At 59.0% G+C, this 56,232-nt stretch carries 53 protein-coding genes, 1 pseudogene and 1 riboswitch (1 of these 55 only partly in view); of the genes and pseudogenes, 25 read left to right on the forward strand and 29 right to left on the reverse strand.

Annotated features, from left to right (window positions below; genetic code table 11):
- Positions 1–225 precede the first annotated feature (225 nt).
- Entirely contained in the window at positions 226–1,140 is a 915-nt protein-coding gene (locus A7K61_RS04770) for a LysR substrate-binding domain-containing protein (protein WP_032894764.1), read from the reverse strand.
- 145 nt (positions 1,141–1,285) lie between these two features.
- On the opposite strand from A7K61_RS04770, the gene A7K61_RS04775 reads away from it, so the two are divergent.
- Entirely contained in the window at positions 1,286–1,903 is a 618-nt protein-coding gene (locus A7K61_RS04775) for a hemolysin III family protein (protein WP_003195019.1), read from the forward strand.
- 31 nt (positions 1,904–1,934) lie between these two features.
- Here A7K61_RS04775 and A7K61_RS04780 read toward each other — a convergent pair whose 3' ends face one another.
- Positions 1,935–2,837, reverse strand: a complete 903-nt coding sequence (locus A7K61_RS04780; protein ID WP_044272113.1) for a LysR family transcriptional regulator — start codon at positions 2,835–2,837, stop codon at positions 1,935–1,937.
- Between the two features lie 107 nt (positions 2,838–2,944).
- On the opposite strand from A7K61_RS04780, the gene A7K61_RS04785 reads away from it, so the two are divergent.
- From A7K61_RS04785 to A7K61_RS04795, 3 genes are read left to right on the forward strand one after another with little or no spacing between them, the layout of a single operon-like run.
- Positions 2,945–4,186, forward strand: a complete 1,242-nt coding sequence (locus tag A7K61_RS04785) for a D-amino acid dehydrogenase (RefSeq protein WP_069557069.1) — start codon at positions 2,945–2,947, stop codon at positions 4,184–4,186.
- Positions 4,187–4,196: 10 nt separating this feature from the next.
- Complete coding sequence (locus A7K61_RS04790; RefSeq protein WP_044271895.1) at positions 4,197–4,547, forward strand: RidA family protein; 351 nt, start codon at positions 4,197–4,199, stop codon at positions 4,545–4,547.
- A gap of 25 nt (positions 4,548–4,572) precedes the next feature.
- Positions 4,573–5,475, forward strand: a complete 903-nt coding sequence (locus A7K61_RS04795) for a transporter substrate-binding domain-containing protein (RefSeq protein ID WP_047711976.1) — start codon at positions 4,573–4,575, stop codon at positions 5,473–5,475.
- 74 nt (positions 5,476–5,549) lie between these two features.
- On the opposite strand, the gene A7K61_RS04800 is transcribed toward A7K61_RS04795, so the two are convergent.
- Both A7K61_RS04800 and A7K61_RS04805 read right to left on the reverse strand, forming a co-directional pair.
- Complete coding sequence (locus tag A7K61_RS04800; RefSeq protein ID WP_044271891.1) at positions 5,550–6,269, reverse strand: 16S rRNA (uracil(1498)-N(3))-methyltransferase; 720 nt, start codon at positions 6,267–6,269, stop codon at positions 5,550–5,552.
- Positions 6,270–6,403: 134 nt separating this feature from the next.
- Complete coding sequence (locus A7K61_RS04805) at positions 6,404–7,810, reverse strand: adenosylmethionine--8-amino-7-oxononanoate transaminase (protein WP_034128920.1); 1,407 nt, start codon at positions 7,808–7,810, stop codon at positions 6,404–6,406.
- Positions 7,811–8,082: 272 nt separating this feature from the next.
- Between A7K61_RS04805 and A7K61_RS04810 the strand changes: the two genes are divergently transcribed.
- A complete protein-coding gene (locus tag A7K61_RS04810; RefSeq protein ID WP_032894779.1) occupies positions 8,083–8,634 on the forward strand; it encodes a cytochrome b in 552 nt (183 codons plus the stop codon).
- Positions 8,635–8,666: 32 nt separating this feature from the next.
- On the forward strand, positions 8,667–9,245 hold the full coding sequence (locus tag A7K61_RS04815) for a YceI family protein (RefSeq protein ID WP_032894782.1): 579 nt from the start codon (positions 8,667–8,669) through the stop codon (positions 9,243–9,245).
- A gap of 187 nt (positions 9,246–9,432) precedes the next feature.
- Here A7K61_RS04815 and A7K61_RS04820 read toward each other — a convergent pair whose 3' ends face one another.
- The 5 genes from A7K61_RS04820 to ahcY form a co-directional block, all read right to left on the reverse strand.
- Positions 9,433–11,310 (reverse strand): DEAD/DEAH box helicase, encoded by a 1,878-nt coding sequence (locus tag A7K61_RS04820; protein ID WP_044271888.1) that lies wholly within the window; start codon positions 11,308–11,310, stop codon positions 9,433–9,435.
- Positions 11,311–11,532: 222 nt separating this feature from the next.
- On the reverse strand, positions 11,533–12,336 hold the full coding sequence (locus tag A7K61_RS04825) for an ABC transporter substrate-binding protein (RefSeq protein WP_044271885.1): 804 nt from the start codon (positions 12,334–12,336) through the stop codon (positions 11,533–11,535).
- Positions 12,337–12,399: 63 nt separating this feature from the next.
- Positions 12,400–13,482, reverse strand: a complete 1,083-nt coding sequence (locus A7K61_RS04830; protein WP_044271883.1) for a hypothetical protein — start codon at positions 13,480–13,482, stop codon at positions 12,400–12,402.
- Positions 13,483–13,561: 79 nt separating this feature from the next.
- Positions 13,562–14,407 carry a methylenetetrahydrofolate reductase [NAD(P)H] gene (metF, locus tag A7K61_RS04835; RefSeq protein ID WP_003194992.1) on the reverse strand — a complete coding sequence of 282 codons (846 nt, stop codon included), beginning with the start codon at positions 14,405–14,407 and terminating at the stop codon, positions 13,562–13,564.
- 172 nt (positions 14,408–14,579) lie between these two features.
- Positions 14,580–15,989, reverse strand: coding sequence for an adenosylhomocysteinase (gene ahcY / locus A7K61_RS04840; RefSeq protein WP_003194990.1), 1,410 nt, complete (start codon positions 15,987–15,989; stop codon positions 14,580–14,582).
- Positions 15,990–16,010: 21 nt separating this feature from the next.
- A riboswitch (S-adenosyl-L-homocysteine riboswitch) is annotated at positions 16,011–16,117 on the reverse strand.
- A gap of 198 nt (positions 16,118–16,315) precedes the next feature.
- Between ahcY and A7K61_RS04845 the strand changes: the two genes are divergently transcribed.
- From A7K61_RS04845 to A7K61_RS04855, 3 genes are all read left to right on the forward strand, one after another.
- Positions 16,316–16,720, forward strand: coding sequence for an acyl-CoA thioesterase (locus A7K61_RS04845; RefSeq protein ID WP_003194988.1), 405 nt, complete (start codon positions 16,316–16,318; stop codon positions 16,718–16,720).
- A 100-nt stretch (positions 16,721–16,820) separates the two neighbouring features.
- Complete coding sequence (locus A7K61_RS04850; protein ID WP_069557070.1) at positions 16,821–18,722, forward strand: patatin-like phospholipase family protein; 1,902 nt, start codon at positions 16,821–16,823, stop codon at positions 18,720–18,722.
- 71 nt (positions 18,723–18,793) lie between these two features.
- Positions 18,794–19,684: a formate/nitrite transporter family protein gene (locus tag A7K61_RS04855; protein ID WP_057710258.1), complete on the forward strand. Its 891-nt coding sequence runs from the start codon at positions 18,794–18,796 to the stop codon at positions 19,682–19,684.
- A 19-nt stretch (positions 19,685–19,703) separates the two neighbouring features.
- On the opposite strand, the gene A7K61_RS04860 is transcribed toward A7K61_RS04855, so the two are convergent.
- Together A7K61_RS04860 and A7K61_RS04865 are read right to left on the reverse strand one after the other, a co-directional pair.
- Entirely contained in the window at positions 19,704–20,993 is a 1,290-nt protein-coding gene (locus A7K61_RS04860) for a cation:dicarboxylate symporter family transporter (RefSeq protein ID WP_256557703.1), read from the reverse strand.
- A 34-nt stretch (positions 20,994–21,027) separates the two neighbouring features.
- Positions 21,028–21,441: a VOC family protein gene (locus A7K61_RS04865; RefSeq protein ID WP_044271877.1), complete on the reverse strand. Its 414-nt coding sequence runs from the start codon at positions 21,439–21,441 to the stop codon at positions 21,028–21,030.
- 92 nt (positions 21,442–21,533) lie between these two features.
- On the opposite strand from A7K61_RS04865, the gene A7K61_RS04870 reads away from it, so the two are divergent.
- A complete protein-coding gene (locus A7K61_RS04870; RefSeq protein WP_069557071.1) occupies positions 21,534–22,409 on the forward strand; it encodes a LysR family transcriptional regulator in 876 nt (291 codons plus the stop codon).
- Here the strand turns inward: A7K61_RS04870 and A7K61_RS04875 are convergent.
- A complete protein-coding gene (locus A7K61_RS04875; RefSeq protein WP_044271874.1) occupies positions 22,393–23,628 on the reverse strand; it encodes a sodium:proton antiporter in 1,236 nt (411 codons plus the stop codon). The two genes, A7K61_RS04870 and A7K61_RS04875, sit on opposite strands and share 17 nt — an antisense overlap.
- 103 nt (positions 23,629–23,731) lie before the next feature.
- Here A7K61_RS04875 and A7K61_RS04880 point away from each other — a divergent pair, with 103 nt between their 5' ends.
- Entirely contained in the window at positions 23,732–24,565 is an 834-nt protein-coding gene (locus tag A7K61_RS04880) for an EamA family transporter (protein WP_069557072.1), read from the forward strand.
- A gap of 29 nt (positions 24,566–24,594) precedes the next feature.
- A complete protein-coding gene (locus A7K61_RS04885) occupies positions 24,595–24,981 on the forward strand; it encodes an MAPEG family protein (RefSeq protein ID WP_003194977.1) in 387 nt (128 codons plus the stop codon).
- A 124-nt stretch (positions 24,982–25,105) separates the two neighbouring features.
- On the opposite strand, the gene A7K61_RS04890 is transcribed toward A7K61_RS04885, so the two are convergent.
- Entirely contained in the window at positions 25,106–26,299 is a 1,194-nt protein-coding gene (locus tag A7K61_RS04890; protein WP_047711971.1) for a murein transglycosylase A, read from the reverse strand.
- A 129-nt stretch (positions 26,300–26,428) separates the two neighbouring features.
- Between A7K61_RS04890 and A7K61_RS04895 the strand changes: the two genes are divergently transcribed.
- The gene (locus A7K61_RS04895) at positions 26,429–26,878 is read left to right on the forward strand and encodes a cytochrome c (protein ID WP_003194972.1); all 450 of its coding nucleotides are present in this window, start codon (positions 26,429–26,431) and stop codon (positions 26,876–26,878) included.
- A gap of 6 nt (positions 26,879–26,884) precedes the next feature.
- Here A7K61_RS04895 and A7K61_RS04900 read toward each other — a convergent pair whose 3' ends face one another.
- The 5 genes from A7K61_RS04900 to A7K61_RS04920 all read right to left on the reverse strand — a co-directional run bounded on the left by A7K61_RS04900 (position 26,885) and on the right by A7K61_RS04920 (position 31,849).
- The gene (locus A7K61_RS04900; RefSeq protein WP_044271866.1) at positions 26,885–27,280 is read right to left on the reverse strand and encodes a DUF1090 domain-containing protein; all 396 of its coding nucleotides are present in this window, start codon (positions 27,278–27,280) and stop codon (positions 26,885–26,887) included.
- Between the two features lie 39 nt (positions 27,281–27,319).
- Positions 27,320–28,981 carry an NAD-dependent DNA ligase LigB gene (gene ligB / locus A7K61_RS04905; protein ID WP_069557073.1) on the reverse strand — a complete coding sequence of 554 codons (1,662 nt, stop codon included), beginning with the start codon at positions 28,979–28,981 and terminating at the stop codon, positions 27,320–27,322.
- A 99-nt stretch (positions 28,982–29,080) separates the two neighbouring features.
- Positions 29,081–29,431 carry a DUF1090 family protein gene (locus A7K61_RS04910; protein WP_047711968.1) on the reverse strand — a complete coding sequence of 117 codons (351 nt, stop codon included), beginning with the start codon at positions 29,429–29,431 and terminating at the stop codon, positions 29,081–29,083.
- 212 nt (positions 29,432–29,643) lie between these two features.
- The gene (metK, locus tag A7K61_RS04915) at positions 29,644–30,834 is read right to left on the reverse strand and encodes a methionine adenosyltransferase (protein WP_069557074.1); all 1,191 of its coding nucleotides are present in this window, start codon (positions 30,832–30,834) and stop codon (positions 29,644–29,646) included.
- 19 nt (positions 30,835–30,853) lie between these two features.
- Positions 30,854–31,849 carry a metalloregulator ArsR/SmtB family transcription factor gene (locus A7K61_RS04920; protein WP_069557075.1) on the reverse strand — a complete coding sequence of 332 codons (996 nt, stop codon included), beginning with the start codon at positions 31,847–31,849 and terminating at the stop codon, positions 30,854–30,856.
- A 260-nt stretch (positions 31,850–32,109) separates the two neighbouring features.
- Between A7K61_RS04920 and tkt the strand changes: the two genes are divergently transcribed.
- The 6 genes from tkt (at position 32,110) to fba (ending at position 38,436) form a co-directional block, all read left to right on the forward strand.
- The gene (tkt, locus tag A7K61_RS04925) at positions 32,110–34,107 is read left to right on the forward strand and encodes a transketolase (RefSeq protein WP_034133964.1); all 1,998 of its coding nucleotides are present in this window, start codon (positions 32,110–32,112) and stop codon (positions 34,105–34,107) included.
- Between the two features lie 142 nt (positions 34,108–34,249).
- Entirely contained in the window at positions 34,250–35,305 is a 1,056-nt protein-coding gene (gene epd / locus A7K61_RS04930) for an erythrose-4-phosphate dehydrogenase (RefSeq protein ID WP_069557076.1), read from the forward strand.
- A gap of 17 nt (positions 35,306–35,322) precedes the next feature.
- Positions 35,323–36,486, forward strand: a complete 1,164-nt coding sequence (locus A7K61_RS04935; RefSeq protein WP_003194956.1) for a phosphoglycerate kinase — start codon at positions 35,323–35,325, stop codon at positions 36,484–36,486.
- Between the two features lie 31 nt (positions 36,487–36,517).
- Entirely contained in the window at positions 36,518–36,745 is a 228-nt protein-coding gene (locus A7K61_RS04940) for a hypothetical protein (protein WP_003194953.1), read from the forward strand.
- Between the two features lie 61 nt (positions 36,746–36,806).
- Positions 36,807–37,139 carry an MliC family protein gene (locus A7K61_RS04945; protein WP_034133963.1) on the forward strand — a complete coding sequence of 111 codons (333 nt, stop codon included), beginning with the start codon at positions 36,807–36,809 and terminating at the stop codon, positions 37,137–37,139.
- A gap of 232 nt (positions 37,140–37,371) precedes the next feature.
- Positions 37,372–38,436 (forward strand): class II fructose-bisphosphate aldolase, encoded by a 1,065-nt coding sequence (fba, locus tag A7K61_RS04950; protein ID WP_003177554.1) that lies wholly within the window; start codon positions 37,372–37,374, stop codon positions 38,434–38,436.
- A 109-nt stretch (positions 38,437–38,545) separates the two neighbouring features.
- Here the strand turns inward: fba and A7K61_RS04955 are convergent, their stop codons facing one another.
- The 3 genes from A7K61_RS04955 to A7K61_RS04965 are packed head-to-tail and all read right to left on the reverse strand — an operon-like array spanning position 38,546 to position 42,438.
- A complete protein-coding gene (locus A7K61_RS04955) occupies positions 38,546–39,763 on the reverse strand; it encodes an MFS transporter (RefSeq protein ID WP_228391119.1) in 1,218 nt (405 codons plus the stop codon).
- Positions 39,750–41,348: a carbamoyltransferase C-terminal domain-containing protein gene (locus A7K61_RS04960; protein ID WP_069557077.1), complete on the reverse strand. Its 1,599-nt coding sequence runs from the start codon at positions 41,346–41,348 to the stop codon at positions 39,750–39,752. Before A7K61_RS04960 ends, A7K61_RS04955 begins: the two co-directional genes overlap by 14 nt.
- A gap of 13 nt (positions 41,349–41,361) precedes the next feature.
- Entirely contained in the window at positions 41,362–42,438 is a 1,077-nt protein-coding gene (locus tag A7K61_RS04965; protein WP_069557078.1) for a SagB family peptide dehydrogenase, read from the reverse strand.
- 636 nt (positions 42,439–43,074) lie between these two features.
- On the opposite strand from A7K61_RS04965, the pseudogene A7K61_RS32160 reads away from it, so the two are divergent.
- Positions 43,075–43,221 (forward strand): annotated as a pseudogene (locus A7K61_RS32160) (fructose-1,6-bisphosphate aldolase); the annotation flags it as partial.
- Between the two features lie 175 nt (positions 43,222–43,396).
- A complete protein-coding gene (locus A7K61_RS30965) occupies positions 43,397–43,585 on the forward strand; it encodes a hypothetical protein (RefSeq protein WP_228391120.1) in 189 nt (62 codons plus the stop codon).
- Positions 43,586–43,920: 335 nt separating this feature from the next.
- On the opposite strand, the gene A7K61_RS32165 is transcribed toward A7K61_RS30965, so the two are convergent.
- The 3 genes from A7K61_RS32165 to A7K61_RS04975 form a co-directional block, all read right to left on the reverse strand.
- Positions 43,921–44,283: a hypothetical protein gene (locus tag A7K61_RS32165; protein ID WP_125970778.1), complete on the reverse strand. Its 363-nt coding sequence runs from the start codon at positions 44,281–44,283 to the stop codon at positions 43,921–43,923.
- Between the two features lie 265 nt (positions 44,284–44,548).
- Entirely contained in the window at positions 44,549–44,827 is a 279-nt protein-coding gene (locus A7K61_RS04970; RefSeq protein WP_057710266.1) for a hypothetical protein, read from the reverse strand.
- A gap of 207 nt (positions 44,828–45,034) precedes the next feature.
- Positions 45,035–45,700: a polysaccharide lyase family 7 protein gene (locus tag A7K61_RS04975; protein ID WP_069557079.1), complete on the reverse strand. Its 666-nt coding sequence runs from the start codon at positions 45,698–45,700 to the stop codon at positions 45,035–45,037.
- Positions 45,701–46,012: 312 nt separating this feature from the next.
- Between A7K61_RS04975 and A7K61_RS04980 the strand changes: the two genes are divergently transcribed.
- The 3 genes from A7K61_RS04980 to A7K61_RS04990 are packed head-to-tail and all read left to right on the forward strand — an operon-like array spanning position 46,013 to position 48,975.
- Positions 46,013–48,118 carry a bifunctional diguanylate cyclase/phosphodiesterase gene (locus A7K61_RS04980; RefSeq protein ID WP_069557080.1) on the forward strand — a complete coding sequence of 702 codons (2,106 nt, stop codon included), beginning with the start codon at positions 46,013–46,015 and terminating at the stop codon, positions 48,116–48,118.
- A 42-nt stretch (positions 48,119–48,160) separates the two neighbouring features.
- Complete coding sequence (locus tag A7K61_RS04985; protein WP_003194942.1) at positions 48,161–48,661, forward strand: M48 family metallopeptidase; 501 nt, start codon at positions 48,161–48,163, stop codon at positions 48,659–48,661.
- Positions 48,662–48,678: 17 nt separating this feature from the next.
- Positions 48,679–48,975, forward strand: coding sequence for a helix-turn-helix domain-containing protein (locus A7K61_RS04990; protein WP_034133958.1), 297 nt, complete (start codon positions 48,679–48,681; stop codon positions 48,973–48,975).
- Positions 48,976–49,072: 97 nt separating this feature from the next.
- Here A7K61_RS04990 and A7K61_RS04995 read toward each other — a convergent pair whose 3' ends face one another.
- The gene (locus A7K61_RS04995; protein WP_034133957.1) at positions 49,073–49,525 is read right to left on the reverse strand and encodes a GNAT family N-acetyltransferase; all 453 of its coding nucleotides are present in this window, start codon (positions 49,523–49,525) and stop codon (positions 49,073–49,075) included.
- A gap of 197 nt (positions 49,526–49,722) precedes the next feature.
- Between A7K61_RS04995 and A7K61_RS05000 the strand changes: the two genes are divergently transcribed.
- Complete coding sequence (locus A7K61_RS05000) at positions 49,723–50,460, forward strand: ABC transporter substrate-binding protein (RefSeq protein WP_034133956.1); 738 nt, start codon at positions 49,723–49,725, stop codon at positions 50,458–50,460.
- Positions 50,461–50,547: 87 nt separating this feature from the next.
- Here A7K61_RS05000 and yccS read toward each other — a convergent pair whose 3' ends face one another.
- From yccS to mdtD, 4 genes are all read right to left on the reverse strand, one after another.
- A complete protein-coding gene (gene yccS / locus A7K61_RS05005; protein WP_044271848.1) occupies positions 50,548–52,731 on the reverse strand; it encodes a YccS family putative transporter in 2,184 nt (727 codons plus the stop codon).
- A 206-nt stretch (positions 52,732–52,937) separates the two neighbouring features.
- A complete protein-coding gene (locus A7K61_RS05010) occupies positions 52,938–54,116 on the reverse strand; it encodes an NAD(P)/FAD-dependent oxidoreductase (protein ID WP_047712265.1) in 1,179 nt (392 codons plus the stop codon).
- 157 nt (positions 54,117–54,273) lie between these two features.
- On the reverse strand, positions 54,274–55,611 hold the full coding sequence (gene dbpA, locus A7K61_RS05015; protein ID WP_232964675.1) for an ATP-dependent RNA helicase DbpA: 1,338 nt from the start codon (positions 55,609–55,611) through the stop codon (positions 54,274–54,276).
- Positions 55,612–55,741: 130 nt separating this feature from the next.
- Positions 55,742–56,232 carry the end of a multidrug transporter subunit MdtD gene (mdtD, locus tag A7K61_RS05020; RefSeq protein ID WP_032894917.1) on the reverse strand. The gene runs 937 nt beyond the window's last position, so the window shows 491 of its 1,428 coding nt (coding positions 938–1,428); its start codon lies off the right edge, out of view; the stop codon is at positions 55,742–55,744.

Below are 56,232 nucleotides of genomic sequence, written 5' to 3' on the forward strand. Positions count from 1 at the left end.
AAAAGTGAGCCGCCGTCAGGGCGGAACCCTAAGTAGCCGTTACCGCAGGAATGGATATGTACACAATCCAGCTGTGTTGACTGTTAGGCCGTCTTCGCAGGCAAGCCAGCTCCCACAGTTGGATCGTGGGGTGTCTGGTAGATTGGCATCGGCTGTCTAATCGTCACGGGAGCAAGCTCCCTCGCCACAGGTTTAGCGTCGTGCCGAAGTTGTGCGATGGCGGCCTCAAACCTGGCGATTGGCATACATCCGACACTCCGCCAACAACGCCAGCAAGTTCGGATCGCGCTCTTTGGCTTTCAAAAACACCACACCGATCTGCTGCTGCAACCGATACCTGGGCTGCAGCGGTATCAGCTTCACGCGGTTCTCATACACCGCCGCGATCCGCCCGGGCAGCAGCGCATAACCCACCCCTGAGCTGACCATGCTCAGCAAGGTGAAGATATCGTTCACCTGCATCGCCACCTTCGGCTCGAACCCTGCCTGATGGAACACTCGGTTGCCGTCCTGATGCGTGGCGAAGCCCTGGGTGAGGGTGATGAAGGTGGCATCGCGCACGTCGGCCAGGTCGATTTCCTGATTGCGGTCCAGGGGCGAGTCGGCCGGCGTGGCGAGGAAGATGTCATCGCTGAACAGCGCGATCTGCTCACAGTCGGGGTCGTGGGCGTGTTCGTCGAGGGAGATGAGGATCGCGTCCACTTCCATGTTCTTGAGCTTGTAGAGCAGGTCGAAGTTGGAGCCCAGGATCAGGTCGATATTGAGTTCGCTGCGCCGTATTTTCAGGCCCATGATCAATTGCGGCACGGTCTTGACCGTCAGCGAATACAGCGAGCCGAGCTTGAAACGTTCGGCCGAGAACCCAGCGGCTTCGCGGGTCAGGCGCACGCTGTCGACCACATCAGCCACCAGTTTCTGCGCACGCTCTTCGAGCACGTAGGCGCTTTCCAGCGGGGTGAGGTTGCGCCCTTCGTGTTTGAACAGCGGGCAGCGCAGGGCATTTTCCAGGGAGTGGATGGCGCGGTGCACGCTGACATTGCTGGTTTGCAACTCGGCGGCGGCGCGGGCCAGGTTGCCGGTGCGCATGAACGCCAGGAAGATCTCCAGTTTCTTGAGGGTGAATTCTTCGTCGATCAGCATGGCCGTGGGCTCTTGTTCGATTGCACTCGATTGTGCCCGTAAACGCGGCTGTCGTCGCCGGAACGTCACGTGCCGCTTGCACTCTGATGCGCAAGGCTGGACGCTTGTCCGCCTGTTCTTGAGGGTGACGGGAGGTCAGTGACAGATGTACCACGGGGAACGATTCAACGCCTGGAGCCATTTGCTCGGTGCAGTCGCGGCCTGTATTGGCGCCGTGTGGATGTTGGTGGTGGCGAGCCTGGACGGCAGCCCCTGGAAGATCGTCAGCGTGGCGATTTATGGCTTTACCCTGATGGTGCTGTACAGCGCGTCAACGGTGTACCACAGCGTGCGGGGCCGGCGAAAAGCGATCATGCAGAAGGTCGATCACTTTTCCATTTACCTGTTGATCGCCGGCAGCTACACACCGTTCTGCCTGGTGACCCTGCGCGGGCCGTGGGGCTGGACGCTGTTCGGGATTGTGTGGGGGCTGGCGGTGATCGGCATCCTGCAGGAGATCAAGCCGCGCTCGGAGGCGCGGATTCTGTCCATCGTGATCTACGCCGTGATGGGCTGGATCGTCCTGGTGGCGGTCAAGCCACTGATGGCGGCGCTGGGCACGGCCGGTTTTATCTGGTTGGCGTCCGGTGGGGTGCTGTACACCGTAGGCATTATCTTTTTTGCCCTGGAGGATCGCTTGCGCCATTCCCACGGCATCTGGCATTTGTTTGTGATTGGCGGCAGCCTGCTGCATTTCGTGGCGATCATGCATTACGTGCTCTGATTGTGGGAGGGGGCAAGCCCGGCTCCCACACTTAAAGGCGTTCCAGTAACACCTGGGCGCGGCTACCAAAAATCTCTAGCAACTTGGCCAGCATATGCGGTGGAGGTTCGTTGGCACGGGTCAGCGCGTAGAGGGTAATCGGCAGCGGCGGGGTGAGCGTTCGGATATGGGTGGTGGCCGTTGAAGCACCCAATGCTGTGAACGGATCGATCACGGTCAGGCCCGCGCCGGATTCGACCATGGCGCGGGCCAGTGAGTAGGTCTGCACCGAGATCGTCACTCGTGGTGGCGGGTCGACGCTTTCCAGATAACTCTCCAGCTTGGCGGCCAGCGGGTCAGCGCTGGAGAGGCCGATCAAGGGCGCACCGGCCAGTTCGGCCAACGGCAGGGGCTGATGCTGTTCGGCGTCCGGCCAATAGCCTTTGGACGCCAATGCCACCAGCACGCCGTTGGCCAGTACTTGAGTGGTAAGCCCCGGATGCCCGGAAAAGTTGAGCGTCAGCGCCAGGTCGATCTCGCGCATCAACAGCTTTTGCACCAGCTCGTGGCTATGGTCACTGGACAGTTCACAGGCAATGTCCGGGTAATCGCGCTTCCATTCCAGGACCGCCGGCGGTAGCAGCGCCAGCGCCAGCGCCGGGATTGCGCCGATGCGAATGCTTTGTCCCGGTTCGCGGCGCAAACTTTTCGCCAGGCGCCGCACGCCTTGCAGGCTTGCGCTGACTTTCTCGACTTCGCGTTCCAGCGCCAGGGCTTCCGGGGTGGGTTGCAATTTACCCCGTACCCGCAGGAATAACGCAAAGCCCAACTGCAGCTCGGCGTGCTGCAGCACTTTGGTCACCGCCGGTTGCGAGACGTGCAGCAACTGCGCGGCGGCACTGATGGAGCCGGTCTGACGGATGGCCTGGAAGATTTCGATATGACGCAAGCGCATGGCGAGTCCCATAACCTTTGTTTATAGGTGAGCCATCTTTATTCATTGTCGGTGACCTGTCACCTGGCTCTACGCTGAGCGCTCTTAATCAACGGTTGGGGGCTGGGATGGCCAGGCAGGTTTGCATCATCGGCGGTGGGGTTATCGGCTTGGCCAGCGCTTATGCGTTGGTGCGGGCTGGCCATGAGGTCACACTGATCGATGCCCGTGGCACCTTGGGCAGCGAAACCAGTTTCGCCAACGGTGGGCAACTGTCTTATCGTTATGTTGCGCCGCTGGCCGACGCGGGCGTGCCCTTGCAGGCAATCGGGTGGTTGCTGCGGGGCGACTCGCCCTTGAAGTTGCGACCCCGCCTCGACCCACAGCAATGGCGCTGGATGGCGGCCTTTATCGGCGCTTGCCGAGGTTCGGTCAACACGCGTAACGGTGCCCATCTTCTGCGCCTGGCTACCCTGAGCCAGAGCACGTTACAGCAGTGGCGCGAGGATGATCGCCTGGGCGGCTTCGACTGGCGGCGCAACGGCAAGCTGGTGATGTTTCGCAGCGCCAGCACCTTTGAACATGCGCGTGCCAAGGTCACAAATTTCCTGCAGCAACAGGTGTTGTCGTCTGTTGAGTGCGCTCGCCTGGAGCCCGCATTGGCGGACGGTGGCTTTGTCGGTGGCATCTATACGCCGAATGAGGAGGTGGGGGATTGCCACGCTTTTTGCCGGCAGTTGGCGGCCCGTCTTGACGCGTCGGGGCGTTGCCGGTTCTTGCTCGGGCGCAAGGTCACCGGGTTGCGCCATGCTGGCGGTGCGGTACAGGCCATCGAACTGGGTGACGAGGTAATGCCGGTCGAGCAGTTGGTGCTCGCGGCCGGTTATCGCAGCGCTGAGTTGGCACTGCCGGGGCTGTCACTGCCCGTATATCCGCTCAAGGGCTACAGCCTGAGCGTGCCGATTGGCCCGCAACACCAGGCGCCGAACGTGAGCATCACCGACTACGACCGCAAGATCGTCTACGCGCGTCTCGGTGAGCAACTTCGGGTCGCGGCCATGGTGGATATTGTGGGATTCGATGCCGGCCTTGAGCCTTCGCGTCTGGCGTTGATGAAGCGCCAGGCAGTAGAGACATTTCCCCATGCAGCTGACTACGCACACGCGCTCGAATGGGCTGGCATGCGCCCGGCCACGCCAACGGGCGTGCCGCTGATTGGTGCCAGCCGCTATCGCAACCTGTGGCTGAACCTGGGCCACGGTGCCCTTGGCTTTACCCTGGCCTGCGGCAGCGGCCGACTGCTGGCCGAGTTGATCGACCAGCGCACCCCTTCCATTGATATGCAGGGCCTGACGCCCCGCGCCGCTTGAGGATGCAGCCATGACCATCACCCGAATTAATAGCAACGAACGACTCAGCGGTGCCGTGACGTTCAAGGACCTGGTGTTTCTTTCGGGCCAGGTCCCCGGCGACGGCCTGGATGTGGCCACCCAGACCCGCGAAGTGCTGGCCAGGATCGACACGCTGCTGGCCGAGGCGGGCAGCGATAAGGACCATTTACTCAACGCGACGATTTACCTGAAGGACATCGGTACCGGTTTTGCACCGATGAATGAAGTCTGGTCCGCATGGCTCTCGCCAGGCATGGCGCCCACGCGCACCACCCTGCAGGCAGAACTGGCACGACCGAATGTGCTGGTGGAAATCAGCGTGATAGCAGTACGTAAATAACCTCAAAGACCAACGGAGAATAACAATGAAAAAGATCCTGTTGACCGGCTGCGCGCTGGGGCTTTTGTTGAGCGCACAGGCCCATGCAACCGAAGCGCCGCTGGAGGGCACGTTGAGCAAGATCGCCAGCGCCAAGTCCATCACCCTGGGCTATCGCGATGCGTCGGTGCCGTTTTCCTACGTGGGGGATAGCAGTGGCAAACCGATGGGTTACTCGGTGGATCTGGCAAACAAGATTGTCGAGCGTATCCAGCAGAAAACCGCAGTGGGCGACCTCAAGGTGAAATACAACCTGGTGACGTCCCAAACCCGGATCCCACTGGTGCAGAACGGCACTGTGGATTTGGAGTGCGGCTCCACCGGCGTGACGGCTGAACGGCAGAAGCAGGTGGCGTTCTCCTACGGGTTTATCTACGTAAAGGGCCAGTTGCTCACGGCCAAGGACAGCGGGATCAAAGGCTTTGCCGACCTTGCGGGCAAGAATGTGGTGACCACCGCCGGCACCACCAATGAGCGCTTCCTCAAAAGTTATAACGCTGAACACAAAGCCAATATGTTCGTGATCAGTGCCAAGGACCATGGCGAAGCGTTCAAGATGCTCGAGACTGGCCGGGCCGTAGCGTTCTATATGGACGACGCATTGCTCTACGGCGAGCGCGCCAAGGCCAAGGACCCGCATCATTGGGTGGTGGTGGGCGAGGAGCAATCACGGGAAATCTACAGCTGCATGGTGCGCAAGGATGACCCGCAGTTTCTGGCGGTGGTCAACCAAACCCTGGGCGATCTGTACCGCTCGGGAGAGATCAACGGGATTTACCAACGCTGGTTTGAGCAGCCGATTCCGCCCAAGGGCTTGAACCTGGAGTTCCCGATGACCAGCGAGTTGAAGGCGATCATCGCCAAGCCAGTGAGTGACCCAGTGGAGTAAGCCTGGGGTAACCCGATAAAACGGTGGGAGCAGGCAAGCAAGCTCCCACAGTTGATTGGGTTTACAGGGTGAGGTTAGAAGTCGCCCCAGAGTTGTTGGGCGACGGATAATGCGACGACGGGCGCGGTCTCGGTACGCAACACCCGCGGGCCGAGGCGGGCGGCGTGGTAGCCGGCGCCCTGGGCGGTCTCGACTTCATTGTCGGTCAGCCCACCTTCGGGGCCGATCAAGAACGCCAGGCTGGAGGGCTTGGCGTGGCTGATCATCGGCTCTGCCACCGGGTGCAGCACCAGCTTCAAGTCCGCCTCGGTTTGCTTGAGCCAGTCTGCCAGCAAGAGCGGTGGGTGAATCACCGGCACCGTTGAACGCCCACATTGCTCGCACGCGCTGATTGCTACCTGGCGCCAGTGCAGCAAACGCTTGTCGGCGCGTTCGTCCTTGAGGCGTACTTCGCAGCGGTCGCTGAAGATCGGTGTGATCGCGTTGACGCCCAATTCAGTGGCTTTCTGGATCGCCCAATCCATGCGCTCGCCCCGGGACAGGCCCTGGCCGAGGTGAATATGCAAGGGAGATTCGGCCTGGCCGGCAAAGCTTTCCGTGAGTTGCACGGTGACGCGTTTTTTACCGACTTCCAGCAAGGTGCCACGAAATTCCTGGCCAGAGCCGTCGAACAATTGCACGGCATCGCCCTCAGTCATGCGCAACACACGGCTGATGTAATGCGCCTGGGCTTCGGGCAATTCGTGATCACCGAGGCTCAGCGGGGTGTCGGTGAAAAAGCGGGACAGTCTCATTTCTGTTCTCTGCAGAGGGTTATGTAGGAGCGAGGGGGACGCCTAGTTCTTGCTCGCGAAAAATGTACATCCGACGCAGCGGTGCGCCTGGAATGCCTTCGCGAGCAAGCTCGCTCCTACAAGGATTTGGGCAATCAACCCGGATCACGGAAGCCTGGGTGAAAATCTTTGGGCACCGCCACACTGACCTTGCTGTTAGTGGCGATATCGATGCCTTCGCTGGCCACTTCGGCCAGAAAGTCGATCTGTTCGGGTGTAATCACATACGGCGGCAGGAAATACACCACGCTGCCCAACGGCCGCAACAACGCACCACGTTCCAACGCGTGCTCGAAAACCTTCAAACCACGGCGCTCCTGCCACGGGTAGGCGGCCTTGGTGGCTTTGTCCTGCACCATCTCGATGGCCAGCACCATGCCGGTCTGGCGCACTTCGGATACGTGAGGGTGGTCCACCAAGTGCGCGGTGGCGGTGGCCATGCGCTGGGCCAGGGCCTTGTTGTTCTCGATGACGTTGTCTTCTTCAAAGATATCCAGCGTTGCCAACGCCGCCGCACAGGCCAGCGGGTTGCCGGTGTAGCTGTGGGAGTGCAGGAAGGCGCGCAAGGTGGGGTAATCGTCGTAGAACGCGCTGTAGACCTCTTCGGTGGTGACCACGGCGGCCAGCGGCAGGTAACCGCCGGTAAGGGCCTTGGACAGGCACAGGAAGTCCGGGCGAATGCCGGCTTGTTCACAGGCGAACATGCTGCCGGTGCGGCCAAAGCCCACGGCGATTTCGTCGTGGATCAAATGCACGCCATAGCGGTCGCAGGCTTCGCGCAGCAGCTTGAGGTACACCGGGTGGTACATGCGCATGCCACCGGCGCCCTGGATCAGCGGCTCGACAATCACGGCGGCAACGGTGTCGTGGTGCTCGGCCAGGGTCTGTTCCATGGCCAGAAACATGTTGCGCGAATGTTCTTCCCAGCTCATGCCTTCGGGGCGCAGGTAGCAGTCCGGGCTTGGCACCTTGATCGTGTCGAGCAGCAGCGCCTTGTAGGTCTCGGTAAACAGCGGCACGTCACCCACCGACATCGCGGCGATGGTTTCGCCGTGGTAACTGTTGGTGAGGGTGACGAAGCGCTTTTTATTCGGCTGACCGCGGTTGAGCCAGTAGTGAAAGCTCATCTTCAGCGCCACTTCGATGCAGGACGAACCGTTATCGGCGTAGAAGCAGCGGGTCAGCCCTTCGGGCGTCATCGCGACCAGGCGCTCGGACAGCTCGATCACCGGCTGATGGCTGAAGCCGGCGAGGATCACGTGTTCCAGCTGGTCGACCTGGTCCTTGATGCGCTGGTTGATACGCGGGTTGGCGTGGCCGAATACGTTGACCCACCAGGAACTGACGGCGTCGAGGTAGCGCTTGCCTTCGAAGTCTTCCAGCCATACGCCTTCACCGCGTTTGATGGGCACCAGCGGCAGTTGCTGGTGGTCTTTCATCTGGGTGCAGGGATGCCACAGCACCGCGAGGTCGCGTTGCATCCACTGGTTGTTCAAGCCCATCGGTGATCTCCTCGAAGCGGTCCCGCTGCCTGCGCGGGCGAAACAATCGCGCAAGCCTATGCAATGGTGGCTTGGCTCACAAGCCATTGTGGGGAAATTCGCGGTAAATGCAGGACGGTCTGTCACGTTTCTTGGGAATAGTCTTAATCCCTTGTTAATTTATTATGCATAGCCTCTTTATCGTATTTCTCGATATTTCAAAGCAAAATTTTCCGCTTTAATTCGATAGGTAAAGCGCTAGTCTTGGGCACAGTTCTTACGGGATTAAGTACATGCAGCTACGCAATTCGCCGGCCCGCTATGGTTGGGTCAGCATGGTTCTGCACTGGGGCGTCGCCCTGGTGGTGTTCGGTTTATTTGCCTTGGGCTTGTGGATGGTCGGTCTCGATTACTACAGCGCCTGGCGCAAAGATGCGCCCGACTTGCACAAGAGCATTGGCATCACGCTGTTCGCCATCATGCTGGTGCGGATCGTCTGGCGCCTGGTCAGCCCGCCGCCGCCACCGCTGACCAGCTATAGCCGCATGACGCGGATCGGTGCCGCATTTGGGCACGCATTCCTTTATGTTGGGCTGTTTGCCGTGATGATTGCCGGTTACCTGATTTCCACCGCAGACGGTGTCGGTATCCCGGTGTTTGGTCTGTTTGAAATTCCTGCCGTGGTTTCCGGTCTACCGGACCAGGCAGATACCGCGGGTTGGGTGCACCTGTACCTGGCCTGGGTGTTGGTGGTCTTCGCCGGCTTGCACGGCGTGGCGGCACTGAAACACCACTTTATCGATCGTGATGCGACCCTTACGCGAATGCTGGGACGCAAAGCCTGATGTTCAACCTCGACTCACAAGGAATAGAAAGCATGTTGAAAAAAACACTCGCTGCGCTGGCAATCGGTTCTGCCCTGCTGTCCGCAGGTTCGGCGATGGCCGCTGACTACAAGATCGATAAAGAAGGCCAACACGCCTTTATCGATTGGAAAATCAGCCACCTGGGCTACAGCTACATCCACGGTACCTTCAAGGACTGGGATGGCACCTTCAGCTGGGACGCAGCCAAGCCTGAAGCCAGCAAAATCGCGGTCGACGTGAAAACCGCCAGCCTGTGGTCCAACCACGCAGAACGTGACAAGCACATCGCCAGCAAAGACTTCATCGATGTGGCCAAATTTGCCGATGCCAAGTTCGTGTCTACCGCCGTCAAATCCACTGGCGAAAAGACAGCTGATGTGACTGGCGACCTGACGTTCCACGGTGTGACTAAGCCTGTGACCTTCAAGGCCACCTTCAACGGTGAAGGCAAGGATCCATGGGGCGGCGAACGTGCCGGCTTCAACGCCAAGACCACGATTGACTTGAACGACTTCGGCGTGAAAGGCCCAGGCCCGACTTCGCAGACTGTCGACTTGGACATCTCGCTGGAAGGCGTGAAGCAGAAGTAATTTCTGCCTGGCAATAGGGGCCCTTGTGGGAGCGGGCTTGCTCGCGAAGGCGGTGTGTCAGTCGCCAGATACATTGACTGACACGCCGAATTCGCGAGCAAGCCCGCTCCCACATGTGATCTTTGTTGAAGCCAAAAAAATGCCCCGCCTCGAAAGAGGCGGGGCATTTTTTATGGCGTTTCGAAAATCAGCGGTTGCGAGTCAGCAGCGCTGGTTTCTCACCACGAGGACGGCCTGGCAGTTGGTCCAACTGCTCAGGTGTCGGGAAGCGATCCGCTTTCGACTCCTTGTGGATGATCTTCGGCGCCGGGCCACCGCGCGGGTTTTGTACCGCAGGCTCGGACGAGCGAGGCTGATCGTCACGGGCCGGGCGGCGGTTGTTGCTGCGCGAGTCTTCGCGACGGGCCTGGCCGTCACGCGGTGCGCCATTACGCGGGCCGCTGCGCTTGGCAGGCGGGGTACCGGTGGTGCCGCCGCTGCTGTTGCGCGGGGCGTTCTGGCGACCGCCCTGTGGCTGGCCGCTACGTGGAGCGCCTGCGCCCTGGGCCGGAGCCCCTGGACGACGGCCACGGCCCTGGGCCGGTTTGGCTTGGGGCACGTAGTCGACGCGGTTACCGAAGTTATCGATATCGTCGTCAAGGAACTCGTCCGGGGCGCGGTCGGCCGCAGCGCGTGGTGGCTGGCTCGGCTGGCGCTGTTCGCGGGCCGGGGTACCTTCACGGGGCTTCTGCTCACGGGCCGGGCGTTCGCCACGGCTGCTGGTCGCGGATTTTTCCTTGCCCTTGTCCTTGCCTTTGTCGCGACGACCACCGCCACCACCGCCGCCGTTCGGGCCATCGCCTTTGGGGCCGCGTGGGTTGCGTGGGTTACGCACGTCTGGGCGTTCGCGCGCTTCTGGCTTCTCGGCCTCCACGGCGCTGGCATCGAAGCCCATCAGGTCGCCGTCGGCGATTTTCTGCTTGGTCATGCGTTCGATGCTTTTCAGCAGTTTTTCTTCGTCCGGCGCGACCAACGAAATGGCCTCGCCCGAACGACCGGCACGGCCCGTACGGCCGATACGGTGCACATAGTCTTCATCGACGTTTGGCAGCTCGAAGTTGACCACGTGTGGCAACTGGTCGATATCCAGGCCGCGTGCGGCGATATCGGTAGCGACCAGGATACGCACAGTACCGGCCTTGAAGTCGGCCAGGGCTTTGGTGCGTGCGTTCTGGCTCTTGTTGCCGTGGATGGCAACGGCGGTGAGGCCGTGCTTGTCCAGGTACTCGGCCAGGCGGTTGGCGCCGTGCTTGGTGCGGGTGAACACCAGCACCTGTTCCCAGGCACCGTGGGTGATCAGGTGCGCCAGCAGCGAGCGCTTGTGGCTGGCTGCCAGGCGGAACACGCGTTGCTCGATACGCTCGACCGTGGTGTTCGGTGGCGTGACTTCGATGCGCTCGGGGTTGTGCAGCAGCTTGCCAGCCAGGGCGGTGATGTCCTGGGAGAACGTTGCCGAAAACAGCAGGTTCTGACGTTTGGCCGGCAGGCGGGCGAGGACCTTTTTCACGTCATGGACAAAGCCCATGTCGAGCATGCGGTCGGCTTCGTCCAGCACGAGGATTTCCACGTGGGACAAATCGACGCTGCCTTGCCCGCACAGGTCGAGCAAGCGACCCGGGCAGGCCACCAGCACGTCGACGCCACGGGACATGGCCTGAACCTGTGGGTTCATGCCGACGCCGCCGAAGATGCAGGCGCTGACGAACTTCAAGTCGCGGGCATACAGCTTGAAGCTGTCGTGCACTTGGGCTGCGAGTTCGCGGGTTGGGGTCAGGACCAGTACACGCGGTTGGCGCGGGCCGTGACGTTGGGATTTGTCCGGGTGACCGTTGGGAAACAACCGCTCCAGGATCGGGAGGGCGAAACCGCCGGTTTTACCAGTACCTGTCTGAGCCGCGACCATCAGGTCGCGACCTTGCAACACGGCGGGAATGGCCCGCTGTTGCACCGGAGTAGGCTCGGTATAGCCCGCTGCCTCGATGGCGCGGACTAAAGCCTCGGAGAGACCGAGGGAAGCAAAGGACATGAGTAATCCTGTTTTAGTTAGGGCTTGGCCCAAAGGGATAATCTTGCCGGGCGTGAATGGCGCTTAGGGGAGCGCAACCCCGTCCGGTCCTGCTGCGTCTGGCGGGCACTCCACCGGCTCGCGCGGGCCGCAAAGCTGCGCAGTAGCTGGGTTGGGTGCCGTTTTCAAGACCCGAGCGGCCGGGCGTAAGCCTGGCGGAAAGGCCGCAGTATAACAGAGCAATCACTGCGCGCTGCTTTCCTGCTGCTCAACGGCGTGTTCGGGGGCCGGTATGGGGGCCGTTTGCTCGTGCATCCGGCCATATTTAGCACTCAAGGTGGCATAGGCCGGCTCTTGCTTGAAGCGCTTGAGCTCGGCGGCAAAGCGTTGCACCAGCAGGTCCATGCCTGCGCCACGACGTACCGCAAGAAATTGCTGCTGGCGACTGACCACCACCGACGCCTGGCTGACCTTACCTTCCAGGCCCAGCGCCTTGATCACGTAGTGCCCCACGCGCCGGTCAGTCACCACCATATCGACGCGCCCCAGCATGAGCTTGCCAAAATTGGCCTCATGGCTGGGCGCAGGTTCACGCTCGAAGGTGTTGGACCCACTGAACGCGTCGCCATAGAGGTAGCCGGGGGAAACGCCAACTGTCAGGCCGCGCAGGTCGTCGAGGGTGGCGGCGGGGTGGGGGCGGTCGTTGGCATAGAACAAGACAAATTCGACTTCCGACAACGGCTCGCTGGGATAGAGCAGCAAGGCGTCGCGCTCTTGGCTGTGGAAAATATCCAGCGCGCCGTCGGCGTGGCCCTGCTCGAGCATCGCCAGGCAGCGCTTCCAGGGCAGGAACTGCCATTGCACCTGCACCCCCAGGCGCTGGAACACGATCAGGGTGGTTTCATAATCCAGGCCGGCCATGGTGCCGTTGTCTTCGTAGACATAGGGCGCCCAGGGTTCGGTGACAATGCGCAGCTTCTCGCCATGAGCGGCCAGGCTCAGGCAAGAAAACAGCACAGCGGTCAACAGCTTGAAGAGGACGGGCATACCCTGAGGTTACGACGCTGCCCACAGAAAGAGAAGCTCTGGCACGCGCATTGGAGGGCGGTCTTACTTCGCGGGAGCGTTCAGCAGGTGTTCCTGGATCGCGGCGCGGCGCTCACCCAGAATCAAACGCACCACGGGGTTGGCGAACCAGTGTTCCAGCTGGTGGGCATCAAGCGGGCGCTTCTGGCGTTCTTCCTGGTTTTGTCGGGCCTTGTCCCACCAGACCGGGCCGCACGCCTGGTCGAACTCGTTTTCGTGTTCGTAGCAGCCGTAAAGAATCTCGCGGATGAACTGTTGCTGATGCTTGGGCAGCAGCAGGGTGATCAGTTTGTACATCAAACGCTGCAAACGCGGCGGGCGCGGCAGGTGCGAGGAGACCTGGCGCGTATCGGCCAGGGCTTGCGCGCTGGTGGGCGCGCTGGCGTGCTTGGCGATCCACGCCTTGACCTTGGCCCGGAACAGCTGTTTGCGGCTCCAGTAATGGTGGATCAGGTCCGGGCACTCGCGCACCTTCACGGTGCGGTAAGCGGCGATGGACAGGCAGAACTCTTCCAGGGTGTAGGCGCCCTGGGCATGGGGAAACAGTTCATCCATCAACTCGATGGAGCGGTCGAGGATGTGCGCATCCTGTTGGGTCAGGCCCATGACGCCGGAGTTGAGGGTCATCATGTCATCGTCAGCCACGCCCATGTCCAGCAGGCGCTGGCGCAGGGCGGTGTACAGGATGCTTTCGTGGTTGTCGCCGTACTTGGTGTAGAAGGCGTTGCACAACAAGGTGCCGGGCTGTACGCGTTCGAACAGGGCCATGGGCGAATGATGGAAGAAAGTGTCGGTGTCGATCAGCAGCGCCACTGGGGATTCTTGCAGTACTTGGCGCAGCACCACGTGTTTGGTGCGAAAGTGATAGCCGTGAGGCTCGCTCCAGCGCTTGCGGGTGGCCTCGTCCAATGGGCGCACGCGCACCGGCAACAGGCGATAGGGCTCGGGGTTGTCGCTAAATACCTGGATGTCGATGTTCGCGTCCGGGGTGTCCTGCAGGAACGCCAATGCGCTGGCGATGCTGAATACGGCTTCCTGATGGTAGGTGTCGGCGCCGAAGACCAGGTAGACCAGTTGCGGGCGGGACGTCGGGGGCACTGTATTCATGGACTGCGGGGTTCCGTGGGTAACGTAAAACGACAAAGGCCCTCGTCAGAACGAGGGCCTTGATACAACTGGTCAAGCGTTAACGTGGCAGCTTGAGGTTGTTCCAGATGGCAAGGCTGGGTTCAGCCTGGTTCAGGGTATAGAAATGCAACCCTGGTGCACCACCTTGCAACAATTGCTCACACATCTCGGTGATGACCTGCTCGCCGAACGCCTGGATGCTTTTGACGTCATCGCCATAGGCTTCCAGTTGCTTGCGCACCCAGCGTGGGATCTCGGCGCCGCAGGCGTCGGAGAAGCGCGCCAGCTTGCTGTAGTTGGTGATGGGCATGATGCCCGGCACGATGGGGATGTTCACGCCCATCGCCCGTACACGCTCGACGAAGTAGAAGTAGCTGTCGGCGTTGAAGAAGTACTGGGTGATTGCGCTGTCGGCGCCGGCATTGGCCTTGCGCACGAAATTCTGCAAATCGTCTTCGAAATTGCGCGCCTGGGGGTGCATCTCCGGATAAGCGGCCACTTCGATATGGAAGTGGTCACCACTTTCTTCGCGGATGAAACTCACCAGGTCGTTGGCGTAGCGCAGCTCTCCGCTGGCCATGCCCATACCCGATGGCAGGTCGCCACGCAGCGCAACGATGCGCTTGATGCCGGCGGCTTTGTATTGGGTCAGCAGGCTACGCAGGTCGGCCTTGCTGTCGCCCACGCACGACAAGTGCGGAGCGGCTGGAACTTTGACTTCACTTTCCAGCTGCAACACGGTGTTGATCGTGCGGTCACGGGTCGAACCGCCAGCGCCGTAGGTGCAGGAGAAGAAATCAGGGCTGAAGCTGGCCAACTGCTTGGCAGTGGTCATCAGTTTTTCATGCCCAGCATCGGTCTTGGTCGGGAAGAACTCGAAGCTGTAGCGACGGTCTTGGGACATGGTAATAACCCTATGAAACTTGGATACCGGAAGTCATGCACCGATTTAATGTGGGAGCGGGCTTGCTCGCGAAAGGGGCGTGTCAGTCACCCTATACATCAACTGACACACCGCATTCGCGAGCAAGCCCGCTCCCACACAAGCCCTCTGCGGCAAGGAGAGGGCCGGTTACTTAGTAGCGGTAAGCGTGCGGCTTGAACGGACCTTCAACCGTCACGCCGATGTAGTCGGCCTGGGTCTTGGTCAGTTGAGTCACCACGCCGCCGAAGCCGCGGACCATTTCCAGGGCCACTTCTTCGTCGAGTTTCTTGGGCAGTACTTCCACGGTCAGGCGCTCGGCTTTCTGGGCGGGCGACAGGTCGGCGTACTTCTGTTCGAACAGGAAGATCTGCGCCAGTACCTGGTTGGCGAACGAGCCATCCATGATGCGGCTTGGGTGGCCAGTGGCGTTGCCCAGGTTCACCAGGCGGCCTTCGGCCAGCAGGATCAGGTAGTCATCGTTCTGTGGGTCGAAATCACCAGCGCCGGTACGGTGAACCTTGTGTACCTGAGGCTTCACTTCTTCCCATGCCCAGTTCTTGCGCATGAAAGCGGTGTCGATCTCGTTGTCGAAGTGACCGATGTTGCAGACAACGGCGCGCTTCTTCAGGGCCTTGAGCATGTTTGCATCGCACACATTCACGTTACCGGTGGTGGTGACGATCAGGTCGATCTTGCCCAGCAGGGCTGCGTCGATGCAGGCGGAGGTGCCGTCGTTCTGGCCGTTGATGAACGGCGAAACCACTTCGAAACCGTCCATGCAGGCTTGCATGGCGCAGATCGGGTCAACTTCGGAGACCTTGACGATCATGCCTTCCTGACGCAGGGACTGGGACGAACCCTTGCCCACGTCACCGTAGCCGATTACCAGGGCTTGCTTGCCCGACAGCAGGTGGTCGGTGCCGCGCTTGATCGCATCGTTCAGGCTGTGACGGCAGCCGTACTTGTTGTCGTTCTTGCTCTTGGTCACCGAGTCGTTGACGTTGATGGCCGGGATTTTCAGCTCGCCCTTGGCCAGCATGTCCAGCAGGCGGTGTACGCCGGTGGTGGTCTCTTCGGTGACGCCGTGGACGCGGTCGAGGATTTGCGGGTACTTCTTGTGCAGCAGCTCGGTGAGGTCGCCGCCGTCGTCAAGGATCATGTTGGCATCCCAAGGCGCGCCATCTTTGAGGATGGTTTGCTCCAGGCACCACTCGTACTCTTCTTCGGTCTCGCCTTTCCAGGCAAATACCGGGATACCGGCAGCAGCGATAGCGGCGGCGGCCTGGTCTTGAGTCGAGAAGATGTTGCAGGACGACCAACGCACTTCGGCACCCAATGCAACCAGGGTTTCGATCAGCACGGCAGTCTGGATGGTCATGTGGATGCAGCCGAGGATCTTCGCACCCTTGAGCGGCTGCTCAGCGGCGTACTTGCGACGCAGGCCCATCAGGGCTGGCATTTCGGATTCGGCGATAAAGGTTTCGCGACGGCCCCAGGCAGCGAGGGACATATCGGCGACTTTGTAGTCATTGAAATCAGCAGGCGTCATTACAGCGCTCATAGAGAGCCTCCATTCGTAGGGTGCGAATGGGCGCCGTTGTGCGTTTAGTATCAGGCCAGGGCAACCAGGCCGGACAACGCCCCATCCGAGCCTGACAGGTTGAACCTGCTGCAGCGCCCCTCGGACAGGTGGCGGGAGAACGGTATCAATCGAAGATGACCGTTTTGAAACGGAGGCGATTATAGCCGTGTAAGCGGCACTTCCCAAGCCTTTCTGTCGGCGGCATGAAGATCGCTCATGGGCCTGATAGCTAATGGCTCATAGAGCTTGGGCCCTGGCTCTGCCATGATGTTGCCCATCATTTGGCAAGACGCTTTGGAGTGATCATGAACTTCCACACCCGCAAATGGGTAAAACCCGAAGACCTCAACCCCAACGGCACCCTGTTCGGCGGCAGCTTGCTGCGCTGGATCGACGAAGAAGCGGCGATCTACGCGATTGTCCAACTCGGCAACCAGCGCGTGGTCACCAAGTACATCTCGGAAATCAACTTTGTCAGCGCCTCGCGCCAGGGCGACATCATCGAACTGGGCATCACCGCCACCGAGTTCGGCCGCACCTCCATCACCCTGACCTGTGAAGTGCGCAACAAGATCACGCGCAAAAGCATCCTGACCGTGGAAAAAATGGTCTTCGTCAACCTGGGCGAAGACGGATTGCCAGCGCCCCACGGTCGCACCGAGATCAAGTACGTGAAGGACCAGTTCAAGGACGACAGTCTTCCCGAGTAACACCTACGTGGCGTGATTTGCTTTACCAAATCATTCCACATGGATCTATCCGAGGCTCTCTCATCACTCAGGCCTACACCCTGTAGAGAGAGCCTCGTGTATGAAAGTCTCAAATTCTGTTGTACAGAATCAGCCCCCTCAGCCTCAGACCACCGGCCAGAACGTAAAGACGCCTTTGGTCAAAGGTGTGGGCGAGCGCAACCTGAGTATTTATCGTCACAGTGACGGGCGGGTGGAGGTGGTGCTGTCACCGCCGCCGCCCGCTCACTTGGTACTCAGTGGCGGTGGCGCCAAGGGCATCGCCTTTCCAGGGATGGTGCAGGCGCTTGAAGAGGCCGACAAACTCAAAGGCGCCAAAGGGGTTTCCGGCTCTTCTGCCGGCGCGATTTCGGCAGCGCTACTCGCCAGCGGCATGGATGCCAAGGCCTTCACGCAACTGTCGAATAACCTTGACCTGCCCAGCCTGCTCAATAGCAAAGACCCGGTCACGGCGTGGTTGCAGGAGGCCAGTTCCCAGATCGGCAAATTCGTCGGGAAAGTGCCAGGGCCGGCGGGTAATATCTCTCAACTGCTGCTGACGTTGCTGCCGCGCCTGCAAACCGAGGGGCAGCTGCTGGAAGACTTGATTCGTAATGAATCACGTAAGTCTGTTCTGGCCCATATCGCGGGTATGCCCGCAGCCAACCGCCCCCCGGAAGTCACCGCAATTGCCGAACGGCTCAACGCTGGCGGTGGCCCCACTTTTCGCGACTTGGAGATCTTGAGCCGGCATATTCCGGCGATCAAGCAACTGAACATCACCGGCACGGGCATGTTCGACGGTCGCCCGCAGTTGGTGGTGTTCAATGCCAGCCTCACACCGGATATGGATATCGCCCGCGCCGCGCTTATTTCGGGGGCGCTGCCTGGGTTGTTCAAGAGCCCTTCCGAACAGGGCCACGGGTTTCAGGCTGCTTCAGAGGTCACGGCGTTTCAGGACGGCGGGTTGCTCCTCAATACCCCGGCGCCAGGCATTATTGAACGTTCTTTCCCGGAAAGCCCCCTGAACAAGGACGAGGCCCTGATCGTCAAGTTCGAGTCTGACAAACCATCGGCGCCCCCCCAAAGCGGTGGTTTTTTCAGCTATCTGACTGACACGTTCACCGGCACGCCACACACCGCCGCTGAAAGCTATCAGGATGACCGGCTCAAAGCGTATTCGGAGCAAACCGTAACGCTGCCGTTGAACTCCGATAAAGGCGACTATCGCGGCCTGCTCGGTGGCACCGTCAACTTCACCATGACCTGCGAGCAGAAACAGCATTTGCAGGCCCAGGCCCGCCAGGCGGTGTCAGGGCATCTGCAAAAACGTGAGCTGGAGCGTGAGCGCCATGAATTCCCCTCGCTGAACGATGCCGTGATGGCGATGGATGATCACCTGCTCGCCAGCGTGCAGGACGAACTGCAGAAGGACCCGGCCGGCGCCGAGGCGTTGCGTTTTCGCAAAGACGCACAACAGGCTTTAAAGGCGTTGGACCGTGCGATTGCCGAAGCGAATCAATCCGATACGTCGCTGGTGATTACGCCAAAGATAGCCTCGGCGCTGCGCAATCTGGACGCCCTCGCCCGTAGACCCGAGGATATCGACTGGCTGGGCAAGCGCCTGAATGCGCCAGGCCAGCGTAATTTTCAGCAACTGCTGCAGGTGGGCAACGGCTCTGGCCTGTCCAAGGTGTTGAGCCGCGCCGTCACTGAAATGCAAAAACGCGATATCGGGGTGAAGGCAGCGAATTTTATCCGCGAAGTCATTTATCCCTCGCTATACCGCCCTGGTCAGCCGTCTGCCAACGTTGAGTTACTGCAACGCGCGGTGCGTGATTTGGGCGAGGCGACGACGCCGCAAGAGTTCAATCGTGTGCTTGATGGCATCGTCAAACACTACCGGGCGCGCAATAAACCGTGGGGTAAACCCTTGAGCTCTACCACCGTGGAGCAGGCCAAGGCTTGGCGTATTCCGGTTTAGTTGCGGTGCCACTGAACAGCCATCGTCGCGGCGTGTCGTAGCTACAGGCACCCCTTAGACTCTGGTACATCATGGCCACTCAAGCAGACGGCAAGACCCCCAACCTGTCGCAGGAAGAGCAGCAGGACGTTGATGACAACCAGCCGCCGCGCGCGGCTGTATTACACGAAATTATCCGCACCCAAGGCGACCAGGAGCTGGAACGCAGTGTGGCCGCGCTGTGGTGGTCGGCGCTGGCCGCCGGCTTGACCATGGGCCTGTCGCTGATGGGCATGGGCCTGCTCAATTCGCGCCTGCCGGATGGTGAGGAATTCAAGGTGATCGCCAGCTTTGGCTATTGCGCAGGCTTTCTCGCGGTGATTCTTGCCCGTCAGCAGTTGTTTACCGAGAACACCCTGACCGCTGTGCTGCCGGTGATGAGCAAGCCGACCCTGGCCAATGCCGCGCGCTTGTTGCGGCTGTGGACGGTGGTGCTGGTGGGCAACCTGTGTGGCACCTTGCTGGTGGCCTACGTAATGCTGCACCTGCCGATCTTCGATACCAAGACCGACCTGGCCTTCCTCGAGATCGGGCGCAAGGTCATGGAGAACGACCCCGCGCAGATGTTCGCCAAGGGCATTGTCTCCGGTTGGATGATCGCCACCATGGTCTGGATGATTCCGTCGATGGAGAGCGCCAAGCTGTGGATCATCATTCTGATCACCTACTTCATGGCACTGGGCGACTTCACCCATATCGTCGTCGGTTCAGCGGAAGTGTCCTACCTGGTGTTTGCCGGCGAGTTGCCGTGGAAGGATTTCTGGCTGGTCTTCGCCGGGCCGACCCTGGCGGGCAATATCATCGGCGGTAGTTTCATCTTTGCGTTGATCAGCCATGCGCAGGTTCGCAGCGAGGCGTCCGTGCCCGCTGTTGCTCAACCTCATACGCGGGCCAAGCTCCGTCAGGATAAGGACAAAGCCTGACATCACCCAGGCTGCCGCGTCAGGCCTTGAAAGGCACGCTGGGAGGTTCGGAGGCCGGCGTGCTGTCGGGTGCCCTGAGCTGGCCTTCCCAGCGTGCGATCACCAAGGGTGCCAATGCGTTGCCCAGTACGTTCAGTGCGGTGACGGGCATATCCATCAGCCGATAGATGCCTGCGATGATCGCCACGCCTTCCACCGGCAGCCCTGCGGCGGTCAAGGTCGCGGTCAGGATGATGAACATGAAACCTGGCACGCCTGCCGCGCCCTTTGATGTCAGCACCATGATCAAGACCAGCATGCCTTGATCCGCCAGGCTCAAGTCGATGCCATACGCCTGGGCGATGAACAGCGTGCCCAGTGCGGCAAACAGCGATGCCCCATCCAGATTGAACGAGTACCCCAGCGGGATCACCATGCTGGTAATGGGCCGTGGCGCGCCATAACGCTCCATCTTCTCGATCAGTTGAGGCATGACCGTCGCCGAGGCGGCGCTGCTGAAGGCCAGTAACAGTTCACTGCGTATTTCCCGCAGCAGGTGAAAAAAACCGACGCCGGCCAAGCGTGCCACTGCCCCCAATACACACAGGGCAAACAAGAGCACCGCGACATAGGTGGTGCCGATCAGTTTGGCCAGCGGCAGCAACGCGCTGATGCCAAAGCTGGCGACGGTGACCGCGATCAAGCCGAAAATACCTATCGGCGAGTAGTGCATAACCAGATGGGTGACTTTGAACATGGTGTCGGAGACGCCCTGCATCACGCTGATCAACGGCGCTTTGCGTTCCTCGGGCAACAACGACAAGGCACAACCGAACAGGATCGCGAAAAACAGCACCGACAGCAGTTTGCCCTGCGACATGGCCAGGACGATGTTGTCCGGCACGATTGCCAGCAGTACCTGGCCCAGGTTCTGTGGGGCGCCGCTGGAGGCCAGCCCCGTGGCCGGTGCCTGCAGCGTGCTGCCGAATTCGGCGCCCGAGCCCGGCTGCACCACATTGCCAACCAGCAGGCCGAAGACGATGGCAATACTGGTGATGGTGAAGAAGTACACGAAGGTCTTCAGGCCGACGCGACCCAGGGCGGCCGGGTTGCCCATGCCGGCGATGCCGACGGTCATGCAGGCGAAGACGAGCGGCACGACGATCATCTTCATCAGCTTGATGAATAGGTCGCCCGCTGGTTGCAGCAGGTTGTCGGTGAACCAGGCTTTTTGCTCCGGAAATTGGTTGAGCAGGATGCCGACGATTATCCCGGCAACCAGGCCGATCATAATGCGGGTGATGAGGCTGGTGGGTTTTCTGACGTTCATGGGGGTGGCCCTTATTGTTGTGGTTGTCAGGGATTTACTGCGCGAACAATCCTTCGAAGTGCTTGAACCCTTTCACCTCGATGGGATTACCGCTGGGGTCGAGGAAAAACATCGTGCGCTGCTCGCCTGGTTCGCCGGCAAAGCGGGTCACGGGTGGGATCTCGAAGCGTGTGCCCAGGCGGGTGAGGCGTTCGGCAAGCGTTAACCACTCATCAAGTGGCAGCACCACGCCCAGGTGCGGCATCAGTACCTGGTGCTCACCGACCAGGCCGGTACGTGTAGTTGGGAAGGGCGTACCCAGGTGCAGTGAAAGTTGATTGCCGAAAAAGTCGAAGTCGATCCAGGTCGCGCTGCACCGGCCCTCGGTGCAACCCAAAACATCTCGATAAAAAATGCGCGCCTCGTCTAAGTCATAAACATGGTATGCAGCGTGGAAGGGTCTGTTCATGGCTGGCTCTCCAGATGGGGAGCTGTCAGGTTAAACAGGCGGTGCCGCCAGGGTAAAACGGGTTTGCCTTGGTCTGAGCGAAAGGAAAACTTATGGATGTTCGATTCCTGAGGAGCCTGGTCGCTGTCATTGAAACCGGATCTATAGCCGCTGCTGCACGGCGTGAAAACCGCAGTGCGGCGGCGATCAGCCAGCGGGTCAAGGCGCTTGAGCGCACGCTGGGTTGTACGTTGCTCATGCGCACCGCACATGCCGCGTGGCCTTCGGACCAATGCTTGCTGCTTTTGCCCAGAATCCAGGCCGTCATTGAACAGGCGCGCCAGTTGCAGGAGCACCTGAGCCAGGACGAGTTATCGGGGGAGATTAACATTGGGGCCATTTCCACGGCGCTGACCGGCGTCTTGCCCGGACTGATCGAGCGGCTGACAGTGTCGGCACCCAAGCTGAGGCTGAAGATCACACCCGGCGATTCCAGAAGTCTCTATGAGAAGTTGCTCAACCAGGAATTGGATGCAGCGATACTGGTGCGACCGCCGTTTCAACCGCCCAAAGCCTTGTCGATGGCTTTGCTGCGTGCCGAACCCTTGATTCTGATTGCGCCCGCCGAGTGGGGGGCGCAGTCACTGGCAGCCTTGTTAGGCGAACGCCCGTTTATCCGCTATGACGCTCGCTCCTGGGGTGGGCAGATCGCCCAGCGTTTTCTCGATGAACAGTCCTTCGAGCCCGAGGTGTTATGTGAGCTGGATGCGCTGGAAACTATCCTGATGCTGGTCGCCCAGGGGATGGGGGTATCGCTGGTGCCGCAGTGGGCGGGCATGCCCTGCAACGGCATCCGTGTGTTACCGGCCGGCGACCGGCTGTGCTATGCACGCGAGATGGTGGTCATGTACAGCTCGACACCGCGCCGCCCGTTGGCGATGCGGCATCTGCTTGAAGTGTTGCGCGGCGCGGTTACTGCGGCGCAGTGACACGGCTGACAACGCGACCAATCGTCAAGCCCTGCAACAGGATCGAAGACAGCACCACGATGTAGGTGATGCTCAGCAACAAGTCGCGCTCCGGGCCCAAGGGCAGGGCCAAGGCCAGTGCTACCGAGACGCCGCCGCGCAGGCCACCCCAGGTGAGGATGCGGATTGTGCCGCGTGGCACCGTGCGCCAACGGCGCAGCAACAGGATCGCCGGGGCCACGGTGAGCAGGCGCGAGAGCAGGATCGCCACCGCCAGCAGGCTGGCCGCGAACACGTGCAGCCAGTTGAATGGCAATAGCAGCAGCTCCATGCCGATCAGCGCAAACAGCAGCGCGTTGAGCATGTCATCGAGCAGTTCCCAGAAACCATCCAGATAGCGACGCGTCATGTCGTTCATCGCCAGCTTGCGCCCCAGGTTGCCGATGATCAGCCCCGCGACCACCATCGCAATCGGTGCGGACACATGCAGTTCCGAAGCCATGGCCGAGCCGCCGATCACCAGGGCGAGGGTCAGCATGACTTCGATCTGGTGCTGTTCGATGCTCTTGATCATCAGGTACACGAGGTAGCCGATCAGCCCGCCAAACAGCACGCCGCCAATGGCTTCGTGGGCAAACAGCATGGCCGTGGCGCCGACGGTGGGCGTCTCACCCAACTGCGCGATGCCCAGCAGCACGGTAAACACCACCACGGCGGTGCCGTCATTGAATAGCGACTCGCCGACGATAGTGGTTTTCAGCGGTTTGGAGGCATTGGCGGTCCGCAGCACGCCGAGCACCGCAATGGGGTCGGTGGGGGAAATCAGCGCGCCGAACAGCAGGCAATAAAGGAAACTCACGTGCCAGCCAAACAGGGCGAAGATGTAGTACGCCAGGCTGCCGATCACCACGGTGGCGATCAACACGCCAAAGGTTGCCAGCAGGCCGATGGGCCAGCGGTAGCTGCGCAAGTCGTTCAAGTTGACGTGCAAGGCGCCGGCGAACAGCAGGAACGACAGCATCCAGTTCATCAGCAAATCGCCGAAGTCGATCTGGCCGATCAACTGCTGGATGCGTTCTTCCAGGCCCGGGTAGCCGAGCACGCTCAGGCCTTGCAGGATCAGCGAGAACAACAGTGCGGTGACCATCACGCCGATGGTGGGCGGCAGGCCGATAAAGCGAAAGTTCACATAAGTGAGCAGGGTGGTGAGGCAGATGAAGGCGGCGACAAGTTCAAGCATCCGGGGTCCTTGGAGCGGGGGAATATAGGCGCACGGCGTGCGTCGAATCGGGGTTTAGTATAAACAGGTGCTGTTACATGACGTATCAATTAAGGAGGTTCTAGTGATAGCGACAGCCCTGGTGCTGGTAGCGGCGCTGTTGCATGCGACGTGGAATACCTTGATCAAGTTCAGTGGCGAGCGCCTTTTGGTCATCGCCTGCATGGACAGTGTGGCGCTGCTGTTCGTGGTAGTGGCGGTGGGGTTCGTGTCCTTGCCGCCGTTGGACATCTGGCCGTGGATCGCGGCCTCGGCGCTGTTTGAATTGCTCTATCGCTATTTGTTGATCCAGGCCTATCGGGTGGGGGACCTGGGCCTGGTATATCCGTTGATGCGCGGTTTGTCGCCGTTGGTGGTGCTGGTGCTGACGCTGGTGTTTGCTGGCGAAGTGCTGAGCACCCAGCAGATTCTGGGGATCCTGCTGATCCCGTTCGGCATGGTATGCCTGTTGTGGCAGGGCGGCGGCGGTGACCGGTTGCCCTGGTCGATGCTGCCGGTGGTGTTGCTGATTGGCCTGTGCATCGGCTGCTACACCTTTCTGGACGGGCAGGCGCTTCGGCGCTGGTCGCACCCGTTGGATTACCTGGTGTGGCTGACGCTGATCAGCGCCTGGCCGTTTCCGTTGCTGGCCCTGGTGCGCAAGCGTGCAGCCTTCAGCCTGTTCTGGCGCACCCAGTGGCGGTTGGGCTTGAGCGTGGGGCTGTGCGTGTTGTTGAGCTACGCTTTGGTACTTTGGGCCATGCAGTTGGGCTCGATTGCCGAAGCCGCCGCGCTGCGCGAAGTCAGTGTGATTCTGGTGGTGCTGTTCGGCATGCGTTACTTGAAAGAACCTTTTGGCCGTCCACGGCTCATAGCCTGTGGGTTGGTGTTGATTGGCATGTTGGTGATGAAACTCTAACCGTCGGATAAAACTAAAAGGAATCGGTGATGACAGTCGCTTTATGGTGTGTGTTGATCGCAATTTTTCTGCCGTACATTTGCACCGGTGTGGCCAAGTTCAGTACAGGCAAGTTCGGGCCACGGGATAACCACGACCCGCGTGCCTTCCTCGATAGCCTGGAAGGCGTCGCCAAGCGTGCGCATAGCGCGCAACTCAACAGTTTCGAAGTGACCCCTGCGTTTGCCGCCGCAGTGATCGTTGCGCACCTGGCCGGCAACGCCGACCTGGTGACGATCAACGTGCTGGCAGTGCTGTTTATCACCAGCCGCCTGCTGTACATCATCTGCTACCTGGCGGACTGGGCGATCTTGCGTTCGCTGGTGTGGGCCGTGGGTATGGCGTTGATTGCGAGTTTCTTCTTCGTTTCGATGTAAGGGGTGCTGTAGGAGCGAGCTTGCTCGCGAAGAACGCCAACGATAACGCGTGCTTACTGAGTAAGCGCGGCGCCTGTGAGTTTTTCGCGAGCAAGCTCGCTCCTACAAAAAGCCCCAGCGGTTGTCAGGTGCCGGCAGGCGCATCCGGCACCTGTGGCAACGCCGCGCCTTTGGGCCACAGCATCCAGATCTGCCCTTGTTGTTTCATATTCCCCGCCAACTCGCCTGCTGCATTGCCTGTGCCCCAGAACAAATCTGCGCGCACTTCGCCGGTGATTGCGCCGCCGGTGTCCTGGGCTGCGACCGGGCGTGCCAGTGGCGTGCCGTCTGGTTTGGTGGTCGACAACCACAACAGGCTGCCCAGCGGAATCACCTTGCGATCCACCGCCACACTGTAGCCGGCGGTCAATGGCACGTTCAGCGAACCACGCGGGCCTTCGTTGCTGTCGGGGCGGGCGCTGAAGAATACGTAGCTGGGGTTGCTCGCCAGCAGTTCTGGAATGCGCTGCGGGTGGGCCTTGGCCCAGGCGCTGATGGCGCCCATGGTCACGTCTTCTTTTTTCAGCTCGCCTTGTTCCACAAGCCAGCGGCCGATAGGGCGGTACGGGTAGCCGTTCTGGTCGCCGTAACCCACACGCAGTTGGCGCCCGCCGGCCAGTTGGATACGCCCCGAGCCCTGGATCTGCAGGAATTGCAGGTCCATCGGGTCGGTCAGCCAGGCGATCGGCTTGGCGGTGGAGCCTTGGCTGTTGAGGGTGCTGGCATCGTCATAAGGCTTGAGCACGCGACCTTCCAGGCGCCCGCGCAGGCGCTTGCCCTTGAGTTCCGGGTAGATGCTCTCGAGGTTGACGATGATCAGGTCGTCCGGCACGCCGTATACCGGCACGTGGGCGGTGGCGGTCTTGGTCAGGCTGCCGGGGTAGACCGGCTCGTAATAGCCCGTGATCAAGCCGTTTGGCGTGTTGTCTGCCGAGCGCAGGCCGAAGACATCCAGATGTTCCTTGAGAAAACTACGAACCGCCACGGCATCGCCCGGTACGCTGGCCGCGGCCGCGCAGGTCGCGCCCCAGATCGGGTCGGCCTTGAGGCGCTGGCAGGCGCTGCGCCAGGATTCAAACCCGGCGAGCAAGTCGCTGTCGGAAACGCTCGGCAGGGCTTCCCACGGTGCGCTCACATAGGTGGCAACGGCGTGAGGTTTGGTTGGCTCCTGGGCAACTTGTTTGCCGGTGTCTTTACCGCCATCGCAGCCGGCCAGTAGCGCGAACATCGGCAGAGCCCACGCCAGGCGCCGGCTCCAGGGTTTGAAGGTGACATTCATGTAGGTAGTTCCTGAAACGATTGCCCGTGCTTCACTGCATCCGGGCAACCCTTATTATTAATAGGGCTATTGGTCTTTGTGGGCGGTGCGAGGATACTGGCCGCCGTTTCCCGTGACCTTGAAGCCATGATGATGTTAAAAAAATTGACTGTTGTATTGCTGGCCTGCCTGGCGGTGTCTGCCTGTGGCGGTGTTGATCCCAATTCCCCGCTGGGCCAGCGCAAGGCGATCTTCAAGCAGATGCTCAAGACCGGTGAAGACCTGGGTGGCATGCTGCGCGGGCGTATCCCATTCGATGGCGCCAAGTTCGCCGAGGGTGCGGTCAAGCTGGATGCGTTGTCCCATGAGCCGTGGAAACATTTCCCGAGCGTGCGCGAAGAAGACCACACCAGTGCCAAGGATGACGTGTGGCAAAAACAGGCGCAGTTCCAGCAACTGGCCCGCGACCTTGAGGCGGCCACCGGTGAATTGGTGATCGCCAGCCAGGTGCAGCCTTATAAAGCCAGCAACCTTCAACCTGCGGTGCAAAAAGTTGAAGATGCCTGCAGCGCCTGCCATAAGCAATTCCGCGATCATTGATCGGTTTTACTGGTCGAGTTCTTCCACCGCGTCTTGCAGCTCTTTACGCGATTCGGCCAGCTTCTCCTTACGCTTGTTGATCTTGTCCGGGTCACCTTTCTTCATGGCCTTGTCGAGGTCGGCCTGACGGCGGCTGACTTCATGCTTGGCGTCGAGCACCTTGTTTTCACGCTCTTTTTTCAAGCTGGCATCGGTGCAGTGAGCGGTGACTTCGGCCAGGGCTTTTTCCAGGCCGGCCTGTTGGGCGCTGTTGCCGTGGGCCTTGGCCTGTTCGATCTGGCTGCTGATGGCCTGGCGCTTGGCGGCGCAGCCGGTGAGCGGTTGCGCGTCTTCGGCGGCCAACAGTGGCGTGCTCATGAAGCCTGCGAGGGTCAGCAAGGCAAAGGGGGCGAGAAATTTCATATAAAGCTCCAAGTTCGCAATCAGGTGGCCGGGTGGTGTTCAAAACCCATCTACCCCGGCTGCGCGTAATGTTTCAGCCATGGCTTGTACCTGCGGGTCGCGAAAAAAAGCGCTGAGTTGCGCTGCGCGTCCCGGGCCTATGCCATCTGAGGCCAGCCAGGCTTGGGTGTCTTTGGCGACCAGCGTCTGCCAGTTGCCTTCCAGGTTGTTGCGCGCCGCTGGCGGTATGCCCAAGGCGCAGAGCCATTGTAAAAAAGGGCGTTGCCGGGCGCTTTGAATACTGTCGAGCACCCGCGCACGGGTACGCGCGCCTAAGCCCTCAATGGTAGCAAGCTCGGCCGCATCCAGGGTTAACCAATCGAGAAAGCCTGCGATTAGACCCGCCTGGATCAATACGTTCCAGGTTTCACGGCCCATATGGGGCAAGGCCAGGCCGTGTTTGCCGCTCAACCAGGTGAGGCGGGCGAGCAGTTGATCTTCGCAACCGGGGTCCAGTTGCCAGCAGCTCAAGGCGTGGAAGTCTTGAGGGTCGGGGACCTGCACGTCCACGCGTGTCTTGTTGCGCAGGATCACCTCGTCCAGCCGCGGTATCACCTGGCCCGCCAGGCTGATCGACACGTGATCGCCTGGGCGGATATCCAGGGCTTGCCAGCGCTTGAGCGAGCTGACGCTAACCCGGCTGATCTGCCGATCATCCAGCCGTACGGGCTCCAGTTCGAGGATTGGGGTAATGCGCCCGGTGCGCCCCACCCTGAACTGCACCTTGCGCACCAGCGCCAGTGCCTTGATGGCCGGGTACTTCCAGGCAACCGACCAGTAAGGCGCAGTGGCTTGCCAGCGCTCGGCGGGCGCTCGCGCAGCCTGGTGCAGCACCACGCCATCGCTGGCGAAGGGCAATGGCGCGCTGTACCAATGGGTACGCCAATGCGCGGCTTCGCTGATGGTGCCGACGGGCTGGCTGTACTGTTGACTGTCGGTGAACCCCCAGCGCGCCAGAGTGGCCAGGCGTTCGGTGAAGTCCGCCGGGCCATCGGGCCACGCCCACACGAACAGGCCGATCCCTGCCGCCTCGGCATCGTTCAACTGGCGACGGTTCATCAGGCCGGCCACTTTGCTGCGGGCATTGAGCCCGCCCTTGAGCGATTGCACATGGTGGTCGAGGCGCCAATAGAGTTCGCCTTGCAGCACCACATCAACGGCGTCGGGCAGTTGCTGGACAATGCCGGGGATCTTGGCGGCGGAGGTTGACCAGTCGTGACCCAGCAGGCCGTCGCCCCGACTGATGAGCTGGTGCAAGCGGCCCTGGCGATACACCAGGGTCACCGCAACGCCATCCACCTTGGGTTGCACCCAGACATCCTGTCGAGTGGTGAGCCAGTCACTGACGGCCGGCTCGCTCGGCAGCTTTTGCAAACCCGTGTGCGCGACCGGATGACGTAAGGTGCCGCGCGCCCTGGCCAGTGGGTTATCAGCCTTGGGTGTCTGCTGGCGGGCGCATTCCTGCCAATGCGCCAGGCGTGTGCGGGCCTGGTCGTAGAGCTCGTCGCTGATCAGGGATTGGCCCTGCCGATGGTAGCTGTCGTCCCACTGCTGGATTTGCCTGGACAAGGTTTCCAACTGTGAGTGAACGTCATCGGGGCAGGTTTCGGCCCAGGCCCAGGCTGGCAGGGCGCTTATGAGAACAGCCAGTAAGACTTGCATCAGGAGCATCCTTGCTCGAAAAAGGATGCCCAGCCTAAGTGATCCACGCGCCCACAAAAAAGCCCCGACCAAGCGGGGCTTTTTACCGGGTATTTCTGTTTACTTGAACAGGCCGCCCAAGGCCTTCACAGCGTCGTTGTTTTCAGCCTTGGCCTGCTGCTTTTGCTGCTTGGCGTCGACTTTTGCCTGGCTGTCGGCGAGTTTGTTGCAAGCTTTGTTGACCTGCTCCAGCGCAGTCTCATACGCCCGCACTTTCAACAGATCGTTCTTGGCATTGGCCGCGTCGATCTTGGCTTGCAGGTCTTTGGGTTGCTGCTGGCAGTCGCCGGCATTGCCGCCACCGAGCTGGGCACTCAGGGCGCCGCTCAGTGCGTTCAGGTCAGCGGCCTGGGCTGGCAGGGTGAACAGGCTGAGCAGAAGGGCGGCAGGGGCGAGTGTGCAAATGCGCATGAAAACCTCAATGTTAGATTGCCTGCGCGCTTATCCATCCCGGGCGGGCGCAGTGCAATATCCAAGTAAGGTGAAGGGCCCGAGAGGGCGCGGATTCTAGTGGGCCATCATTTGGCCTGCAAGCCTTGGATCCAAAAAAGCCCGAAGTGGCCCTGCAGACAACAAAAAGCCCCGCCAGGCAGGCCTGGCAGGGCTTTATTTACCGCGAACGATTACAGGCCGGCGGCGGTACGCAGGTCGTTGGCGCGGTCGGTTTTTTCCCAGGTGAAGGTGCTGAAGGTGTCATCGCCAACAGTCTTCTGCGCAGGGGTGCGGCCGAAGTGGCCGTAGGCTGCGGTTTCCTGATACATCGGGTGCAGCAGGTCGAGCATGGTGGTGATCGCGTAAGGGCGCAGGTCGAAGATCTCGCGCACCAGCTTGACGATTTTCTCGTCGCTGATCTTGCCGGTGCCGAAGGTATTCAGCGAGATCGACGTAGGCTGGGCCACCCCAATGGCGTAGGAAACCTGGATTTCGCAGCGCTCGGCCAGGCCGGCGGCGACGATGTTCTTGGCCACATAACGGCCGGCGTAAGCGGCAGAGCGGTCAACCTTGGAAGGGTCCTTGCCGGAGAACGCACCGCCGCCGTGACGAGCCATGCCGCCGTAGCTGTCGACGATGATCTTGCGGCCGGTCAGGCCACAGTCGCCCACCGGGCCACCGATGATGAACTGGCCAGTCGGGTTGATGTGGAACTGGGTGTCCTTGGTCAGCAACTCGGCAGGCAGCACGTGCTTGACGATCAGCTCCATCACGCCTTCGCGCAGGTCGGCGTAGGACACGTCCGGATTGTGCTGGGTCGACAGTACGACAGCGTCGATACCCACGACTTTGCCGCCTTCGTAACGGCAGGTCACCTGGGACTTGGCATCCGGGCGCAGCCATGGCAGTACGCCGGATTTGCGCGCCTCGGCCTGGCGTTGTACCAGCTGGTGCGAGAAGGTGATCGGCGCGGGCATCAGCACGTCGGTTTCGTTGCTGGCGTAGCCGAACATCAGGCCCTGATCGCCGGCGCCCTGGTCTTCTGGCTTGGCGCGGTCAACACCCTGGTTGATGTCCGGGGATTGCTTGCCGATGATGTTCATCACGCCGCAGGTCGCGCCGTCAAAGCCCACGTCGGAGCTGTTGTAGCCAATGTCGGTGATCACGTCACGTACGATCTGCTCCAGGTCAACCCAGGCAGTGGTGGTGACTTCGCCGGCGATGATCGCCACGCCCGTTTTCACCAGCGTCTCGCACGCCACACGGGCGAACTTGTCTTCAGCGATGATAGCGTCCAGCACCGCGTCAGAAATCTGGTCGGCGATTTTGTCCGGATGCCCTTCAGACACGGACTCGGAGGTGAAAAGGGAGTATTCGCTCATCTCGATGTTTTCCTGATATTTACCGATGGTGAGTGTCGCCAGCCGGTCGCTGAAAATGGCGGACCTGAATCTGGAAACCATTACGTAAACCTACATAGAGGCTTTCCCCGGGAACGAGTCCCGCAGCGGTGGCCCAACGGGCCAGATCGTCCTGTTCAAAACCCAGCCAGAGATCACCGCAGGCCTCCTTGGCCCAATTCTGGTTGTGGCTGCATAAATCCGTAACCAGCAGGCTACCGCCGGGGTGCAGCAACCCGGCCATTTGCTTGAGGGCTTCTGCCGGTGCGGCGAAATGGTGCAAGACCATGTTCAGCACCACGCAATCGGCCCGCAGGCCGGTGTCACTCAGGGCGTCTGCCAACTGCAGGCGCACATTGCCCAGGGTTTCGCGTTCACAGAGTTGGCGCGCCAGTTCAAGCATTGCCGGGCTGTTATCCAGCGCGGTGACCTGCTCGAAGCGGCGCGCCAGTTCGGGCAGGAAACCGCCGTCGCCAGGGCCGACTTCCAAGGCGGTGGCTTCTTCACTGAAGCTCAGCTTGTCCAACAGCGCCAGTACGCTTTCGCGGTACTGGGCCAAGCCGGCGATCAGGTCCTGTTGGGCGCGAAACTTGTCGGCCACCCGTGAGAAAAAATCCTGGCTGGCGGCGGCGCGTTGCCCGTGCACCTGGCCGATGCGCGACTGCACATCACCGGGCAGGCACAAGTTGTCCACTTCGTCGAGCAGGGCAGCGTGCAATTTGCCGCCAAGCAGTTCGGTATGGGGCAGGGCACGTCGGTAGAAAATCGCATTGCCTTCGCGACGGGTGGCCACCAGGTCGGCCTGGGCCAGCACCTTCAAATGGTGGCTCATGCCGGACTGGCCGATGGCGAAGATCTGCGCCAGCTCCAGTACCCCGAAAGAATCGTTGGCCAGTGCGCGCAATACGTTCAAGCGCAACGGATCGCCAGCGGCCTTGCACAAGGCAGCCAGTTCATCGCCGTCGTCAGGACGCAGGGAGGGCACGGGTAGGTTCATAAGGCCAGCAGTCTAGTGACGGGTGTGCATCCCCGCAAGATCAATATCAAAAAGTTTTGATATTGATCGATAAGTGGCGGTTATAAGCCATCGCTATAACCTTTAGACGAACCGGTTAAAGGTTTCTGCAAGGGATTGGTGCCCAAAGCACAGGAAAAACGCCCACAAGTGACTATCTGTCATTGCCCGCAGGCGGTGGCTGAGGGAAAATGCCGGTCCTTTTTTCCGTTTCTTTATAAGCAAACTCCAGGAGATCAGCGATGCCCAGCCGTCGTGAGCGTGCCAACGCCATTCGTGCCCTCAGCATGGATGCCGTGCAAAAAGCCAACAGCGGCCATCCCGGTGCCCCGATGGGCATGGCGGATATCGCCGAGGTACTTTGGCGTGACTACCTGAAACACAACCCGAGCAACCCCTCGTTCGCCGACCGTGACCGCTTCGTGCTGTCCAACGGTCATGGCTCGATGCTGATTTATTCGCTGCTGCACCTGACTGGCTACGACGTCACCATCGACGACCTCAAGAGCTTCCGTCAACTGCACAGCCGCACCCCGGGCCACCCGGAATTCGGCTACACCCCAGGCGTTGAGACCACCACCGGCCCCCTGGGCCAAGGCCTGGCCAATGCCGTTGGTTTCGCCCTGGCGGAAAAAGTATTGGGCGCGCAGTTCAACCGCCCTGGCCACGACATCGTTGACCATCACACCTACGTATTCCTGGGTGATGGCTGCATGATGGAAGGCATTTCCCACGAAGTCGCTTCCCTGGCCGGCACCCTGGGCCTGGGCAAGCTGATTGCCTTCTACGATGACAACGGCATCTCCATCGACGGCGAAGTCGAAGGCTGGTTCACCGACGACACGCCTAAGCGTTTCGAAGCCTACAACTGGCAGGTGATCCGCAACGTTGACGGCCACGATCCGGAAGAGATCAAGACCGCCATCGACACCGCTCGCAAGAGCGCGCAGCCAACCCTGATCTGCTGCAAGACCACCATCGGTTTTGGCTCGCCGAACAAGCAAGGTAAAGAAGACTGCCACGGCGCCCCACTGGGTGACGCGGAAATCGCCCTGACCCGCGAAGCGCTGAAGTGGAACCACGGCCCGTTTGAAATCCCGGCCGACATCTATGCCGAATGGGATGCCAAGGAAAAAGGCCTGGCCGCCGAAGCCGAGTGGGACCAGCGTTTCTCGGCCTACTCCGCCGAATTCCCGGAATTGGCCAACGAACTGGTACGCCGCCTGGCCGGTGACCTGCCTGCCGACTTCTCGGAAAAAGCCTCGGCCTACATCGCTGAAGTCGCGGCCAAGGGCGAGACCATCGCCAGCCGTAAAGCCAGCCAGAACACCCTGAACGCCTTTGGCCCGTTGCTGCCTGAGTTCCTCGGCGGTTCGGCTGACCTGGCCGGTTCCAACCTGACCCTGTGGAAAGGTTGCAAAGGTGTCTCGGCCGAAGACGCCAGCGGCAACTACATGTACTACGGCGTGCGCGAGTTCGGCATGAGCGCCATCATGAACGGCGTTTCCTTGCACGGCGGCCTGGTGCCTTACGGCGCGACCTTCCTGATGTTCATGGAATACGCTCGTAACGCCGTACGTATGGCCGCGCTGATGAAGAAGCGCGTGATCCACGTCTACACCCACGACTCCATCGGCCTAGGCGAAGACGGCCCGACGCACCAGCCGGTCGAGCAACTGACCAGCCTGCGCACCACGCCGAACCTCGATTGCTGGCGCCCAGCCGACGCGGTGGAATCCGCCGTGGCCTGGAAGCACGCCATCGAGCGCAAGGACGGCCCTTCGGCGCTGATCTTCTCGCGTCAGAACCTGCAACACCAGGTGCGTACCGACGCGCAGATCGCCGACATCAGCCGTGGCGGTTACGTGCTCAAGGACTGCATCGGCGAGCCGGAGCTGATCCTGATCTCCACCGGTTCCGAAGTGGGCCTGACCGTTCAGGCGTACGACAAGCTGACCGCCCAAGGCCGCAATGTGCGCGTTGTGTCCATGCCCTGCACCAGCGTGTTCGAAGCCCAGGACGCCGGCTACAAGCAATCGGTATTGCCGCTGCAGGTCAGTGCGCGTATCGCCATTGAAGCGGCTCACGCTGACTACTGGTACAAGTACGTGGGCCTGGAAGGCCGCGTGATCGGCATGACCACCTACGGTGAGTCGGCGCCGGCGCCAGCCTTGTTCGAAGAGTTCGGTTTCACCTTGGAAAACATCCTGGGTCAGGCTGAAGAGCTGCTGGAAGACTAAGGTTGTAAATTGAGGTGGCTGTGCTGGCCTCTTCGCGAGCAAGCCCGCTCCCACATTTGGAATGCATTTCAAGTGTGGGAGCGGGCTTGCTCGCGAAGGCGGCAGTACCGCCACCCTATTACCCAAGGTAATCGAGAACCCCATGCCTCAACCGCGTCCCTACAAAGTTGCACTCAACGGCTACGGCCGCATTGGTCGTTGCGTCTTGCGTGCTCTGTTCGAGCGAGGGGCGGCGGCCGGGTTTGAAATTGTCGCGATCAATGATTTGGCCGACATGGCCAGCATCGAATACCTGACACGCTTTGACTCCACCCACGGCCGCTTCCCGGGCGAAGTGCGGGTTGAAGGCGATTGTCTGCATATCAATGGCAACTGCGTACAAGTGTTGCGCAGTGCCACCCCCGAAGGCATCGACTGGAAAGCACTGGGCGTCGACCTGGTGCTGGAATGCTCCGGTGTCTATCACACCCGTGCCGATGGCCAGCGTTTTCTCGACGCCGGCGCACCGCGTGTGCTGTTTTCCCAGCCGATGGCCAGCGAGGCGGATGTCGATGCCACCATCGTCTACGGCATCAACCAGGATTGCCTGACCGGCGATGAGTTGCTGGTGTCCAACGCGTCGTGTACCACCAACTGCAGCGTGCCGTTGTTGCGCCTGCTGGACCAGGCGATCGGCCTGGACTACGTGTCGATCACCACGATTCACTCGGCGATGAACGACCAGCCGGTGATCGACGCCTACCACCACGAAGACCTGCGCCGCACGCGTTCGGCATTCCAGTCAGTGATTCCGGTGTCCACCGGCCTGGCGCGGGGCATCGAGCGACTGCTGCCGGAACTTGCCGGGCGAATCCAGGCCAAAGCCGTACGGGTGCCGACGGTGAACGTGTCTTGCCTGGATATCACCATGCAAACCGTGAGCGACACTGACGCGGCCGAGGTCAACCGGATCCTGCGCGACGCCGCCACCAGCGGCCCGCTCAAAGGCCTGTTGGCCTACACCGAGTTGCCCCACGCCAGTTGCGATTTCAACCATGACCCGCATTCGGCGATTGTCGATGCCAGCCAGACCCGCGTTTCCGGCCCCAGGCTTGTGAACATCCTGGCCTGGTTCGACAACGAATGGGGCTTTGCCAACCGCATGCTGGATGTTGCCGAACACTATCTGCACATCGCTTCTAAACAACCTCACCAGTAATTCAGGAACTGCGACCCATGACCGTGTTGAAGATGACCGACCTCGATCTGCAAGGTAAGCGCGTACTGATCCGCGAAGACCTCAACGTCCCCGTCAAGGACGGTGTTGTCACCAGCGATGCGCGAATCCTGGCCTCGCTGCCGACCATCAAGCTGGCCCTGGAAAAAGGCGCGGCCGTGATGGTCTGCTCCCACCTGGGTCGCCCGACCGAAGGTGAGTTCTCTGCCGAAAACAGCCTCAAGCCGGTCGCCGAGTACCTGAGCAAGGCCCTGGGCCGTGACGTGCCATTGGTCGCAGACTACCTGGGCGGCGTGGACGTGAAAGCGGGCGATATCGTGCTGTTCGAGAACGTGCGCTTCAACAAGGGCGAGAAAAAGAACAGCGACGAACTGGCCCAGCAATACGCCGCCCTGTGCGACGTGTTTGTGATGGACGCGTTCGGCACCGCCCACCGCGCCGAAGGTTCGACCCACGGCGTGGCCAAGTTCGCCAAGGTCGCCGCGGCTGGCCCGTTGTTGGCTGCCGAGCTGGATGCACTGGGCAAGGCCCTGGGCGCTCCGGCCCAACCAATGGCGGCTATCGTCGCTGGCTCCAAGGTGTCCACCAAGCTGGACGTACTCAACAGCCTGAGCCAGATCTGCAACCAACTGATCGTCGGCGGCGGCATTGCCAACACCTTCCTGGCCGCTGCTGGCCACCCGGTGGGCAAGTCCCTGTACGAGCCAGACCTGCTCGACACCGCCCGCGCCATCGCCGCCAAGGTCAGCGTGCCGCTGCCGGTAGACGTGGTGGTTGCCAAGGAATTCGCGGAAAGCGCCGCCGCTACCGTCAAGCTCATCGCTGACGTGGCCGACGACGACATGATCCTGGACATCGGCCCGCAAACCGCGGCCAACTTCGCCGAGCTGCTCAAGGCATCCCAGACTATCCTGTGGAATGGCCCGGTGGGCGTGTTCGAGTTCGACCAATTCGGCAACGGCACCAAGGTGCTGGCTAAAGCGATCGCTGAAAGCTCGGCGTTCTCCATTGCTGGTGGCGGCGATACCTTGGCGGCTATCGATAAATATGGTGTGGCTGATCAGATCTCCTACATTTCTACCGGTGGTGGCGCTTTCCTCGAGTTCGTCGAGGGCAAGGTGTTGCCAGCCGTGGAAGTGCTGGAAACCCGAGCCAAAGGTTAAGGCTCGCGTGATCAGGAAAAGGAGCGTTCCCATGATCAAGTCGTTGGCACTGGTGATTGCAGCGGGCCTGTTGGCCGGCTGCGGCAGCACACCCAGCGCGGCGCCCGAGGCGGATAATGCCAAGGCACCGTTGAGAAAAAGCTGTTACCAGGCTGACTGGCAAGCCGAGACCATGCCGGTGATCAACAAGCGCATCGGCAACGAACGGCTGGAGAAATACGACTCCGCGCCCAACGGTCAGGAACAGGGTTGCCCATGACGGGTCTGATCCACTAACCGACAGCAACGGCGGCCCATAGGCCGCCCTGCGAGGATTGGCAATGAAAGGCGTTTTCGCCCTGGCAGCCCTGGCCCTGTTGGCCGGCTGCAGCAGCATGAACCTGTTCGACAAGGCAGAGCCAGCCGACAAATGGACCACCTGGACCTGCGACAGCAAGGCCGAGGTGAACTGGCGCTTTGCCAACCCGGCCCGTTCCGAAGTGGATGTACGCCTCGGCGGTTCGGACCAGGTTTACCGGCTCAAGCAAGAAGTAGCCGCCTCGGGCGTGCTGTACAGCGACGGCCAGTTGGCGTTTCACACCAAAGGTGAGGAAGGCCTGGTTTACTGGGTGGCGACGGATGATTTGATTGGGCGCGGCTGTAAGGCCCAATAGGATTTTGGATTTGATGAGAAGCAAATGTGGGAGCGGGCTTGCTCGCGAATGCGGTGGGTAAGCTGACGAATCCGGTGACTGATACACCGCTTTCGCGAGCAAGCCCGCTCCCACATTGATCCGGCTCCAATCTCACAGAGGTTGTGCGCCGAGCACTGCAATAACTTGAATAGCAGCCGCCGCTACGGCAGGCTTGCACGATTAACGACCCTCGACCGGGAGAGACAACACAATGGCACTTATCAGCATGCGTCAAATGCTGGACCACGCAGCCGAGTTCGGCTACGGCGTCCCAGCCTTTAACGTCAACAACCTTGAGCAGATGCGCGCCATCATGGAAGCCGCTGACAAGACCGACTCCCCAGTGATCGTCCAGGCTTCGGCCGGCGCGCGCAAATACGCCGGCGCCCCGTTCCTGCGTCACCTGATCCTCGCCGCGATCGAAGAATTCCCACACATCCCGGTGTGCATGCACCAGGACCACGGCACCAGCCCTGACGTGTGCCAGCGCTCGATCCAACTGGGCTTCAGCTCGGTAATGATGGACGGCTCCCTCGGCGAAGACGGCAAGACCCCAACCGACTACGAGTACAACGTACGCGTGACCCAACAAACCGTGGCCATGGCCCACGCCTGCGGCGTATCGGTTGAAGGCGAGCTGGGCTGCCTGGGTTCGCTGGAAACCGGCATGGCCGGCGAAGAAGACGGCATCGGCGCCGAAGGCGTGCTGGATCACAGCCAGATGCTGACCGACCCGGAAGAAGCCGCCGACTTCGTCAAGAAGACCCAGGTCGACGCCCTGGCCATCGCCATCGGCACCAGCCACGGCGCCTACAAGTTCACCAAGCCGCCTACCGGCGACGTGCTGGCCATCGACCGCATCAAGGAAATCCACAAGCGCATCCCCAACACCCACCTGGTGATGCACGGTTCTTCCTCGGTACCGCAAGAGTGGCTGGCGATCATCAACCAGTACGGCGGCGACATCAAAGAAACCTACGGCGTACCGGTTGAAGAAATCGTCGAAGGCATCAAGTACGGCGTGCGCAAGGTCAACATCGACACCGACCTGCGCCTGGCGTCCACCGGTGCGATGCGTCGCCTGATGGCCACTAACCCGAGCGAGTTCGACCCGCGTAAGTTCTTCGGCGCTACCGTTACCGCGATGCGTGATGTGTGTATCGCACGTTATGAAGCGTTTGGTACTGCGGGCAATGCTTCGAAGATCAAGCCGATCTCGTTGGAGGCGATGTACCAGCGGTATTTGAAAGGTGAGTTGAACGCTAAGGTGAACTGAGTCTCAAGCGTTTAACTAAAGAAGCCCGCAGTGATGCGGGCTTTTTTGTGGACTTGAATTGGCAACTTTAAGTGTTAGGAGAGTCACCGGGCCATCGTTCGATGCTGCACTAACTGACAGGTGTGCGTGCTTGTTTTTTGTACAGATATAAATAGACCGCAATTGACACTGATGCAGTTAAAAAAGCCATGCATGCGGCCGCAACGAAAGGTGCTGAGCGACCTGCCGCGATTATTAATATTGTCCCTAATGAAGGCCCAATTATAATACAGAGCATTTGGACGCTTCTGAAAGACATGGACACTCTTCCAATATTGTCAGGAGGGCATAACTGTTGAAGGATTATGTTTGAGGAAATGATTAAAAGCTCATAGCTGAAACCATTCACAAACCAAACCAGCGGATAGAGATAGGCTCTTCCAGGTACTTGAAAAAATACTAAAATTGCCGTCAGGATTAATGCTGTAGAGAAAATAACTAATGCATGTGATCGAAGTAGAATCTCATCGATATTGCTCAGCTTTAACTTCATCAGCAGAGCGGCACATATCGCGCCTGCGGCTGTCGCGGAAACGATCACTGAAAAACTGACTGGAGGTAAAGCTTCGTAGGCTAGAAAGGACGCCAAATGTGGGTCGTAAATTCCTAACGCAAGCGATGTCAGTAGGGAGTACAAAAAGCCTATGCGGAGTTGAAAGGGCAGGGCATTGAATATAGAAAACCCTCTAGTTATGTCACGATAGAGTGGAAGGATTTTCGTAGAGGAGTCATTCATTTGCGTTCGGAATGCCCGGCAAATAGACTTTAGGAATGGAATGGTTAATAAAACGGCGGCAGCAGATAAAAAGAATAAATCCTTGGGTGGCAATACTACCGCTAACGCACCTGCAAGTAATGGGGCGAGAATTTTTGAAGATTGATCAAATACACTGACGTGACTGAAAAAAGATTTACGCTCTTCGGCAAGTATCAGTTTTCGAACCGCGATGGTCATCGAAGGAAAGTAGAATAAGTTTGATACGCCTTTGAATAAAACGAAAAACAAAAAACTCTGAAGGTCTGGAGACACTGCTAGCGCTACAGTAGATAGTGTGCGCAGCAAGGCACCTAATAATAGTGTTTTCCTGACGTCATGTCGATCTATCAGTGTTCCAATGATAGGGCCAAGAAACAACATTGGTGCACCCAGACAAAAAGCCAAGAATGCTATCGATGAAGGAGAGGCATGCCATATATAAACGGGAACCGTGAAGATCAAAAAAATATCAAGCCATAATGAGAGGCTGGATAGCGCTTGCACATAAATAAGCTTGCTAGACGTTTTCATCATGCCGATCTGAATTGAGAAAAAATTTGTCTTCAAATACGAAGCCGTCGAGTTGATGTTCGCTGGCAAATCGACAAAGGTCGCTCAACCTATTAATAAAACCGCGACCGTTAAAATTCAGGGAAGTGTTACAAAGTACACCGACTCCTGAAATGTCACGATAGGCACTCAGTAATTGATACATACGAGGATTTTGCGATTTATTGACTGATTGAGGACGCGCTGAGTTATCAACGTGCGTGACCGCCGGAATTTTAGATGAAATTACTCTACGAAACTCTAGCATGAAGGGGGAGGGAGTAGACGGGTGGAAGTATTCACCCATACATTCTTCTAAACATATCGGCGCAATAGGTCGAAACCCTTCGCGCTGCTTGATTTTATTCAATCTAATGAGATTTTCTCTAGGGTAGGGCGCCGCCAATATTGAGCGATTCCCTAGGGCTCTAGGCCCCATTTCATATCTACCCTGCACCCAACCTAATATGGAACCGTCATGAAGCAATTGTGCAACACGCCGTATATCATAGGGTTCACTAATGAAGGTGCCTGTATTATCTGTGTCAATCTGTGATGGCTCACCTGCATAGGGCGACCAAGTTATCTTGGCAAGTCCTTTGGTGTGCAATAATGCATCAATCGCAGTTCCAATTGCAGATCCACTGTCGTTTGTGCACGGAGGAATAAATACATCAGGGAATAGTTGTGTCTCTTTCCATTTGGTATTCCAGTCACAATTTAATCCACAGCCACCCACAATTAATAAAGGTGCGTCATCAAAAACTAGCGGCTGAACAAAGTCGCGAAACAGATTGAAAATTGCGTTTGAAAATTGGTGTGCAAGCGATGCGAGTCGAGGGTTTTCAATTCCAATATTGTAATATTTGCTTTTACGAAATTGGCGCTTGTGAAGCTTTCTAAAATTCGTGTTCTCGTCGAGTAGCGTCGCTATTATGTGTCTGGCGTCCTCATCGATCTCACCGTTTTCGCCATAAGCGGCGAGCGCCATGAGTTTTCCGGCATCACTTAAACGAATTTGCCCCGCCCCAAGATTAAAAGTGGGATCTGCGAGCGCGTATAGAAAAGCAAATCTGTCCCCAGGGTTTTCAAGTGCACTACCTAATTTAGAAATATTTACGTTTTCATCGATTCGATAGAATGCGCCAAAATAACCCTCCCAAAGTAATGCGTAGCAAGGTTGTCCTTGTGGGAACGGCGAAAGCCCATATCCGCATAAAAGATGTGAGCGTTCATGGGAGGATGAGAAATAAGTAACGTCGCGACCAAATATTGATCGTTTTTGGTTAAGAATCTGCGTTAATCCAGAATAACCTGCACCAATGGTGTCACTTTCTGAACTCTGTCCTCTACTCCAACCACTCTGAGCTACTATGTCCACGGGTTTGTTGAACATGTGAAAAATTTTCAAAAGTACGTCAGGTGTCACGCTTGAAAAGCGAAGACCGTTATCCTTTTCTGCTTCTACAGAAAACTCCAAGTGGTTACCGATAATTAGAGCTACCGCTCCGTCATGTCCATCTTTAAGGCCAAGGATTACACTGTCATCATTTTCAAAATTGACCATAGTCAGCACCTCATCAGACTCCGTCTAGTAGTTTCCTAACTTCGGTGGTGTACGAGCTACCCGTGCCATGCCCTGCACCCACCAAAAAGATGACTTGCTCCGAGGGAAGGTTTACCTTTAAGAGTTCATTTATCTCTTTGTCATGAAAGTATCCGGTCAACCAAGGATGTAAGCCAAGCGCGGTGATTAACAAATTTGCAGTTTGTGATAGATGTCCGACGTCCAGCAGCATTGGACGATAGGCACGAGAGTGAGGGTATTTCCACCAAAGCTTGTCAAAACGAGAGGTGAAAAAAATTGCGAATGCCAAGTTGTTTGCCCAGTGCTGGCCGCATAAATAAGTAGATATTACTTCAGGCGGAAGGTCGCGTACTTTCTCCAGCGTGTGCTGTTCACTTATATAATGATAAATGCCGGGTGCAAGATCCTCGACATTCCGTACCCATACATAGCCCTCCGTCGCCTGTAAGCCTCCCGCCGAAGGTGACGTCCTTCTGAATCCGAACTTTTGAGCGCCAGTCGGAGCGTCGTAATCGACCTCTTTTTTATCTGCTAAAGTTCCATAAAGTATGGTTGCTAGTGACAATACTGGTACTGAAGTGTCAAAAAAATCTCGACAAGTATGACGCGCCAAAAGGGTTTCCCATAGACTCGCTTCTTTAATGACTGAAATGTTTGGAGGTGGCAGTAGTGTTTTTTCGCCTCCTTTTATTAAAGAAATATCTGGTTCATTCTTATGGATTGACTTGCAGAAATTCAAGTAGCTTTTAGCGTATTCAATGTACATTTCAGGCTTGTCAGGGGCTGGCGAATTCGGATGAGATGTCCCAATGTGGAATATTTTTGATAACACGTCCCAACCCCATTCATCGGTTGGTTTCACGTCATGAAGGACCCCGGATGTGTCTATGGATATGTCATCGTCTGTGTCTGATACGAAATCGCCTGCAGAAAAACTTACTAACCGCTCAAACTCCCCAGCACTTATCTGGTATTGAGCGTGATTTCTATAGTCCCACAAGTAAGCCGCACCATCTTTAAGTACAAGAAATACGTCGTTTGAGAGCCATTTTTTCTTCGCAGTACACATAGCCGCCTAAGCACCTATTAGGTTTGGTGAAATTCATTTAGCGAGATTCATTTTTATGAGCTGCCTGGGCCGAAGCCCAGGCGGTAAATGATTATTTAATTTCTAGTTTTCTACTGTCAGCAGAAGCTTCAATAATTCGATCCTTACAGTTTGGAACGAATGCGTAGTGGGGTACAGTCACCGTTTTAATTGAGAAGTGAGGGGTCTGGTACGCGTCGTTTGATTGATTGTTGAGCGTCGGTTCTATAGTTACTCGTTTCATAATATAGTTCCTCAGGGTTGTTGCCTTCGCAGATGTGCGATGCAATTAAACCGTATGAGCGCCTATTGAGATTGTCAATTTTGTTTTCTTGAGCGGTATTGTTCTCAGTCGAATTTTTGTGTATTTGTCCATGAGGTTATCGGATCGTTCTGATTGGTATTTCCTACATTTCGCTTCCCCGTTGATTTCTAAAAGCACTAATTTGTATACGAGGCCGTAATATCCTGTTGCATAAAAGCCGAAGGTTTCGTAGCCGTTGTGGGCACATGTTTTTCTTCGCGGGTGCTCAGCGCTATAAGCGTTTAGTCGAGGACGCTAGGCGCGGCGTATAGAGTGCTTACGTTGATACTGACCCGCATCTGTGATTTTCCCTTGCAACCGAGAGCTCCATGCGTGATTGCTCTATCACGGGTTATGAAGCGTTCGGTACGGGGGGCAATGCTTTGTAGATCAAGCCGATCTCGTTGGAAGCGATGTATCAGCGGTATTTGAAAGGTGAGTTGAACGCTAAGGTGAATTGAGTCTTAGTCGTTTAAAAAGAAGCCCGCAGTGATGCGGGTTTTTTATGGATGCTATTTCACTATAAGGGACATACTCAGATTAATTTAGTTAAAAGTTCGATAGAGGTGACATTTTGCTCATCACTACCCCTCCAGCTTTTGGCGAGCGACTCAGGCAACTACGCCGAGCTAAGCAGTGCAGTCAGCAGCAACTCGGGCAGAAGCACGGTGCAGCCGCAAGACCATCATCGACCTGGAAGCTGGAGAAAATGTCGCGATGTATACCGCCTTCAGAGTGATTACTGCACTAGGTATGGCGCTGGAAATGGTTGGTCGGCGTATTGATCTCAAATCGATCGCCGAACGGGTAGAGCACGATGAGTAAGATCAAAAGGCTCAACGTCGATACTTTCCAGGGCATTTGCGGCGAACTATCTAAAAAGTAGCAGCATAGATCGATAGCAAGAAAGTTGTGCTGGGGGCTGTGAAAAATTTTGGCGCAGGTACTTTTTACTTAGGGTTTTAGCAGGTAATGGTCGGCGTATTGAAATAAAGGGCCTGGGTTTTATCGGGTTGTATATATTCTGTATTTAAAGTTAAAATAGAGACTTGTTAAAAAGAAAATACCCATGTTCCAATTTGGGTATTTCCTTATGTTTGCCCAGCTATGTCTTGATTGCGTGTCATCTGAACTGCTTGCATTGATAAGGTGTAGAGTTACTATGGCTGTTTTGTAAGCGCTACGTTTATTGGTTCGCCTCCGTCCTCTGTCAGTGTGCCGTACATGTTGTTGTATGAGTGATCGTCGGCCGTAAGGTTTAGTGTTCCAGTACGTTTTGTCAAATTCCCGTTTGTACCACTTTCAGGATCCCACAAATTGTAGTTCACCCTGAAGGTGAACGAGGACTTCGTGGAGGGCGCACTTTCTCTGTGATAGCCTGCTGTTATAAAAGGATGATTTTGCATGACTCCTTCTAATTTTCCTGTGTCGTAATCAGCAAAGGTAATTCTTATCGCATATTGATTTACGCTTGCAGGAGAGAACCTATAGGTGTGTTCAAGTGCGGGTTCGTGTTTGGCCATGATAGTTATCCAAGGTGGGAGTCAGGTGCGGCTTCCGTAAAGTACCTATTTCGTCGCCGTGGAAAAAATGTTATCAAGTGATCTGATTCTAGGGACCTGTTAGATCTGACAGTTTTATATTCTTTTTTAGAATAATGGTGGTGCGATAATTTATAAGTGTGGCTTACATATCGTTTCTTCGAGCTCGAATTACATCCAGAACGCGCGAAAGTGCGGTTATTTATCGATGGGATTTGATCACGCCGTGGCGCTTATCGAACCCACGCTACTCAATCGCCCAGAACACATTACTCACATCCTGCACCAGAATGTGTCCGGTATTAGCCACGTTGTTCAGGTCGCGCTCGGCAAAATCCGGCAGGCTGGAGCACACCATCAGGTTTAGGTGTTCCAGAGCGGCGTTGAGACGTTCGCGCAGGCAGGCGTGGAGGTCGAGCAGTGGGGCTTCGCTGTCGATCAACAGTACGGGGTAGTCGGTGGCGGTTTCTGTGCAGGGGCTAAAGAGGCGATGTGGCTTGTCGCAATGGTGCTGTAGGACCCGCACAGGATCCTCAGGCCACACAGAACCTTTGTGGGAGCGGGCTTGCTCGCGAATGCGGTGTATCAGTCAATATAGATTTTGGCTGATCCTGCGCATTCGCGAGCAAGCCCGCTCCCACAGGGGGGGGGCAGTGGCTTTAAGTGATTGGATTACTCGCAAAGGATCCTTGTACTCATCGGGCATTGCCTACTTGAAATGAGGCCAATCCCCTTACTCATGATCAATATCCAACTTCGCAAACGTCACCCGCGCGCCCTCATTGGTGTCGCCCGTATTGTCCTGCACGTACACCCCCGCCTTGAAGTACAACGGCTTGTCGCCCCAGGCCGCGCCGATCCGTTCATTCCACTCGCTGTCGGCGGCATACACGCTGAGCAACCCGGCTTTGTTGAGGTTGATCACATAGGTGAAGCTTTTCTCCAGCGGCACGTTGGAGGCGACGATGATCACCCGGCTTTCGGCCTCGTCCGGGCGCATGCGCACTTTGGCGACGATGTTGCCGGTCTGGGTTTTTTCCTTGAACTGGTACTCCAGCTTGATCAGCGGCTTCTGGCTGTCGTAGGCGTGGATCTGGCCGATCACAATTTTGCCGGAGGAGGGCACCTGGTTGACCGTGAGGGTGGCGCGCAGGAAGTTGTCGGCCTCGGGGTAGGTCCAATTGCGCAGGCGGCCGTCGGCGTAGGTTTCGCGCAGTTCGCTGCGTGGGTAGATGGCGTTTTCGGTGCGCGAGCCCGTCACGGGTGTCCAGAACTGCACGTCGCTGCCTTCGGCCTGGAAGTATTGATCGTTGAAGCCGCTCAGCAGCCTTGGCGTTTCAATGGTTGTGGGTGGGGAGCCGACCGGAATGCTCAGGTTCCAGGTGGAAAGGTCGATCATGGTGTTGGCCTTTTTACAGAGGGTGTAGGCATTGGCCCAAAGGGCCTTCCAGGTTCTTTATAGGCGGTGCTGGTGAGATTGTTAAACAATTGCTGGCAATTTATTGGCGTCAGAGGAATGCCAAAAAGCCATGTTGCCCGTGAACCGCGGGCTACAGGGCCTTACCGTTAGTCGGCTTCCTGGCCTTTGGCACAATGATGGCCCCTACGTCACTTCTGCTTTTTTAGAACCACGGCTAGAGTGAGCCCTCAGTGTTTATCCGGCCTTTGTAACAAAAGTGACCGGTGTAGCTCCCTAAGGAAGAGACGTAGCATGGATGGCGCTCCACAACACGACGATGCAATTTCGGTTCTGTTGGTGGTCGATGACTACCCGGAAAACCTCGTCAGCATGCGTGCGCTGTTGCAGCGTGACGATTGGCGTGTGATCACCGCCGCGTCTGGCCTGGAGGCCCTGGAGTTACTGCTGGCCCACGACGTCGACCTGGTGTTGCTGGACGTGCGCATGCCGGGCATGGACGGCTTCGAGGTGGCACGCCTGATGCGGGGCAGCCAGCGCACGCGTATGACGCCGATTATCTTTCTGACCGCCACCGCCCATTCGCCCGATGCGGTGCTTGAAGGCTATGCCAGCGGGGCGATCGACTACCTGTTCAAGCCCTTCGACCCGCATATCCTCAAGCCCAAGGTGCAGGCGTTGCTGGAGCACCAGCGCAATCGCCGTGCCTTGCAGCGCCTGAGCCATGACCTGGAGTTGGCCCGCGCCTTTAATGCCTCGGTGCTGGATAACGCCGCCGAGGGTATTTTGGTGGTGAGCGAAACCAGCGTGATCGAGTACGCCAACCCGGCCATTTCGCGGCTGTTGAATGCGACGATGGCTGAGTTGCAGGGCGAGAGTTTCCTCAGTTTCCTGCAAAAGCCCCATGTGCCAGCCTGGTTGGGTTTCCCCATGTACGAGGCGTATCGCCGGGGCGAGACGTGGCGCCAGCACGATGCCATTTTGCGCACCGGTCGGGGTCAGCAGGTGCCGGTGGCGTTGTCCTGTGCGCCCTTGCCTGCCGAGCAGAAGGCGATGGTGGTGACGGTGCTGGACATGTCTGAGGTGCGTCACCTGCACCAGCAACTGGAATTTCAGGCCGTGACCGACCCGCTGACCGGACTGTTGAACCGGCGCGGTTTCCATCAGGCGATGGAGAACACCTTGCTGCGCAGCGAACGTAGCGAGCAGGCGCTGGTATTGCTGTACCTGGACCTGGATGGCTTCAAGCGGGTCAACGATACGCTGGGCCATGACGCCGGGGATCGCGTGTTGCGTTGGGTCTCGGAGCAAATGCAGGCGTGCCTGCGTTCCTACGACATTCTGGGGCGCATGGGCGGGGATGAATTCACCGCGTTGCTGGAGCTGGAGTTTCCCGAGCAGGCCGCGAAGATCGCGGAAAAGCTCATCGAACGGGTGTCTGTGTGCCAGCAGGTCGATGGGTTGGAGGTGATGCTGGGGGTCAGTATCGGCATCGCGACCTTCCCGGATTGCGGCTCGGACTTGGGCGGCCTGCTGCGGGCCGCGGATATTGCCATGTACGAAGCCAAGCGCGCCGGCCGTCAGCAGTATCGGTACTACGACCAGGAAATGAACGGCCGCGCCCGCTCGCGGCTGATGCTGGAAGACAGTGTGCGTACCGCCATTGCCAACAAGGATTTCACCTTGGTGTACCAGCCCCAAGTCTCCCTGGAAGACGGGCGTTTGCGCGGCGTCGAGGCGCTGTTGCGCTGGCAGCATCCCAGCGTCGGTGATGTGCCGCCGGGCCTGTTCTTGCCGCTGCTGGAAGAGGCGCGGTTGATCAACCAGTTGAGTGCCTGGATCTACCAGCAGGTCGCCGCCCAGCGCCAGGCCTGGCAAGCCACCTTCGACCCCGACCTGGTGTTGAGCGTGAGCCTGAGCAGCAGCCAGTTCAACATGCCCAACCTCGCCAACCAACTGCAGCAGATGCTGGAGCGGCATGGGTTAGAGGGGCGGCAACTGGAGGTGGAAATCGGCGAGGACTGCTTGATGAGTAATCTTGCCGAGTCTACCAAGCAACTCCAGTTACTGCGCCGGATCGGGGTGCGGATTGCCCTGGACGACTTTGGCTGCGGCCAGTGCTCCCTGGCCCATTTGCGCGACCTCAAGTTCGATACCCTCAAGCTTGACCCTCAATTGGTGGCGCGCCTGCCTGGCTCGGCGCGGGATGCGGCGATGGCGCGCAGCATCATCCAACTGTGTGAGCATTTTGGTGTGCTGGTGATCGCCGAAGGCGTGGAGACCCTTGAGCAAACACAATGGCTAAAGGCCAATGGCTGCGCGTATATCCAGGGGCCGTGGGCGGCGCTGCCGTTGATGGCCGAAGACGTTGCCGGCTGGTCGTACCCTCGCGCGCTTTGAATTCGCTACACTGGCGCCCGTCCCAATTGCGTTGCCGAGCCCATGACCGCGTTGAAATACCTCCAGGCCTACCCCGCCGCGCTCCAGGAGCAAGTGCGCCAACTGATCGCCAAGGACCAGTTGGGTGCCTATCTGGAACAGCGTTACCCCGAGCGCCATGCGGTGCAGAGCGACAAGGCCCTGTATGCGTACGCCCTGGCCTTGAAGCAGGAGCACCTGCGTAACGCGCCGTCTATCGACAAAGTGCTGTTCGACAACCGGCTGGACCTGACCCATCGTGCCTTGGGTTTGCACACCACGATTTCCCGAGTGCAGGGCGGTAATCTCAAGTCCAAGAAAGAGATCCGCATCGCTTCGCTGTTCAAGGAGGCGGCCCCGGAGTTTCTGCGCATGATCGTGGTACATGAACTGGCTCACTTCAAGGAGTCGGACCACAACAAGGCGTTCTATAAACTCTGCCAATACATGATGCCGGGCTACCATCAGGTGGAATTCGACCTGCGCGTGTACCTCACCTGGCGCGATTTGCAGGGCAAGCCCTAACCCCAAGGCGACTGACCATGGATGTGAGCAAGACCAAAAGCAGCTTCTACCGCCGCCTGTACGTGGCGTACTTGATCGACAGCCAGCTGGCCAGCAGCGTCCCGGCGCTGACCGAGGCCACCGGCATGCCTAGGCGTACCGCCCAGGATACGATTGCGGCGTTGGCCGACCTGGATATTGTGTGTGAGTTCGAGCAGGAGGATGGTGCGCGTAACCATGCCGGGCACTATCGGATTCGGAATTGGGGGGCGATTGACCGCAGGTGGATCGAGGCTAATCTGGCGTCGATCAAGCAGGTGTTGGGCTACCCCTGAGTTCAGCGGTGGCAGGGCTGACGCTATCGCGGGCAAGCCCGGCTCCCACAGTTGAATGCGTTCCAATGTGGGAGCTGGCTTGCCTGCGATGGCGCCCTCAGATGCGCCGCATGCCGATATGGGGAATATCGTCCTCCAGGTATTCCTCACCCGCCACTACAAACCCATACCGCCCGTAGTACTCCTGCAAATGCGCCTGAGCTGAGAGAAAGATCGGTGTCTCGGGCCAGATTTCTTCAATCTGCTTGAGGGCCTCTTCCATCATCGTGTGCCCCAACCCGGTGCCGCGTGCCGATGGCGCAACGATCACCCGGCCAATCACCACATCGCCGCCCTGGGACTCCGGGTCCAGCAGGCGTAGGTAAGCCACCAGTTCATTGTCGTTCCAGGCCATCAGGTGATGGGTGTCCCCCGCCAGGTCCTGCCCATCGATGTCCTGATACGCGCATTTCTGCTCGACGACGAATACCTCGCTGCGCAAACGCAGGACGGCATATAGCTGGTCCTTGCCCAGGTCGTCGTGATGTTTGCAAACCCAATCAACCGTCATGATGTGTGCTCTTATAAAGACGTGCCTGGATAGTAAGCGTGACGGGCGCCGCTGTCTAAAATTGGCAAATGTGTGAATGGCGTCAATTTGCCATCATTCAGTGCGTGCGCCGCTGGCTGCTTTGTGTAATCTGCAATGCAAGCTTATTGATGAGCTACTGTTATCAGGCCACCGCCTGCCCGCCAAGGACTTTGAGCATGCCGCGATTGACTCGTGCCGTTGCTTTGATCGCAGTGCTGTTGCTGGCCCAGCCGGTGCTGGCCCAGCGTCTGCGTCTGGTGGCGGATGGCTGGCCGCCGTTCACCGATGCCACCTTGATCAATGGCGGCCTGGCCACCGATATCGTCAGCACGGCCCTGGCCCGTGCGGGGTACGCCAGTGATTTTGAACAGGTGCCTTGGGCCCGTGCGCTCAAGGGCGTGGGGGATGGGCGCTACGATGTGCTGATCAACGCCTGGTACGACGAGGCCCGCACGCAGTTTGGCCAGTTTTCTGCTGAGTACCTGCTTAACCGTGTGCGCTTTCTCAAGCGCAGCGACGATGACATTGGTTATCAGAGCCTGGCCGAACTGCGCGACGAGACCATCGCCGTGGTGCGCGGTTACGCTTACTCGGCAGCGTTCGATCAAGACACCCAGCTACAGAAAGTACCCGTGCACAACTTTGCCATGGCGGTGCGCATGCTCGCGGCGCGGCGGGTGCGGTTGACGCTGGAAGATGAATACGTGGCGCGTTATTACCTGGCTCGGGAGTCGCCGCGGGTGCGCAATACCGTGGCGTTTGTGGGCAAGCCTTTGAGCGAGAACAGCCTGCATATTCTGGTCAGTTTGAAGAACCCCGAGCATGCGCAGATTGTCGCGGGTTTTGATCGGGAGATTGCCAGGATGAAGGCTGATGGCAGTTATGCGCGGTTGATGAAGGCGCATGGGATGTAGGGTGCTTGCGGGCCTCATCGCGGGCAAGCCCGGCTCCCACAGTTGAATGCGTTCCAATGTGGGAACTGGCTTGCCTGCGATAGCGGTCTAAGCCGCACCGGTATCTTTGATCAAATGCGCCGCCAACGTACGCAACGGCCCCAACTGCCGGCAGATCAACGCCAACTGCGTCTGTACCAACCGCTGCCCTTCGTCGATCTCATCCGGCATTTGTTCAAGCTCGGCGGCCAGCGCTTCCTCGGCATCGCTCTGGATCGCAATCGACTGTTTGTTGGCCAGGCCGGTGGCGATCTCATCAATGCTCGCCGCCAGGCTGTTGCCCGCGCCTTCGATCAAGTGCTCACGCACATCGCTCGGTAGCGAAGTATCGCGATGTGCCCCCAACCCTGACAAATAGCTGAGCAAGGTGTGAGACAGCACCAGGAAGCGGAAGCCCACGTCGGCTTCCTTACGGAAGTGCCCCGGCTCCATCAGCATATTGGCCAGGGTGGTGGACAACGCGGCGTCGGCGTTGTGCGCGTTGCGGCGGGCCAGGCGGTAAGCCAGGTCGTCGCTCTTGCCGGCGGCGTATTGCTGCATGATCTGGCGCAGGTAGATGCTGTTGCAGGTCAGGGTGTTGGCCAGCACTTTGTTCAAGCGCCGGCCTTGCCAGTCTGGCAGGAACAGGAACACCGCCAGGCCCGCGATCAGGCTGCCGAGCAACGTATCGAACAGGCGCGGCAGGAATAGCCCGTAGCCATCGCCCACCTGATTGAAGCAGAACAGCACCATCAAGGTGATGGCCGCCGTCGCCAGGGTGTAGCGGGTGGTGCGGTTGATAAAGAACACCAGGCCTGCAGCGATAGCGAACATCGACTGCACCACCGGGTTGGGGAACAGATCGAACAGCGCCCAGGCCACGGTGAGGCCGATGGCGGTGCCGATGATCCGCTGGCCGAGTTTGCGCCGGGTGGCGCCGTAGCTCGGCTGGCACACGAACAGGGTGGTGAGGATGATCCAGTAACCCTGAGACGCGTGAATGGCGTGCAGGGTGGCGTAGCCGACGGTCAACGCCAGGGACAGGCGCAGGGCGTGGCGAAACAGCAGCGAGGTGGGCGTCAGTTGGGTGCGCAGGCGCGTCCACATTTCCTTGAGGTTGCGCGGGGCGCGGTCCAGCAGGTTGCTGTCGGTGGCGTCGGCCAGGGCATCGGGGTTGCTGGCGTCGCCCAGCAGGCGGTCGAGCGTGGACAGGTTGGCCGCCAGGGCGCGCAAGGAGCGCAGCAGGCCACGCCAGGCCGGGTTGCTCTGGATGCGCAGGTGCTCCAGGGAGGCGTTCAGGTCGCCCAGGGCTTGGGCAAAACTGTCGTCATAGATGAACGGTTGGCGCAATTGGATCGACTCGGCCAGCGTCTGGCAGGCCTTGCCCTGCTGGCGCAGCAGGCGCTGGCAACGAAACAGTACGTCGCTGTGGAAGAAGGCTTCAGTGAGGGCGTTGTAGGGGTAGTGAGAGGAACTGGCGCGCTCGTGAATGTCCTGGGCCAGGAAGTAGAGCTTCAGGTAGCGACTGACCTTCGAGCCCGGACGCCCATTGCCGACGCGGTGCAGGATGATTTCCTTCGCGGCATTCAGCGCAGCGACGACTCGGCCATTTTGCTGAGCCAGTTCCAGGCGTCGCGCTTCTACGTCCAACTGACGGATGGGTTCAAACAAGGACGACTTGAGCTTGAGGTAACGCCCCAGCTCGCGGAACAGCCGTGCCAGGCTCTGCTGCACCGGCTGGTTGGAAAACAGCGCCTGCCACAGCACCGACAACGCGCCGTACCAAGCGGCACCGGCGACCAGCAACAGCGGCTCATGCCAGAAATCCGTGACGGCGCCGCCGCGCTGGTCCACGCCGATCATGGTGTAGACCGACAGAATCAAGGTGGCCGAAGCAATCGCGCCATAGCGTTCGCCCAGCGCGCCGAGCATGGTCAGGCCGAAACTGGCCAGGGCCAGGGCGATGGCAAATATCCAGGGGTAAGGGAACAGCAGCTCTACCGACAGCGCGGCGATGCTGAAACACACCAGTGTCACCGCCAGCGCATTGAGGCGGCCTTGCCAGCTGTCATCGGTCTCGGCCAGGGCGCTGGCGATAATCCCCAGGAACAGCGGGATCAGCAGCGTCATTTCATCCTGGTACCAACACAACGCCATGCTGCCGGTGAGGGCGATGAACACCCGTACGCTGTAGCTGAATTTATCCAGCGCCCACAGGCGCCGCATGGACTGCTTGAACGAGGTCGATGACATGAAGTCTGGAGTCTTCCGGGACGTTGTCGCTAAATTGAGCTATCAAGGACGCCACGGCAAGCGTGGCGATCACATCCAAGCGCAAAAAACTCAGGATCAGCACAAAACCTTGTGGGAGCTGGCTTGCCTGCGATAGCGGTGGTGAATCCAACACCGCTATCGCAGGCAAGCCAGCTCCCACAGGGGATTGCATTTCAAGGTGCAAGTCAGGCGTATTGCGCGGCCGCGTAGCCCGAGGCCCAGGCCCACTGGAAATTGAACCCGCCCAGGTGGCCGGTCACATCCAGCACTTCGCCGATAAAGTACAGGCCGGGGCTTTTCAGCGATTCCATGGTCTTGGACGACACTTCCCGCGTATCCACCCCGCCCAATGTCACCTCGGCGGTGCGATAACCCTCGGTGCCGGCCGGTACCAGTTGCCAGCTCCCCAGTTTTTGCGCGATATCGGCAATTTCAGCGTGGGTGTACTGCTTCATCGGCTTGGATTCGAACCAGCTTTGGGCCAGCAGGTTGGCCATCTTCTTGGTGAAGATCTCGCCCAGCAGGGTTTTCAACTCGCTGTTGGGGTGTTCGGCCTGTTGCTGTTGCAGCCAGGCATGGGCGTCGTGGTCGGGCAGCAGGTTGATTTCTACCGTGTCGCCGGAGTGCCAATACGAGGAAATCTGCAAAATTGCCGGCCCGCTCAGGCCGCGGTGGGTGAACAGGATGTTCTCGCGAAAACTCTGGCCGTTGCAGCTCACCAGGCAGTCGACCGAGGTGCCGGACAACTCGCCGCACAACTCCTTGAGCTGGTCGGTGATGGTGAACGGCACCAGCCCGGCGCGGGTCGGCAGCAGTTCGTGGCCGAATTGCTTGGCCACTTGGTAACCGAAACCGGTGGCGCCCAGTGTCGGGATCGACAAACCGCCCGTGGCGATCACCAGCGATTCACAGCGCAGTTCGCCCAGGGTGGTTTGCAGTTGATAGCCGCCTTCGAGCTTGGCGATGGCCTCGATGGAGGTGTCCAGGTGCAGGCTCACGCCGGTCTGGATGCACTCATCAAGCAGCATGCCGAGGATGTCGCTGGACTTGTTGTCGCAGAACAGCTGGCCGAGTTTCTTCTCGTGGTACGGCACATCGTGCTTGGCTACCAACCCGATGAAATCCCACTGGGTGTAGCGGGCCAGGGCGGATTTGCAGAAGTGCGCGTTATTGGAGAGGAAGTTGGCTGGCTCGGTGTACATGTTGGTGAAGTTGCAGCGGCCGCCACCGGACATCAGGATTTTCTTGCCGGCCTTGTTGGCGTGGTCGATCAACATCACCTTGCGCCCACGCCCGGCGGCGGTCAGCGCGCACATCAAGCCTGCGGCGCCGGCGCCAATGATCACAACTTCGGTCGAGCGCACAGCCATGTCCTCACAAAAATTCTGAATTGAAATACAGTCAAATGTGGGAGCGGGCTTGCTCGCGAATGCGGTGGTTCAGTGACAAACATGTCGACTGATACTCCGCATTCGCGAGCAAGCCCGCTCCCACAATGGATCTTCACCCATCGATAGATCTTTACAAAATACGCACGCGCAGCGAACGGCCCTTGATCTTGCCGTCATTCAAACGCTGCAGCGCCTGCTTGGCGATGCCGCGCTCCACGGCCACGAAGGCCTGGAAATCAAAGATCGCGATCTTGCCGACCTGGGCACCCGGAATGCCGGCTTCACCGGTCAATGCACCGAGAATGTCGCCTGGGCGCACCTTGTCTTTACGCCCTGCGGCGATGCACAGGGTGCTCATCTGCGGCAACAGCGGGCCACCGCTTTGCGGCTTGAGGTTGTCCAGTTGGTCCCAGTTCAGCGGCGACTTTTGCAGTTGCTCGATGGCCTGGGCGCGGTGGGCTTCGGACGGCGCCACCAGGCTGATGGCGATGCCGGTTTCGCCGGCACGGCCGGTACGGCCTACACGGTGGATGTGAATTTCCGAGTCGCGGGCCAGTTCGACGTTGATCACCATGTCCAGGGCGTCGATGTCCAGGCCACGGGCGGCAACGTCGGTGGCCACCAGCACCGAGGTGCTGCGGTTGGCAAACATCGCCAGTACCTGGTCACGGTCGCGCTGTTCCAGGTCACCATGCAGGCCAACGGCGGAGATGCCCTTGGCAGTCAGGTGGTCGACGGTTTCCTGCACTTGCTGCTTGGTAAAGCAGAACGCCACGCAGGAGGCCGGGCGGAAGTGCGCCAGCACCTTGGTCACGGCGTCCATGCGTTCTTCCGGGGAGATCTCGTAGAAGCGCTGTTCGATCTGGTCGTCGGAGTGGAACGCTTCGGCTTTCACTTGCTGAGGCGCACGCATGAACTTGGAAGCGAGCTGCTTGATGCTCACGGGGTACGTGGCCGAGAACAGCAGGGTTTGGCGGCGCGGCGGGGTCTTGCTGATGATGTCTTCGATGGCGTCGTAGAAGCCCATGTCGAGCATGCGGTCGGCTTCGTCGAGGATCAGGGTGTTCAAGCCGTCCAGCACCAGCGAGCCTTTACGCAGGTGCTGCTGGATACGGCCCGGCGTGCCGACGATAACGTGGGCGCCGTGCTCCAGGGAGGCGATCTGCGGGCCGAGGGACACGCCGCCGCACAGGGTCAGTACCTTGATGTTGTCTTCGGCACGGGCCAGGCGACGGATTTCCTTGGCCACCTGGTCGGCCAGCTCCCGGGTCGGGCACATCACCAGCGCCTGGCAGCCGAAGTAGCGCGGGTTGATCGGGTTCAACAGGCCGATGCCGAATGCAGCGGTCTTGCCGCTGCCGGTCTTGGCCTGGGCAATCAGGTCCAGCCCTTTGAGGATCACCGGCAAGCTTTGCGCCTGGATCTGCGTCATCTCGACGTAACCCAGCGAGTCGAGGTTAGCCAGCATGGCGGCGGACAGGGGCAAAGTATTAAAAGCGGTGGCGATGGTAGTCACGGGACTGGCTCTGCAAAACAAAATGTCGCGCAGTGTACCAGTCTCGTGGGATTTTCCTCGCAAGTTCTCGACGAGACGCCCGTTAGTGCTCGATATCGTGCTCGCGGCTGACCACGCGTTTGCCGTCCTTGGGCGACAGTTGCAGGAAGATCGCCGCCGCCAGCATCGCCATGATGCCCACGGTGAGGAAGGTCAGTTGAAAGGCGCCCAGCACCGTATTGACCCCGTCATTGCCGGCTTCGGCGGTAAAGCCGCCGAGCAATGCACCGGCACAAGCCACGCCCAGGCTCAGGGACAACTGCGCCACCACCGACAGCAAGCTGTTGCCGCTGCTGGCCTGGGCGTCGTCGAGGTCGATCAGGGTGACGGTGTTCATCGCGGTAAATTGCAGGGAGTTGATGGCCCCCAGTACTGCCAGCATGCCTAACAGTAACGGGTAGGGCGTTTGTTCGCTGACCAGGCCCATGCTCGCCAGCATCAGGCCCAGGGCCAGGGTGTTGCCGGTCAGGACGATGCGGTAGCCGAGGCGCTCGATAAGCGGGCGCGCGATGGATTTGGCGAACATTGCCGCCG

The organism is Pseudomonas sp. AP42 (assembly GCF_001728935.1).
GTDB classification, from domain to species: Bacteria; Pseudomonadota; Gammaproteobacteria; order Pseudomonadales; family Pseudomonadaceae; genus Aquipseudomonas; species Aquipseudomonas lactis.

Excerpts from the sequence above, each read along its gene's own strand:
- A7K61_RS04770 (WP_032894764.1), bottom strand. The coding sequence starts at position 1,140 with ATGCTGATCGACGAAGAATTCACCCTCAAGAAACTGGAGATCTTCCTG.
- A7K61_RS04775 (WP_003195019.1), top strand. The coding sequence starts at position 1,286 with ATGTACCACGGGGAACGATTCAACGCCTGGAGCCATTTGCTCGGTGCA.
- A7K61_RS04780 (WP_044272113.1), bottom strand. The coding sequence starts at position 2,837 with ATGCGCTTGCGTCATATCGAAATCTTCCAGGCCATCCGTCAGACCGGC.
- A7K61_RS04785 (WP_069557069.1), top strand. The coding sequence starts at position 2,945 with ATGGCCAGGCAGGTTTGCATCATCGGCGGTGGGGTTATCGGCTTGGCC.
- A7K61_RS04790 (WP_044271895.1), top strand. The coding sequence starts at position 4,197 with ATGACCATCACCCGAATTAATAGCAACGAACGACTCAGCGGTGCCGTG.
- A7K61_RS04795 (WP_047711976.1), top strand. The coding sequence starts at position 4,573 with ATGAAAAAGATCCTGTTGACCGGCTGCGCGCTGGGGCTTTTGTTGAGC.
- A7K61_RS04800 (WP_044271891.1), bottom strand. The coding sequence starts at position 6,269 with ATGAGACTGTCCCGCTTTTTCACCGACACCCCGCTGAGCCTCGGTGAT.
- A7K61_RS04805 (WP_034128920.1), bottom strand. The coding sequence starts at position 7,810 with ATGGGCTTGAACAACCAGTGGATGCAACGCGACCTCGCGGTGCTGTGG.
- A7K61_RS04810 (WP_032894779.1), top strand. The coding sequence starts at position 8,083 with ATGCAGCTACGCAATTCGCCGGCCCGCTATGGTTGGGTCAGCATGGTT.
- A7K61_RS04815 (WP_032894782.1), top strand. The coding sequence starts at position 8,667 with ATGTTGAAAAAAACACTCGCTGCGCTGGCAATCGGTTCTGCCCTGCTG.
- A7K61_RS04820 (WP_044271888.1), bottom strand. The coding sequence starts at position 11,310 with ATGTCCTTTGCTTCCCTCGGTCTCTCCGAGGCTTTAGTCCGCGCCATC.
- A7K61_RS04825 (WP_044271885.1), bottom strand. The coding sequence starts at position 12,336 with ATGCCCGTCCTCTTCAAGCTGTTGACCGCTGTGCTGTTTTCTTGCCTG.
- A7K61_RS04830 (WP_044271883.1), bottom strand. The coding sequence starts at position 13,482 with ATGAATACAGTGCCCCCGACGTCCCGCCCGCAACTGGTCTACCTGGTC.
- metF (WP_003194992.1), bottom strand. The coding sequence starts at position 14,407 with ATGTCCCAAGACCGTCGCTACAGCTTCGAGTTCTTCCCGACCAAGACC.
- ahcY (WP_003194990.1), bottom strand. The coding sequence starts at position 15,989 with ATGAGCGCTGTAATGACGCCTGCTGATTTCAATGACTACAAAGTCGCC.
- A7K61_RS04845 (WP_003194988.1), top strand. The coding sequence starts at position 16,316 with ATGAACTTCCACACCCGCAAATGGGTAAAACCCGAAGACCTCAACCCC.
- A7K61_RS04850 (WP_069557070.1), top strand. The coding sequence starts at position 16,821 with ATGAAAGTCTCAAATTCTGTTGTACAGAATCAGCCCCCTCAGCCTCAG.
- A7K61_RS04855 (WP_057710258.1), top strand. The coding sequence starts at position 18,794 with ATGGCCACTCAAGCAGACGGCAAGACCCCCAACCTGTCGCAGGAAGAG.
- A7K61_RS04860 (WP_256557703.1), bottom strand. The coding sequence starts at position 20,993 with ATGAACGTCAGAAAACCCACCAGCCTCATCACCCGCATTATGATCGGC.
- A7K61_RS04865 (WP_044271877.1), bottom strand. The coding sequence starts at position 21,441 with ATGAACAGACCCTTCCACGCTGCATACCATGTTTATGACTTAGACGAG.
- A7K61_RS04870 (WP_069557071.1), top strand. The coding sequence starts at position 21,534 with ATGGATGTTCGATTCCTGAGGAGCCTGGTCGCTGTCATTGAAACCGGA.
- A7K61_RS04875 (WP_044271874.1), bottom strand. The coding sequence starts at position 23,628 with ATGCTTGAACTTGTCGCCGCCTTCATCTGCCTCACCACCCTGCTCACT.
- A7K61_RS04885 (WP_003194977.1), top strand. The coding sequence starts at position 24,595 with ATGACAGTCGCTTTATGGTGTGTGTTGATCGCAATTTTTCTGCCGTAC.
- A7K61_RS04890 (WP_047711971.1), bottom strand. The coding sequence starts at position 26,299 with ATGAATGTCACCTTCAAACCCTGGAGCCGGCGCCTGGCGTGGGCTCTG.
- A7K61_RS04895 (WP_003194972.1), top strand. The coding sequence starts at position 26,429 with ATGATGTTAAAAAAATTGACTGTTGTATTGCTGGCCTGCCTGGCGGTG.
- A7K61_RS04900 (WP_044271866.1), bottom strand. The coding sequence starts at position 27,280 with ATGAAATTTCTCGCCCCCTTTGCCTTGCTGACCCTCGCAGGCTTCATG.
- ligB (WP_069557073.1), bottom strand. The coding sequence starts at position 28,981 with ATGCAAGTCTTACTGGCTGTTCTCATAAGCGCCCTGCCAGCCTGGGCC.
- A7K61_RS04910 (WP_047711968.1), bottom strand. The coding sequence starts at position 29,431 with ATGCGCATTTGCACACTCGCCCCTGCCGCCCTTCTGCTCAGCCTGTTC.
- metK (WP_069557074.1), bottom strand. The coding sequence starts at position 30,834 with ATGAGCGAATACTCCCTTTTCACCTCCGAGTCCGTGTCTGAAGGGCAT.
- A7K61_RS04920 (WP_069557075.1), bottom strand. The coding sequence starts at position 31,849 with ATGAACCTACCCGTGCCCTCCCTGCGTCCTGACGACGGCGATGAACTG.
- tkt (WP_034133964.1), top strand. The coding sequence starts at position 32,110 with ATGCCCAGCCGTCGTGAGCGTGCCAACGCCATTCGTGCCCTCAGCATG.
- epd (WP_069557076.1), top strand. The coding sequence starts at position 34,250 with ATGCCTCAACCGCGTCCCTACAAAGTTGCACTCAACGGCTACGGCCGC.
- A7K61_RS04935 (WP_003194956.1), top strand. The coding sequence starts at position 35,323 with ATGACCGTGTTGAAGATGACCGACCTCGATCTGCAAGGTAAGCGCGTA.
- A7K61_RS04940 (WP_003194953.1), top strand. The coding sequence starts at position 36,518 with ATGATCAAGTCGTTGGCACTGGTGATTGCAGCGGGCCTGTTGGCCGGC.
- A7K61_RS04945 (WP_034133963.1), top strand. The coding sequence starts at position 36,807 with ATGAAAGGCGTTTTCGCCCTGGCAGCCCTGGCCCTGTTGGCCGGCTGC.
- fba (WP_003177554.1), top strand. The coding sequence starts at position 37,372 with ATGGCACTTATCAGCATGCGTCAAATGCTGGACCACGCAGCCGAGTTC.
- A7K61_RS04955 (WP_228391119.1), bottom strand. The coding sequence starts at position 39,763 with ATGAAAACGTCTAGCAAGCTTATTTATGTGCAAGCGCTATCCAGCCTC.
- A7K61_RS04960 (WP_069557077.1), bottom strand. The coding sequence starts at position 41,348 with ATGGTCAATTTTGAAAATGATGACAGTGTAATCCTTGGCCTTAAAGAT.
- A7K61_RS04965 (WP_069557078.1), bottom strand. The coding sequence starts at position 42,438 with ATGTGTACTGCGAAGAAAAAATGGCTCTCAAACGACGTATTTCTTGTA.
- A7K61_RS32165 (WP_125970778.1), bottom strand. The coding sequence starts at position 44,283 with ATGGCCAAACACGAACCCGCACTTGAACACACCTATAGGTTCTCTCCT.
- A7K61_RS04975 (WP_069557079.1), bottom strand. The coding sequence starts at position 45,700 with ATGATCGACCTTTCCACCTGGAACCTGAGCATTCCGGTCGGCTCCCCA.
- A7K61_RS04980 (WP_069557080.1), top strand. The coding sequence starts at position 46,013 with ATGGATGGCGCTCCACAACACGACGATGCAATTTCGGTTCTGTTGGTG.
- A7K61_RS04985 (WP_003194942.1), top strand. The coding sequence starts at position 48,161 with ATGACCGCGTTGAAATACCTCCAGGCCTACCCCGCCGCGCTCCAGGAG.
- A7K61_RS04990 (WP_034133958.1), top strand. The coding sequence starts at position 48,679 with ATGGATGTGAGCAAGACCAAAAGCAGCTTCTACCGCCGCCTGTACGTG.
- A7K61_RS04995 (WP_034133957.1), bottom strand. The coding sequence starts at position 49,525 with ATGACGGTTGATTGGGTTTGCAAACATCACGACGACCTGGGCAAGGAC.
- A7K61_RS05000 (WP_034133956.1), top strand. The coding sequence starts at position 49,723 with ATGCCGCGATTGACTCGTGCCGTTGCTTTGATCGCAGTGCTGTTGCTG.
- yccS (WP_044271848.1), bottom strand. The coding sequence starts at position 52,731 with ATGTCATCGACCTCGTTCAAGCAGTCCATGCGGCGCCTGTGGGCGCTG.
- dbpA (WP_232964675.1), bottom strand. The coding sequence starts at position 55,611 with ATGCTGGCTAACCTCGACTCGCTGGGTTACGTCGAGATGACGCAGATC.